Origin of the sequence: Flavobacterium beibuense F44-8 (assembly GCF_000769915.1) — a bacterium.
Taxonomy (GTDB): domain Bacteria; phylum Bacteroidota; class Bacteroidia; order Flavobacteriales; family Flavobacteriaceae; genus Flavobacterium; species Flavobacterium beibuense.
Genome location: NZ_JRLV01000004.1, coordinates 1 through 57,671, shown reverse-complemented (window position 1 = coordinate 57,671; position 57,671 = coordinate 1). Strand labels below are relative to the sequence as shown.

56 protein-coding genes, 2 tRNA genes and 2 pseudogenes (1 of these 60 running past the window's edge) are annotated in these 57,671 nt (G+C 37.9%); 29 read left to right on the top strand and 31 right to left on the bottom strand.

Annotation, left to right across the window (positions count from 1 at the left end):
- Both Q763_RS03860 and Q763_RS03855 read right to left on the bottom strand, forming a co-directional pair.
- Positions 1 to 807 carry the 5' portion of a Gfo/Idh/MocA family oxidoreductase gene (locus Q763_RS03860; protein ID WP_035131414.1) on the bottom strand. 237 nt of this gene lie to the left of the window's left edge, so 807 of the gene's 1,044 nt are visible here — the first part of the coding sequence; its start codon is at positions 805 to 807; its stop codon lies off the left edge, out of view.
- 54 nt (positions 808 to 861) lie between these two features.
- The gene (locus tag Q763_RS03855) at positions 862 to 1,938 is read right to left on the bottom strand and encodes an NADH:flavin oxidoreductase/NADH oxidase (protein ID WP_035131412.1); all 1,077 of its coding nucleotides are present in this window, start codon (positions 1,936 to 1,938) and stop codon (positions 862 to 864) included.
- 220 nt (positions 1,939 to 2,158) lie between these two features.
- On the opposite strand from Q763_RS03855, the gene rseP reads away from it, so the two are divergent.
- The 3 genes from rseP (at position 2,159) to Q763_RS03840 (ending at position 4,370) form a co-directional block, all read left to right on the top strand.
- Positions 2,159 to 3,502 (top strand): RIP metalloprotease RseP, encoded by a 1,344-nt coding sequence (gene rseP / locus Q763_RS03850; protein ID WP_035131410.1) that lies wholly within the window; start codon positions 2,159 to 2,161, stop codon positions 3,500 to 3,502.
- Positions 3,503 to 3,664: 162 nt separating this feature from the next.
- A tRNA-Asn gene (locus tag Q763_RS03845) sits at positions 3,665 to 3,738 on the top strand.
- Positions 3,739 to 3,905: 167 nt separating this feature from the next.
- Positions 3,906 to 4,370 (top strand): hypothetical protein, encoded by a 465-nt coding sequence (locus tag Q763_RS03840; RefSeq protein ID WP_035131408.1) that lies wholly within the window; start codon positions 3,906 to 3,908, stop codon positions 4,368 to 4,370.
- Positions 4,371 to 4,425: 55 nt separating this feature from the next.
- Here Q763_RS03840 and Q763_RS03835 read toward each other — a convergent pair whose 3' ends face one another.
- The gene (locus Q763_RS03835) at positions 4,426 to 5,007 is read right to left on the bottom strand and encodes a uracil-DNA glycosylase family protein (RefSeq protein WP_035131407.1); all 582 of its coding nucleotides are present in this window, start codon (positions 5,005 to 5,007) and stop codon (positions 4,426 to 4,428) included.
- Positions 5,008 to 5,112: 105 nt separating this feature from the next.
- On the opposite strand from Q763_RS03835, the gene Q763_RS03830 reads away from it, so the two are divergent.
- Positions 5,113 to 5,184: transfer RNA gene (locus Q763_RS03830), tRNA-Arg, on the top strand.
- Positions 5,185 to 5,269: 85 nt separating this feature from the next.
- Complete coding sequence (locus Q763_RS03825) at positions 5,270 to 6,307, top strand: hypothetical protein (protein ID WP_035131405.1); 1,038 nt, start codon at positions 5,270 to 5,272, stop codon at positions 6,305 to 6,307.
- A gap of 12 nt (positions 6,308 to 6,319) precedes the next feature.
- Here the strand turns inward: Q763_RS03825 and Q763_RS03820 are convergent, their stop codons facing one another.
- The 3 genes from Q763_RS03820 to Q763_RS03810 all read right to left on the bottom strand — a co-directional run bounded on the left by Q763_RS03820 (position 6,320) and on the right by Q763_RS03810 (position 8,502).
- Positions 6,320 to 6,724 carry a hypothetical protein gene (locus Q763_RS03820; protein WP_035131403.1) on the bottom strand — a complete coding sequence of 135 codons (405 nt, stop codon included), beginning with the start codon at positions 6,722 to 6,724 and terminating at the stop codon, positions 6,320 to 6,322.
- Between the two features lie 5 nt (positions 6,725 to 6,729).
- Complete coding sequence (locus Q763_RS03815; protein WP_232297499.1) at positions 6,730 to 7,818, bottom strand: glycosyltransferase family 9 protein; 1,089 nt, start codon at positions 7,816 to 7,818, stop codon at positions 6,730 to 6,732.
- 192 nt (positions 7,819 to 8,010) lie between these two features.
- On the bottom strand, positions 8,011 to 8,502 hold the full coding sequence (locus Q763_RS03810; RefSeq protein ID WP_035131400.1) for a DinB family protein: 492 nt from the start codon (positions 8,500 to 8,502) through the stop codon (positions 8,011 to 8,013).
- A 96-nt stretch (positions 8,503 to 8,598) separates the two neighbouring features.
- On the opposite strand from Q763_RS03810, the gene Q763_RS03805 reads away from it, so the two are divergent.
- Entirely contained in the window at positions 8,599 to 9,063 is a 465-nt protein-coding gene (locus Q763_RS03805; protein WP_035131398.1) for an OsmC family protein, read from the top strand.
- A 137-nt stretch (positions 9,064 to 9,200) separates the two neighbouring features.
- Here the strand turns inward: Q763_RS03805 and Q763_RS03800 are convergent, their stop codons facing one another.
- From Q763_RS03800 to Q763_RS03785, 4 genes are all read right to left on the bottom strand, one after another.
- Positions 9,201 to 9,488 carry a hypothetical protein gene (locus tag Q763_RS03800; RefSeq protein WP_035131396.1) on the bottom strand — a complete coding sequence of 96 codons (288 nt, stop codon included), beginning with the start codon at positions 9,486 to 9,488 and terminating at the stop codon, positions 9,201 to 9,203.
- Between the two features lie 158 nt (positions 9,489 to 9,646).
- Positions 9,647 to 9,934, bottom strand: a complete 288-nt coding sequence (locus Q763_RS03795; RefSeq protein WP_035131394.1) for a hypothetical protein — start codon at positions 9,932 to 9,934, stop codon at positions 9,647 to 9,649.
- 98 nt (positions 9,935 to 10,032) lie between these two features.
- Entirely contained in the window at positions 10,033 to 10,626 is a 594-nt protein-coding gene (locus Q763_RS03790; RefSeq protein ID WP_035131392.1) for a Crp/Fnr family transcriptional regulator, read from the bottom strand.
- Between the two features lie 61 nt (positions 10,627 to 10,687).
- Positions 10,688 to 12,100: a dicarboxylate/amino acid:cation symporter gene (locus Q763_RS03785; protein WP_035131390.1), complete on the bottom strand. Its 1,413-nt coding sequence runs from the start codon at positions 12,098 to 12,100 to the stop codon at positions 10,688 to 10,690.
- 573 nt (positions 12,101 to 12,673) lie between these two features.
- Here Q763_RS03785 and Q763_RS03780 point away from each other — a divergent pair.
- The gene (locus Q763_RS03780; protein WP_035131389.1) at positions 12,674 to 14,152 is read left to right on the top strand and encodes a tetratricopeptide repeat protein; all 1,479 of its coding nucleotides are present in this window, start codon (positions 12,674 to 12,676) and stop codon (positions 14,150 to 14,152) included.
- Here Q763_RS03780 and Q763_RS03775 read toward each other — a convergent pair.
- On the bottom strand, positions 14,149 to 14,367 hold the full coding sequence (locus Q763_RS03775; RefSeq protein ID WP_035131388.1) for a hypothetical protein: 219 nt from the start codon (positions 14,365 to 14,367) through the stop codon (positions 14,149 to 14,151). The two genes, Q763_RS03780 and Q763_RS03775, sit on opposite strands and share 4 nt — an antisense overlap.
- Before the next feature lie 177 nt (positions 14,368 to 14,544).
- Between Q763_RS03775 and Q763_RS03770 the strand changes: the two genes are divergently transcribed.
- The 8 genes and pseudogenes from Q763_RS03770 to Q763_RS18080 form a co-directional block, all read left to right on the top strand.
- Positions 14,545 to 14,961 carry a hypothetical protein gene (locus Q763_RS03770; RefSeq protein ID WP_157499300.1) on the top strand — a complete coding sequence of 139 codons (417 nt, stop codon included), beginning with the start codon at positions 14,545 to 14,547 and terminating at the stop codon, positions 14,959 to 14,961.
- Positions 14,962 to 15,117: 156 nt separating this feature from the next.
- Entirely contained in the window at positions 15,118 to 15,339 is a 222-nt protein-coding gene (locus tag Q763_RS03765) for a helix-turn-helix domain-containing protein (RefSeq protein WP_035131387.1), read from the top strand.
- Complete coding sequence (dcm, locus tag Q763_RS03760) at positions 15,339 to 16,562, top strand: DNA (cytosine-5-)-methyltransferase (RefSeq protein WP_052123212.1); 1,224 nt, start codon at positions 15,339 to 15,341, stop codon at positions 16,560 to 16,562. The genes Q763_RS03765 and dcm overlap by 1 nt, the downstream gene beginning before the upstream one ends.
- The gene (locus Q763_RS03755; protein ID WP_035131386.1) at positions 16,543 to 17,856 is read left to right on the top strand and encodes an MvaI/BcnI family restriction endonuclease; all 1,314 of its coding nucleotides are present in this window, start codon (positions 16,543 to 16,545) and stop codon (positions 17,854 to 17,856) included. The genes dcm and Q763_RS03755 overlap by 20 nt, the downstream gene beginning before the upstream one ends.
- Positions 17,857 to 17,858: 2 nt before the next feature.
- Positions 17,859 to 18,287 (top strand): very short patch repair endonuclease, encoded by a 429-nt coding sequence (locus Q763_RS03750; protein WP_035131385.1) that lies wholly within the window; start codon positions 17,859 to 17,861, stop codon positions 18,285 to 18,287.
- Positions 18,288 to 18,488: 201 nt separating this feature from the next.
- On the top strand, positions 18,489 to 19,838 hold the full coding sequence (locus tag Q763_RS03745; protein ID WP_035131378.1) for an ammonium transporter: 1,350 nt from the start codon (positions 18,489 to 18,491) through the stop codon (positions 19,836 to 19,838).
- Between the two features lie 45 nt (positions 19,839 to 19,883).
- Positions 19,884 to 20,852, top strand: a pseudogene (locus Q763_RS03740) (2-hydroxyacid dehydrogenase); the annotation flags it as partial.
- A 66-nt stretch (positions 20,853 to 20,918) separates the two neighbouring features.
- Positions 20,919 to 21,248: pseudogene (locus Q763_RS18080) on the top strand (VOC family protein); the annotation flags it as partial.
- A 31-nt stretch (positions 21,249 to 21,279) separates the two neighbouring features.
- On the opposite strand, the gene Q763_RS03735 reads toward Q763_RS18080, so the two are convergent.
- Positions 21,280 to 23,103, bottom strand: coding sequence for a GNAT family N-acyltransferase (locus Q763_RS03735; RefSeq protein ID WP_035131376.1), 1,824 nt, complete (start codon positions 23,101 to 23,103; stop codon positions 21,280 to 21,282).
- A gap of 191 nt (positions 23,104 to 23,294) precedes the next feature.
- Here Q763_RS03735 and Q763_RS03730 point away from each other — a divergent pair, with 191 nt between their 5' ends.
- Both Q763_RS03730 and Q763_RS03725 read left to right on the top strand, forming a co-directional pair.
- Positions 23,295 to 24,056, top strand: coding sequence for an exodeoxyribonuclease III (locus Q763_RS03730; protein WP_035131374.1), 762 nt, complete (start codon positions 23,295 to 23,297; stop codon positions 24,054 to 24,056).
- A 35-nt stretch (positions 24,057 to 24,091) separates the two neighbouring features.
- Positions 24,092 to 25,054, top strand: coding sequence for an OmpA family protein (locus tag Q763_RS03725; protein WP_035131372.1), 963 nt, complete (start codon positions 24,092 to 24,094; stop codon positions 25,052 to 25,054).
- A 76-nt stretch (positions 25,055 to 25,130) separates the two neighbouring features.
- Here the strand turns inward: Q763_RS03725 and Q763_RS03720 are convergent, their stop codons facing one another.
- Positions 25,131 to 26,501, bottom strand: a complete 1,371-nt coding sequence (locus tag Q763_RS03720; RefSeq protein WP_035131370.1) for a PQQ-dependent sugar dehydrogenase — start codon at positions 26,499 to 26,501, stop codon at positions 25,131 to 25,133.
- 71 nt (positions 26,502 to 26,572) lie between these two features.
- A complete protein-coding gene (locus tag Q763_RS03715; protein WP_035131368.1) occupies positions 26,573 to 28,204 on the bottom strand; it encodes a DUF4139 domain-containing protein in 1,632 nt (543 codons plus the stop codon).
- 120 nt (positions 28,205 to 28,324) lie between these two features.
- Here Q763_RS03715 and Q763_RS03710 point away from each other — a divergent pair, with 120 nt between their 5' ends.
- A complete protein-coding gene (locus tag Q763_RS03710) occupies positions 28,325 to 29,053 on the top strand; it encodes a DMP19 family protein (RefSeq protein ID WP_035131366.1) in 729 nt (242 codons plus the stop codon).
- A gap of 27 nt (positions 29,054 to 29,080) precedes the next feature.
- Here Q763_RS03710 and Q763_RS03705 read toward each other — a convergent pair whose 3' ends face one another.
- From Q763_RS03705 to panC, 6 genes are read right to left on the bottom strand one after another with little or no spacing between them, the layout of a single operon-like run.
- Positions 29,081 to 31,072: a transglycosylase domain-containing protein gene (locus Q763_RS03705; RefSeq protein ID WP_052123211.1), complete on the bottom strand. Its 1,992-nt coding sequence runs from the start codon at positions 31,070 to 31,072 to the stop codon at positions 29,081 to 29,083.
- Between the two features lie 11 nt (positions 31,073 to 31,083).
- Positions 31,084 to 32,445 carry a DNA repair protein RadA gene (gene radA, locus Q763_RS03700; RefSeq protein ID WP_035131364.1) on the bottom strand — a complete coding sequence of 454 codons (1,362 nt, stop codon included), beginning with the start codon at positions 32,443 to 32,445 and terminating at the stop codon, positions 31,084 to 31,086.
- A 5-nt stretch (positions 32,446 to 32,450) separates the two neighbouring features.
- Positions 32,451 to 33,587 carry an alpha/beta hydrolase gene (locus Q763_RS03695; RefSeq protein WP_035131362.1) on the bottom strand — a complete coding sequence of 379 codons (1,137 nt, stop codon included), beginning with the start codon at positions 33,585 to 33,587 and terminating at the stop codon, positions 32,451 to 32,453.
- A gap of 41 nt (positions 33,588 to 33,628) precedes the next feature.
- On the bottom strand, positions 33,629 to 34,588 hold the full coding sequence (locus Q763_RS03690) for a lysylphosphatidylglycerol synthase transmembrane domain-containing protein (RefSeq protein ID WP_035131360.1): 960 nt from the start codon (positions 34,586 to 34,588) through the stop codon (positions 33,629 to 33,631).
- Between the two features lies 1 nt (position 34,589).
- Positions 34,590 to 34,940 (bottom strand): aspartate 1-decarboxylase, encoded by a 351-nt coding sequence (gene panD, locus Q763_RS03685; protein WP_035131358.1) that lies wholly within the window; start codon positions 34,938 to 34,940, stop codon positions 34,590 to 34,592.
- Positions 34,941 to 34,953: 13 nt separating this feature from the next.
- Complete coding sequence (panC, locus tag Q763_RS03680) at positions 34,954 to 35,799, bottom strand: pantoate--beta-alanine ligase (protein ID WP_035131356.1); 846 nt, start codon at positions 35,797 to 35,799, stop codon at positions 34,954 to 34,956.
- A gap of 109 nt (positions 35,800 to 35,908) precedes the next feature.
- Here panC and Q763_RS03675 point away from each other — a divergent pair, with 109 nt between their 5' ends.
- The 6 genes from Q763_RS03675 (at position 35,909) to Q763_RS03650 (ending at position 43,065) form a co-directional block, all read left to right on the top strand.
- Positions 35,909 to 36,715 (top strand): glycogen/starch synthase, encoded by an 807-nt coding sequence (locus tag Q763_RS03675; protein WP_035131354.1) that lies wholly within the window; start codon positions 35,909 to 35,911, stop codon positions 36,713 to 36,715.
- A 22-nt stretch (positions 36,716 to 36,737) separates the two neighbouring features.
- The gene (locus tag Q763_RS03670) at positions 36,738 to 38,363 is read left to right on the top strand and encodes a DUF4270 domain-containing protein (RefSeq protein ID WP_052123210.1); all 1,626 of its coding nucleotides are present in this window, start codon (positions 36,738 to 36,740) and stop codon (positions 38,361 to 38,363) included.
- A 17-nt stretch (positions 38,364 to 38,380) separates the two neighbouring features.
- On the top strand, positions 38,381 to 40,228 hold the full coding sequence (gene glmS, locus Q763_RS03665; RefSeq protein ID WP_035131352.1) for a glutamine--fructose-6-phosphate transaminase (isomerizing): 1,848 nt from the start codon (positions 38,381 to 38,383) through the stop codon (positions 40,226 to 40,228).
- 332 nt (positions 40,229 to 40,560) lie between these two features.
- On the top strand, positions 40,561 to 42,072 hold the full coding sequence (gene atpD, locus Q763_RS03660) for a F0F1 ATP synthase subunit beta (protein ID WP_035131350.1): 1,512 nt from the start codon (positions 40,561 to 40,563) through the stop codon (positions 42,070 to 42,072).
- 83 nt (positions 42,073 to 42,155) lie between these two features.
- Positions 42,156 to 42,440 carry a F0F1 ATP synthase subunit epsilon gene (locus tag Q763_RS03655; RefSeq protein ID WP_035131348.1) on the top strand — a complete coding sequence of 95 codons (285 nt, stop codon included), beginning with the start codon at positions 42,156 to 42,158 and terminating at the stop codon, positions 42,438 to 42,440.
- Between the two features lie 70 nt (positions 42,441 to 42,510).
- Positions 42,511 to 43,065, top strand: coding sequence for a hypothetical protein (locus tag Q763_RS03650; RefSeq protein ID WP_035131346.1), 555 nt, complete (start codon positions 42,511 to 42,513; stop codon positions 43,063 to 43,065).
- A gap of 2 nt (positions 43,066 to 43,067) precedes the next feature.
- Here the strand turns inward: Q763_RS03650 and Q763_RS03645 are convergent, their stop codons facing one another.
- The 5 genes from Q763_RS03645 to Q763_RS03625 are packed head-to-tail and all read right to left on the bottom strand — an operon-like array spanning position 43,068 to position 45,178.
- Positions 43,068 to 43,388, bottom strand: a complete 321-nt coding sequence (locus tag Q763_RS03645; RefSeq protein ID WP_035131344.1) for a hypothetical protein — start codon at positions 43,386 to 43,388, stop codon at positions 43,068 to 43,070.
- Positions 43,385 to 43,609 carry a helix-turn-helix domain-containing protein gene (locus tag Q763_RS03640; RefSeq protein ID WP_035131343.1) on the bottom strand — a complete coding sequence of 75 codons (225 nt, stop codon included), beginning with the start codon at positions 43,607 to 43,609 and terminating at the stop codon, positions 43,385 to 43,387. The genes Q763_RS03645 and Q763_RS03640 overlap by 4 nt, the downstream gene beginning before the upstream one ends.
- 4 nt (positions 43,610 to 43,613) lie before the next feature.
- Positions 43,614 to 44,156, bottom strand: coding sequence for a hypothetical protein (locus tag Q763_RS03635; RefSeq protein WP_035131342.1), 543 nt, complete (start codon positions 44,154 to 44,156; stop codon positions 43,614 to 43,616).
- A 9-nt stretch (positions 44,157 to 44,165) separates the two neighbouring features.
- Complete coding sequence (locus Q763_RS03630; RefSeq protein WP_035131341.1) at positions 44,166 to 44,672, bottom strand: DUF2975 domain-containing protein; 507 nt, start codon at positions 44,670 to 44,672, stop codon at positions 44,166 to 44,168.
- 8 nt (positions 44,673 to 44,680) lie between these two features.
- Positions 44,681 to 45,178, bottom strand: coding sequence for a DUF2975 domain-containing protein (locus Q763_RS03625; protein ID WP_035131340.1), 498 nt, complete (start codon positions 45,176 to 45,178; stop codon positions 44,681 to 44,683).
- 125 nt (positions 45,179 to 45,303) lie between these two features.
- Here Q763_RS03625 and Q763_RS03620 point away from each other — a divergent pair, with 125 nt between their 5' ends.
- Positions 45,304 to 46,452, top strand: a complete 1,149-nt coding sequence (locus Q763_RS03620; protein WP_035131339.1) for an aminotransferase class I/II-fold pyridoxal phosphate-dependent enzyme — start codon at positions 45,304 to 45,306, stop codon at positions 46,450 to 46,452.
- On the opposite strand, the gene Q763_RS03615 is transcribed toward Q763_RS03620, so the two are convergent.
- Positions 46,424 to 47,554, bottom strand: a complete 1,131-nt coding sequence (locus Q763_RS03615; RefSeq protein ID WP_035131338.1) for an AI-2E family transporter — start codon at positions 47,552 to 47,554, stop codon at positions 46,424 to 46,426. The two genes, Q763_RS03620 and Q763_RS03615, sit on opposite strands and share 29 nt — an antisense overlap.
- 163 nt (positions 47,555 to 47,717) lie before the next feature.
- Here Q763_RS03615 and Q763_RS03610 point away from each other — a divergent pair, with 163 nt between their 5' ends.
- The 4 genes from Q763_RS03610 (at position 47,718) to Q763_RS03595 (ending at position 51,290) form a co-directional block, all read left to right on the top strand.
- Complete coding sequence (locus tag Q763_RS03610; RefSeq protein ID WP_052123209.1) at positions 47,718 to 48,089, top strand: putative signal transducing protein; 372 nt, start codon at positions 47,718 to 47,720, stop codon at positions 48,087 to 48,089.
- A gap of 38 nt (positions 48,090 to 48,127) precedes the next feature.
- On the top strand, positions 48,128 to 48,745 hold the full coding sequence (bioD, locus tag Q763_RS03605) for a dethiobiotin synthase (RefSeq protein ID WP_035131337.1): 618 nt from the start codon (positions 48,128 to 48,130) through the stop codon (positions 48,743 to 48,745).
- A 1-nt stretch (position 48,746) separates the two neighbouring features.
- Positions 48,747 to 50,039, top strand: coding sequence for an adenosylmethionine--8-amino-7-oxononanoate transaminase (gene bioA, locus Q763_RS03600; RefSeq protein ID WP_035131335.1), 1,293 nt, complete (start codon positions 48,747 to 48,749; stop codon positions 50,037 to 50,039).
- 90 nt (positions 50,040 to 50,129) lie between these two features.
- A complete protein-coding gene (locus Q763_RS03595) occupies positions 50,130 to 51,290 on the top strand; it encodes a beta-ketoacyl synthase N-terminal-like domain-containing protein (protein WP_035131333.1) in 1,161 nt (386 codons plus the stop codon).
- 801 nt (positions 51,291 to 52,091) lie between these two features.
- On the opposite strand, the gene Q763_RS03590 is transcribed toward Q763_RS03595, so the two are convergent.
- The 5 genes from Q763_RS03590 to Q763_RS03570 all read right to left on the bottom strand — a co-directional run.
- Positions 52,092 to 53,933 (bottom strand): tetratricopeptide repeat protein, encoded by a 1,842-nt coding sequence (locus tag Q763_RS03590; RefSeq protein WP_035131331.1) that lies wholly within the window; start codon positions 53,931 to 53,933, stop codon positions 52,092 to 52,094.
- Between the two features lie 88 nt (positions 53,934 to 54,021).
- Complete coding sequence (locus tag Q763_RS03585) at positions 54,022 to 54,495, bottom strand: regulatory protein RecX (protein WP_035131329.1); 474 nt, start codon at positions 54,493 to 54,495, stop codon at positions 54,022 to 54,024.
- A gap of 66 nt (positions 54,496 to 54,561) precedes the next feature.
- Complete coding sequence (locus Q763_RS03580) at positions 54,562 to 55,434, bottom strand: cupin-like domain-containing protein (protein WP_035131327.1); 873 nt, start codon at positions 55,432 to 55,434, stop codon at positions 54,562 to 54,564.
- A 154-nt stretch (positions 55,435 to 55,588) separates the two neighbouring features.
- On the bottom strand, positions 55,589 to 57,451 hold the full coding sequence (locus Q763_RS03575) for an OmpA family protein (protein ID WP_035131325.1): 1,863 nt from the start codon (positions 57,449 to 57,451) through the stop codon (positions 55,589 to 55,591).
- 20 nt (positions 57,452 to 57,471) lie between these two features.
- Positions 57,472 to 57,671, bottom strand: a 200-nt coding sequence (locus Q763_RS03570; RefSeq protein ID WP_035131322.1) for a type IX secretion system membrane protein PorP/SprF, incomplete at its 5' end; no start/stop codon positions are given.

The following is a 57,671-nucleotide window of genomic DNA, read 5'->3' as shown; positions in this document are numbered from 1 at the left end:
CCAGCCTTCCAGTGTTGGTTTTTGTCCTGTTCGTAATACATCTTCCTGTATGTCGCCACGGCTTTTTAAGAAAGAGCCTTTAGTACCGTGAACCGCGTAAGACGGAACGGCTTCCCTGAAAAAGAATCCGGCTCTGATCTTTACCCTTTTATCGGGATAGTACAGTAGGATGTCTATAAGGTCATCTACAAGCGAATTGTTTCGGGTTATTCGTATATCGGCAAAAACCGAATCAGGATAACCGAAAAGATGTACTGCCTGATCTATAATATGAGGACCAAGGTCTTTAAGTACACCGGCACCTGCATTTTGCGTTTCCTTATGGGTTTTAGGGCTAAGGCTAGGATTGTAACGGTCAAAACGGAATTCGGCTTCTACTATATCCCCCAGCAGGTTTTCGTCTACCACTTCCTTTACGGTTTTGAAATCACTGTCCCAGCGACGGTTTTGATATACGCAAAGTTTAAGTCCTTTTGCTTTTGCAAGATCACGAAGTGCTTTAGCTTCGGTAGCGTTTGTGGTAAATGCTTTTTCCACAAGAGCATGTTTACCGGCTTCCAGTACTTTTTTGGCGTACTCATAGTGTGTTTCCACTGGAGTGTTAACCACTACTAAGTCGACATCGTCCTGTAAAAGCTCTTCCAGGGAGGCATAGCTTTTTACGTTAGGGTAGTCCTGTTGTATTAGTTTTTTGCTGCGCTCCCATGATCCGGTGAGTTCAAAACGCGGATGCAGTTCCAAAAAAGGAGCATGGAATACCTTGCCCGACAAACCATAGGAGAGTAGGGCAGCCTTTAATTTTTGCATAATTAATAGATGTTGCGGTTTATGTTGAAAAGCACCTAGCCAGATAAATGCGGGTTAATCTTCCAGTTGTGCCCTTTCATATTGTTTAGGCCATATAATATCGGCCTTCAGTTCATGTGCAAAATTAAGACCTATGTTAGGGTCTCTAAGCGATTCTCTGGCAAAAAACACAAGGTCTGCCTGTTCCTTATACAGTACCTCTTCTGCCTGATGTGCATTGGTAATTAGTCCTACGGCTCCTGTGTGTATACCCGCCTCTTTTTTAATGCGTTCGGCTATCGGAACCTGATATCCCGGTGTCACTGGGATTTTTTGATGATGCACTGCCCCACCTGAAGAACAATCTACAACATCAACGCCTTTTTCCTTTAGTATTTTAGCCAGTTTGACTGATTCGTCTATGTCCCAACCACCCGGAGCCCAGTCGGCACCTGAAATTCTTACAAATAAAGGCAGATCGTTAGGCCATTCGGTTTTAACAGCTTCCAGTATTTCCAATAGCAGGCGTATACGATTTTCAAAGCTTCCTCCATACTCGTCGGTTCTGTTATTGCAAAGTGGCGAAAGGAACTGATGAATGAGGTAACCGTGTGCGGCGTGTATTTCGAGAACTTTATAGCAGGCCTCGTGTGCACGGCGTGTAGCATCCTTAAAATCCTGAATCACCTTTTGAATGTCTTCTCTTGTCATTTCCTTTGGCGGATGCGGATTGTTATCGTAATAAGGGATAGCACTAGGGGCAAGGGTTTGCCATCCGTTTTCGGCTTCGGTAAGCATGCGTCTTTCCTGCCATGGCGGGGAGGTGCTTGCTTTCCTTCCTGCGTGTGCCAGTTGTATTCCCGGTATGGCATTTTCGGTTAGGATGAATGATGTGATTTGTTTTAATTTTTCGATATGTTCGTCACTCCATATGCCTAAATCTTCGGGAGTAATGCGTCCTTCGGGCGAAACGGCTGTGGCTTCCTGTATTATAAGCCCTGCACCACCTATGGCACGGGCACCAAGGTGTACAAGATGCCAGTCGTTTGCAAAACCGTTATGGGCCGAATACTGGCACATGGGCGAAATTACAATTCGGTTTTTTAGTATAATACTTTTTATCTGTAGTAACGAAAACAGTTTTGAGGTCATAGTAATGCGGTTTTAAAATGAACAAAAAATGTGTTTTTTGTATTCATCCGGAGGTGTCGGATTTTATATTATCTGTAAAGTTACCTTACAAAAACCGAAGTTAAAACAGTATTTCGCATTATTAACAAACATTTAAATGGTTTATACAATAAAATTAAATGACGATACTAATCAGAAAACACTATTTTTGTGCGTTAACAGAGTTATCTAAAATAAACAAATGGAAGTAGTAATAAAACTCTCTCAGTTTTTATTGAGTTTATCGTTATTAATTGTATTGCATGAGCTAGGGCATTTTATCCCGGCTAAATTGTTTAAGACAAAAGTTGAAAAGTTCTATCTTTTCTTTGATATAAAATATTCGCTATTCAAAAAGAAAATAGGTGAAACCGTTTATGGTATAGGGTGGCTGCCATTAGGTGGTTATGTTAAAATTGCCGGTATGATAGATGAGAGCATGGACAAAGAGCAGATGGCCGAACCGCCAAAGCCGTGGGAGTTCCGCTCAAAGCCGGCATGGCAACGCCTTATCATTATGCTTGGTGGTGTAACGGTAAACTTTATTCTTGCCATTATTATATATATAGGTATGGCTTATGTGTATGGTGAAACTTATATTGCTAACAGCGAAGTTAAAGACGGTGTTGCTGTTGTAAATCCGGTTGCGGAAGATTTAGGTTTTAAAGACGGAGACAAAATACTTAAACTTGACGGGAAAGAGGTAGAGAAGTTTAATGACGTTGCTTATGACGTGCTTTTTGCCAAAACCGTTACTATTGAGAGAAACGGTACTGTTCAGAATATTAATTTACCGATAGATCTTATTGATAAACTGATGAACGGAGAGAAAGCTCCGTTAGTATCATTAAGGTACCCTTTTGTGGTAGCTAAGCTTGACGATACTTCGGTTAATAAGGATGTTTTAAAGAAAGGAGATGTTATTGTGTCTATTAACGGACAGGAAACAAAATATGCAGATGAGGTAATTGCTATTGCAGAAAATAATAAGGGAAAAACTTTTGATGCAGTTGTTTTTAGGGATGAAAAAGAGATACCTGTAAAAATAGGCTTTAATGATGAAGGTAAGCTTGGGGTTATGAGAAGTTCTTTAAGCCTTAGTAATCTTGAGAAGTTAGGATATTACAAAATAAGCCAGGAAAAGTATGGTTTTTTTGAATCTGTTCCTGCTGGTTTGAAAAGAAGCAAAGATGAGCTTAGTAAATACTTCACCCAGCTTAAGGCTATATTTACGCCAAGCACGGGGGCTTACAAGGGTGTGGGAGGATTTTATGCCATATTTGATATTTTTCCTAATACATGGAGCTGGGAAGCGTTTTGGAATATTACCGCATTGTTGTCAATTATGCTTGGTGTGATGAATTTATTGCCTATTCCGGCACTTGATGGTGGGCATGTAATGTTTTTATTATATGAAATGATTACAGGTCGTAAACCGGGTGATAAATTCATGGAATATGCCCAAATCACTGGATTTGTTATACTTATATCACTTGTTTTACTTGTAAACGGGAACGATATTTTTAAGCTGATAATGGGTAAGTAAAATTTTTCAAATTTTTTTCATGAATTTGTTTGCGAAAATTAAAAATGGTTATATATTTGCACCGCAATAAAGGCAACAATATTAGCAAACACAGGTTCTTAGAAAGATTAAGTAATAGCTGAAGAAATTGAAAATACAGCACTACTTTTAAAATATACAGTTTCCTCCTTAGCTCAGTTGGTTAGAGCATCTGACTGTTAATCAGAGGGTCCTTGGTTCGAGCCCAAGAGGGGGAGCTACAAAAGCCAGTCTTAATGACTGGCTTTTTTGTTTTATAGTGGTTTTGTTAGCTTTTATTAAAAATTATTATGGGTAATCAGAATAATATTAAATTTACTTAGCTAAAACCGCACAGATTTAATTTATCTGGTTTTGGCTAATTAAATAGTAAATTAATACGATTATGAAAAAACTCATTTTAATATTTTTAATTTCATTTAATTGTTTTTCCCAAGGTAGTTGTGTTTGGTTTCCTGCTAAATATGTTGAGGCTTTAAAGTCAGTAAGTGTTGCAGAAGAGGAATATTTAATGCCTATCGAGGCGATTGAGTTTAATAATAACGGTTTATTTATTAATTTTTTCAGAGGGGAAGTGAATCCTGTAACATATGAAAAAATTAAAATAGACGGTGTAACTAAGTTGGAGCTTCCCAATTTAAAAGGACATGTGAACTTAAAATATTATTCGAGTGATTATGCAGTACAAATAGCCAACACTAAGTTCTATATTATTATTGATGATAATGATTTAATTTTAGAAGTTATTTTAAACGGAAATATAGAGAGGATCTATTTTGTTAATCATATTAATGATTATGTTTTCAAAGACATTATTGAATCAAAACAATATTTTAAAAAGATAGAGTAGTTTGTAATAATTTTTGATTCTAAATAATCGGAAATAAATTAAAAAGGGACTTTAGTTAATCTCTACACTGCATAACCTTTCCTGTTATGACCTGTAACTGCGGTACAATTTCCTGTTCAAACCAGGGATTTTTCTTTTGCCATATTTTGTTTCTGGGCGAAGGATGTACCAATGGTAGGTAATGCGGTAAAAACTCGCTGTAAGCCTTTACGGTGTCAGTTAGGGTGGGTTTTAATTTGTTCCCTAAATAATATTTTTGAGCATATTGACCTATTAATAGTATAAGCTGCGGATTTGTTATGGTTTCCAATAGTTTTTGATGCCATAAAGGGGCACATTCGGGCCTTGGGGGTAAATCACCCGATTTTCCCCTGCCGGGATAGCAAAACCCCATAGGAATGAGCGCAAACAGCTCCGGATTGTAAAACTGTTCCTTAGTTACATTGAGCCATCTTCGCAATTCATTTCCGCTTTGATCGTCCCATGGTATGCCCGAGTTTTGAACTTTAAGCCCTGGTGCCTGCCCTATAATAATTATTTTAGAATCAGTATGAGCCTGCACAACCGGTTTTGGTGCAAAAGGCAGCTGTTCTTTACATTGTGTGCATTGTTGTATTTGGGATAAAAGCTCGTTCATTGTTGTTATAATCAGTATAAAGTTAAAAAAATAACTATTAGGGGCGTGGTATGAATTTGTTTGGCTGGCAACTAAAAACTTTCTATTTTTGCACCTCTAATATCAGGCCTCGTAGTTCAACGGATAGAATGGGAGTTTCCTAAACTTTTGATACAGGTTCGATTCCTGTCGAGGCTACAAAACCCGCTTATGTAAATAAGCGGGTTTTTTGTTTATATTGTGAGTAACATTTATATGTTTTTTAACTTAATAATAAACCGCTATGCACAAAACACTGTTATACCTATTCCTGTTTTTTACACTGTTATCCTGTAAGGAGGAAAAAGAGTTATCGTGCAAAGAGGAGAAAGGGTTTACAATAAAAAGTGATACTATTGAACTGAATATAAAAGGGAGATCTATATATCCATTAAAATATAAGGGTATTTATTATTCTACTTTTGTAGAAACTACAGACGAGCCAACACTTACGCCCAAGGGAACCTTTTGTGTTTTTAATAAAAAAGGGAAAATATTTAGTAAGGCTAAGCTCATTGGTTATGACTCATGGGACACCGGAATTTATGTTCAAAACGACAGTATAGTGTTTAAGGAAAACCCACTTATGCCAGATGCTGTTTCATATTATTGGGATAAGGGCGAAGAGGACTGGTTAAAAACCAAAGTTACAGATGACGGTGTTTTTGAGGATGATAACTTCCATGTGTATGCCTTGGATTATGGCGAGTGGGGTGCCGCAACCATATTTAAGGATAAAAAAACCGGAATTGAATACGACGCTAATATATTGCTTCCAAGAGTTTATAAGATTAACGGAGCCTACTATTTGGTGACTTATACACAGGTTGTAAAAGTGATCGACCCCCGTAAATTAAATAAAGTAAAAGAAGATTTTTATTATAACAAAATAAAAAAAGACGGACTTAAGGTATTTGACAATGGTGAGTTGGGAAGGTCATTGCAGGGAGTGGAAACTGTTTATAAATCAGGGGAAGAAGCTTATTATTATCGTGATTTTCCTGAAGAGTATATTGCTCATGCTTTTGTTTACAATGATGAACTTTTCCTGATAATAGTAAAAGGCAATACAATGTATATAGCAAGGATAAGTAATGGTGCTTTAGAAAAGGTTAATGAATTTAGTGAAGGGATTGTTATTGGTCATAATAATCCATACCGAAACGCTTATCTTAATGAAGAGGTAGGTTTTTATTTAAAGGAAGGTGAAAGTTTTAAAACAGGTTTACTGGAGATTAAATGCAATACAATCTATCTTCATTATATAAAAACGAAAGAATAGATATAGCAAATACTACCATTCTCTCCATTCTTCCGTGATGTCTTCATCACGGGTATTATAGCCTTTTAGATGTCCGGCTAAAATAATTATCTCTGCAATTTGTTCCCTCTCTTCGGTTTCAATAAGTTCTTCGCCACAGTTTGTGTTCAGTTCATTGATTTTTAATACAACATCTTTTACAATAGTCATACCTTCATCCTTATTCCCTGATTGTGATAAGTTGTTTAAAAAAGCATTGAGTAATGTAATACACTTATATACATCTTTCTTAGTATAGCCCCCTTCTCCCGATTCAATAAACGCTATCATTCCACTTTTCAGGCTTTCTAATAGCTTTTTGATTTCAGGATCGCTGTTAAGTGTATTGACTGTATTATTTTTATTGCTGCCAAAGCCGAATAGTTTACGTAGAATCATAAAAATTATGCTTTTAAGGCTTTATTTATACTTTCTATCCAGCTATCCATAGTTGTATTGTTAGTATTTATGGATTCGCTGCCTTTATTGTAAGGTCCGTATGTAGCAGGGTTAGTGTAAGAGAATAGTCCTATAGTTGGAACAAGCGAAGCCGCTGCTAGGTGCATCATGCCACTATCGGCACCTATAAATACCTCACAGGCTGCCATTACACCGCCTATTTCCCTTATTTCCTTACTGTAGTAGGTTGGGGCTTTAAAATCAATTTGCGATACATTCTCTACAGGCAGTATCTCAATAATATTGTAATCATTGGCATATTCGGACTGCAGTCTCTCATAAAACGGATTCCACCATTCCGGTTTGTAGCATTTGTCGCCTGTAGCAAAAGTAAATATGGCAATGGTTTTTTTATCGTTCTTTACAATATCTTTCACTATTTGCTTACCCTGTTCAAGCTCCTTGTCACTTAACCTAAGGTTTAGCGGCGGTACAGGCGTGTCGTTTTTCTCATATCCCAATTTGCTTAAAAAGTATCTAAAGTTATAAACCGGATATTTGGCCATATGGTTACTATCGGTATACATTTCCTTTATCTTATCGCTAACATCACCAAAGTGTTTAAACTTAGCGGTAGCAAACTTGGTAGACAGTCTTCCTGATGAAGAGGAGTTAACCACGTTTATAACCATATCATAACGCTTCTTTTTAACCGAAAGCCATGCAAGCGAATATTTAATAAGTTCCTTAAAAGGTTTGCCCGGTAGTTTTATAATACGGTCAACGTTACTGTAATTTTCAAAAAGTATAGGGGCAAGTCCGCCTCTTACAAAAATATCAATCTTACAATCCGGAAAGGCCTCGTTTACTTCCTGTAAAAGCGGAGTGATAAGCAACAGGTTACCCAGCCTTTTGTTTGGACGTATTATCAGTATTCTTTTAATTTCAGGTTTTTCCTTTAGCTTAAAATCCTTCTCCAGATTTGTAACACCAATATTACGCGTAAGGCTACGCATTATATTTCTCCTTACAACATTTACTTTTTTTAGGCCACCCATGGTTATTCTAAGATTATATTCGTTTGGTAAGGGCATAAATAGTTAAAAAAAATGAGAATACGTATACATTTATTTAATATTTATCCATTCTTAAGTATTGGAATATCAAAACACTATTTGATTTCTGTTAAAGGGTCTTAATAACAAGTTGAATTTAAAACAAAAAGGAACACCACATGATGTCCCTTTTTCTTTGTTGATTGATTTGATGATGATTGTACTCCTATATTAAAAACGTTCCCAAAAGAACGGAGGTGTAATGCCTAAGGCTCTTAAATAAACATATCCCTGACCCCTGTGATGTACTTCGTTGTCTATCCAGTACAGCATGGATGAGGCAATGGTGTTTTCGTAAATCTCAAAAGATTTTATGTGCTGTTCAAAATCCAGACTAAGCAATTTTTCCCATTCCTGATCAATGTAGGCTGTGGTTTTGTCCCAAAACTCTAATAACTGCTGTTTGGTAGTTATCGTTTTTTCGGTAGTGTAATAAGGTAGGTTCTCTATGTTTCTCCATGTTCCTGTGGTTACACCTTCCACACCATAATAGGCAATGCTTGCTACTTCAAGCATTATTTCGCCAAAAGTCCTCATGCCCCCTATGCTGTAACTAAAAAGCTCTTTTTCCGGGAAAGCTTCAATAGTTTTTCTGGTAAGGCTGCGGTGTCCTTTCCAGTGATTTAAAAACTGCTCTGCTGTTAGTGCTGATACTGTTGTCATAATTGATGATTTTTTGATTATGAAGCAAAATTATTATGGGGTAGTGACAACCGTATGTCAGTAGTGAATTGAAAATTTAGTTTTAATTTTAGGGGTATGAAAACACATCATTATTCTACGCAACTGCAATGGACGGGCAACAGAGGTTCGGGTACAAAAAGTTACACTAGCTATACCCGTGATTATAATATACAAACAGAGGGAAAACCCTTTGTTTTGGGTTCTTCAGATCCTGCTTTTAGAGGAGACAGTTCCAGGTATAACCCCGAGGAAATGCTTTTGGCTTCGCTTTCATCCTGCCATATGTTATGGTATTTGCATCTGTGTTCGGAAGCCGGAGTCATAGTAACGGCTTATAAGGACAATGCTATTGGGGAAATGGAGGAAACCCCAAACGGATCGGGCAGATTTACAAAGGTTATATTAAGGCCAGTGGTTACTGTGCAGGAAGAAAGTATGATGCATAAGGCAAACGAGTTACATCAAAAAGCCAATGAGATGTGTTTTATTGCCAACTCCTGTAACTTCCCTGTATTGCATGAGCCGGAAAGTAAGATATAAGGAGGGCTGTATAAAAAATGATTGCCTGTTATATCTTGTCATTTTGACGAAAGGAAAAATTTCTGTTAACCCAGTTTGAGATTCTTCATTTCAATGCGTTGCATTCAGAATGACATTTTTGATATAGTCCCAATAATTTAAATAATAAAAAGATTGAGCAGTGCTATAACAGTGCTCACGGTTATGGTAGCAATAAGCATGTTAAATACTACTTTAGGTTTTTGCTGTGCCAGTACGCTGCCGTTAAATCCCATACAGAAAATGGTTATAAAGAATAGTTGTACCATTTGTGCCAAACTGGTGCCATTTTGTAATACCAGCATCGCAGCTGCCGATCCTAAACAGCTTTGAAATAGTATACCAAGAGTATTAAACCCTATAAACCCTCTTTTGTAGTTTTCCAGATATTTTTGATATGTTTTCATGACTAAAACCTTTTAATGCTTGTAATATCAAAGCTACTTTTTGAGTCGCTTTCGGGTTTATGACCTAAATCATAATCAAAAAATAGAGGGCTGCCTTTTTAGGGGCAACCCTCTAACATTAAAACAAACGTTGTGTTAGGTTTTAGTACGGAAATTAATTAGAGTATAAAAACGTTTAGTAAGATGATGGCAAGGTTTAGTATTACAGTAGTGATAAGTAGGTTAAACACTACTTTAGGTTTTTGCTGGGCTAAAACGCTGCCGTTAAAGCCGGAACAGAATATGGTTATAAAAAACAGCTGAATCATTTGTGCCGGTGTATTACCGTTTTGAAGTACAAACATGGCAGCGATACCACCTAGACAGCTTTGGGCTAAAATGGCTAAAGTGTTGAAACCCATAAACCCTTTTGTGTAATTGTCTAAAAATTTATCATAAGTGCTCATACCAGTAATGTTTTAAATTTATAGTACAAATTTAAGGTGCTGATATCCTTTATTTTATGACAAATATCATGTTCGGTAAATTATTATTACCTTATACTTTATCTATATATTTTTCGCTCGTTAATACTTAATTCGCCCTGTTTTTCCAGTGATTTTATGGCTCTTATAACCGTTTCTACCCTTAACCCTGTGAGGTCGGCTATCTGTTGGCGGGTTAGTGTGACTTTATATTGTGCTTCTTCGTTCTCATGAATAACGTTTTTGAAATAGTCGATAAGAGTTATTATGCGGTGTTCTGCATCCTGCGATGATATTTCTGAAGCCATAATGGCCTTATAATACAGCCTTTGTGCAAGGTTAACTGTCATTGCAACATTGGTATTAGGGTGGGAGTGCAGTAGTTTGAGGAAAGTTTCTTTAGGGAGCGCATAAAGGGAAGTGTCGCTTGTGGCTACTGCTCCTGCAGGATAAGGCCTGTCCAGAAAAAGCGGCGGTTCACCAAAACAGTTTCCTGCACTAAACAGTCCCTGTATAAATTCCTTACCTTCCTCATTATAGTTATTCATTTTAATTTCCCCGCTTATAATCTGGTAATAGTATTTAGGGAGGTCCCCCTGACTAAAAACAGGTTCCCCTTTTTTAAAGTGCAGCTTACGGGCACCAAACTCCAGTAGTATATCTTCCTCTATCATAATGGGGTTATAAGTATATAAATGTAATAAATAAAAAGCCGCACATTGTGCGGCTTTTTATTTATTTGTTTTCGTCGTCATGACTCTCGTAAAGTTCGGTTTTAAATACCTCCTGAGCTTCAAGGGTAGGGTCAAACTCGCCTTCCCATTTGGCAATTACTGCCGAAGCCAAACAGTTACCCACTACGTTTATTGATGTACGGGCCATATCCATAAGCTCATCAATACCCAGTATAATGAATATAGGCCATACAGGCAGGTTAAACGATGCTGCCGTACCCATAAGTATTACCAGTGATGCTCTTGGTATACCCGCAACACCTTTACTGGTTACCATAAGAGTAAACACCATAATAAGCTGTTCGCCGATGCTAAGGTCTATACCTGCTGCCTGTGCCACAAATACACTGGCTAACGATAGGTAAAGAGTTGTTCCGTCAAGGTTAAAGCTGTAGCCCATAGGCATTACAAACGAAACAATTTTACGCGGAACCCCTATGCTTTCCATTGCTTCCATTGCACGTGGTAAAGCCGCTTCCGAACTTGTTGTGGCAAATGCGATAGAAACCGGTTCGCCAATAGCTTTAATAAAAGCTCTTAAATCCAGTTTTATAAATAGGGCTATCGGTATAAATACAATTATTACAAATACCAATAGTGCCCCATATAGGGTTAATAACAGTTTTAATAACGGAATAAGTACACTAAGACCCATGTGTCCTACTGTATATGCCATAGCTGCACCCACACCTATAGGAGCAAAGTACATAACTATATTAGTGAATTTAAACATTACTTCACTAAGGCTTTGGGTAAAGTCAACCATTACTTTACGTTTCTTTTCGGGAACCATAATCAGGGCAATACCAAATATCACACTGAATACCACTATTTGCAGTACCTCGCCTTCGGCCATTGATTTGGCTATATTTTCGGGAAAAATATGCAGTATGATCTGCTGCCAGGTTTGAGGTTCGGCAGCCTGTATGGTTTCTTTAATATCGGTTGGCTGAATAATACCTTCACCGGCTTTAGTAATGTTTATCGCAGCTAAACCTATAAACAGGGCTAGTGTTGTAACAATTTCAAAGTACAGGAGTGATTTCCAGCCCATACGGCCTACCTGTTTTATATTACTATGCCCCGCAATACCGTAAACAAGAGTGGCAAAAATAAGCGGACCAACAATGGTTTTGATAAGCTTCAGGAAGATTTTACTTAAAACCTGTAATCCCTGTCCGGCTTCGGGCCATTCATGTCCTATTGCTGCACCTATAACAAGGCATACCAGTATCCAGGTGGTGAGACTACGCTTTTTAATGGCAAAAAGGGTTAGTCCGAAAACCGATGCCCATATAAAGAATTGTGTAACCGCATGTGGTATTGCATCTGTGAAAAAATAGTTCACGGCAAAAACAATAGAGGTTAGCGAAATTATAATAAAGGCAAAATAATTAATGTACTTTGAATTCATATGATGATTTTGTGCTGTAACGTTCTCTTATAGGATAAAAAATTACATAATGATTATTAATGCGCGGTAAAAATAACTGAAAAATAACTTTTTTGCCTAATAAACCTCATTCTTTTCAATAAAAGAAACTACAGGGGCGTTGTCAACACGTATGTCAACATAAATTTTTGTCGCTTATATGGTACTTATTACTACATTTGCATACCTAAAATTGATAACCAATCCATATAGGATTTTGTGCGCTATTTTTTTAAGAATGAACTAGCTAAACTCGCACCTTCATAGTGGTAGTGATTACAGTGCGATGTTTTTTCAGACCTTACGGCTTGCCGTAAGGTTTTTTTGTTTTATACCTTTTCAGGAGAGTTACATTGAATTTATCTGTTTTTATAACCGAAAAAGTGTGACATTTTAGTAAGTTGTTATTTCTAAATAGCCCAAAAACTCCCATTTACAGTTTTATGAGTTTATGGTAATAACGATCAAAATGCTCATTAGCAAATTGTTGACTTTTGATTTGATTAGTCGGTAATAAGATTTACATTTGACCCAAGCTATTAAAGAGACACATTTATGAAAAATTACGTTAGGGGAATACTCCTCCTGATGCTCTTTTTTATTTCATGTAAACCAGACACCGGCAAAACCCCTAATTTACCCGACGAAGTTGTCAGGAAAAGTATATCGTTAACCGATTTGGGCAACGATCACTGGCGCATGGGTAATTATGAAGAAGCCCTTAAGTATTTTACCGAAGCCTATCAGCATGTTAAACAAACCGGCGATGAAGAACATATGGCAAATTTGCTTAATAGTTTAGGTTTAATATACTGGCGCCTTGAAAATAATGAGGCTGCAATGGAGTGTTATAATGAGGCTGCACAACTGGCAGAAAAGCTCAATTTACCCCAACTGCTGGGTTTAACCTATACTAACAGGGCACTTATATTAAAGGAGAAGCGTATTTTTAATGAAGCGTTTGAGTTTAATAATAAGGCGATAGAAATATTCAAGAAGCTTGACGACCATATTGATTTGGCTTTGGCCTATAACAATCAGGGGCAGATATACCGTTACGGAGACCAACTTGATGCTGCCTTAAAATACTATAACATTTCGCTGGAAGAATGCCTTGATAATCATTACACCGAAGGCATGGCTACTGCTTACCAAAACCTTGGGGTAGTATATGCCTTAAAAGGAAATAAGGCAAAAGCATTTGAAAACTCCCGAAAATGCCTCAAGCTTAGTTTGAAGCTTAACAGTAAGGTGCGTATTAGTGAAGCCTATATGGAGCTGTCGCGCAATCACGAACGTTTTAACAGGCCCGATTCGGCATTATATTATTATAAAAAGTATTATGAGGGACAGCATGAAATACTGGAGTCCAATCAAAAGGAGCAACTGTTACGCTATCAGGCCGGGCTGGGGGTTGAGGTAAAAAACCTCAGGATCCAAAATCTGCAAAACGAAAAGAAGATTGCTAAAAACCGACTGTATTTTATAGGGTTTGGTGTATTTATAGCATTGTTGATTATTGCCTTTTTTGTATACAGGTACCTGTCTCAAATTCGATTTAAAAAGAGTCAGTTGGAATTGGATTTGTATAATTCCCAACGCATGATACATGTAAAGGAAAGGGAACTTAAAACCTATATACTGGATCTTTCTAAAAAGAATGCCATAATAAACGAATTGAAGGAGGAGAAGGAAAATGAGATCGTCTCTAACGAAGAGGTGAGCGAGGAGGAAGTAGCCCAACTACTGGAGCAAAAAATACTTACCGATGACGACTGGGAAAAGTTCAGGCTGCGTTTCAATTCCATTTACCCCGATTTCTTTTCAAGGATAAAAGACAGTCGGATAAATCTTACTGAAGCCGAAATACGTATTATGGTATTAATGCGCCTGGAGCTAAACGGAAAAGACATGGCAAGTATACTGGGCATTTCGCCACAAAGTGTGAGGGTGTGCAAAATGCGCCTCAAAAAGAAACTGCTCAGGGAAGATTATAAATCGGTTGAGGACTTCCTGTCGTACCTTATTAATTAACCCTCCAGCTCGGGGTGTTCCATAAGGTAGTCCTGTAACATGGTTTCCAGCGTTTGGTAATATTTGGAAAGGCTGTTAGAGTCTACCTCGGGGTGTTCCAGTGCCGGAAGTGTTTCCTGTACCTCTCCCAAATAGCTTGACAACTGCGGATATTTCTCCTGAATGAGCACCGTTATCTTAAAAATTTTCTCGGTTATTTCTCTTTTTGTTTCCATAAGCGAGGGATTAAACTATAAAATTACTAAAAAATAAAGTCTTGTTTTTCAATGGTTTGTAAAATTTTTTAAATAAAAATTCTATGCATGCCTAGTTTTAGGCATGGTTGTTGGCTATACCGTTACAAAACCGCGCTGTTTTTTACTTTTTGAGAAACAGCCCTAAACTGAATAATTATGAAGACACTTAGAATTTTACTCGTTGGACTATTTTTGATGACAGGAGCACTTGCAAAAGCCCAGGTATCTGTAAGTGTAAACATGAACATTGGTACTCCGGCGCCGGCGCCAGCAGTATGGGTACCGGCTACACATGTGGAGGCAAGATATTATTACATGCCCGAAATTAATGTGTATTACGACATCACCGCAAACAATTATTTATACGTGAGCAACGGAGCATGGGTGCGTACGGCTTATGTACCGGTTGCCTACAGAAATTATGATTTCCACCGTTGCCAGAAAGTGGTGGTAAACAACTACTACGGAAGAACTCCTTACACTTACTATAATAAACCGTATAAAGTTAAAAAGGTTAAACACGGAAACAAACATTACCATAAACAGCCTCGCAGAAGAGTAGCCAGATACTAATACATACACTACATACTTTATTAAAATGAGAACCGGCGTAAGCCGGTTTTTTGTTTTATGAAGTTATTCACAAAACATCCATGTGACTCATAACCCGTTGTATCAAAGTCTACATCCTGATAGTTTTGTTTCTCATAGAGAACAAATTATAACTGCATGGATATCAATCAGAAGATTGGTGAGCGAATCCGCGAACTAAGAAAACAGAAAAACATATCTCAGGAAGCTTTGGCAAATATTGCCGAAGTGGACAGGACATATATGACCGGAGTTGAAACAGGAAAAAGAAATGTTACTGTTAAGGTTCTTGAAAGGATTGTTGAGGCGCTAGAGTTAGATTTTGCTTCTTTTTTTAATGATAAAATTTTTATGAAGTAATGAAAGGGAAGAAGTATAGCATTGTTAAAAGAAAGCTCAATATAGAGGTTGATAAAAAGACAGATAGTGGCTTGGCTAATTTTACTCATTATCTTCAAAATCATACTAATGGAGTTTCTGAATATTTTAAACCTGGGGCTGAAGATTATCTGGCAGATACACATGAAAAATTACAATTAGTTGAGGAGCCAGACTTTCAATATTATTTACCTATAGAATGGGATATACCGTTTCCTCCTCCAAAGAAACCTGAATTTAAGTTTATTGATTTATTTGCAGGAATAGGGGGAATTAGACTTGCTTATCAAAATTTAGGTGGTAAATGTGTTTTTACAAGTGAATGGGATTCTTTTTCAAAAAAAACTTATGAAGCAAATTTTGGTGAAGTCCCATTTGGAGACATTACTAAAATAGATGAAAAAGATATACCTGATCATGATGTTTTATTAGCAGGGTTCCCATGTCAACCCTTTTCTATAGCAGGAGTTTCAAAGAAAAATTCTCTAGGTAGAAAACATGGTTTTCTTGATGAAACACAAGGAACTTTATTTTTTGATATAGCAAGAATCTTAAAGCATAAAAGACCTAAAACATTTATGCTTGAAAATGTAAAAAACCTGGTTTCACATGATAAGGGGAATACTTTTAAAGTAATTCAAAATACCTTAAAGGAATTAAACTATTCTATTTATTATAAAGTGCTTGATGGTAAGTATTATGTTCCACAGCATAGAGAAAGGATAATAATTGTTGGTTTTGATAATGAATATTTTAAAGGTGAAGAAAATTTTGAATTTCCTGAGTTGAAAGAAGTCAAACATTCTGTAAAAGAGATACTGCTGCCTAAAGTTGAAGATAAATATACATTGTCAGATAAATTATGGAGTTATCTGCAAGAGTATGCCAGAAAACACAGAGCAAAAGGTAATGGTTTTGGTTTTGGTTTAACTGATTTGAACGGAATATCCAGAACAATGAGCGCAAGATATTATAAAGATGGTGCAGAAATTTTAATCCCTCAAAAAGGTAAGAACCCAAGGAGATTAGTTCCTAGAGAATGTGCGAGGTTACAGGGTTTTCCAGATAATTTTGTTATACCTGTTTCAGATAATCAGGCGTATAAGCAGTTTGGAAATTCAGTAGTTTCTCCGCTCATGCAGGCCGTTGGAGAAAAAGTAGTTGAACAATTAAAACAGTTTTCAAATGGATTTGATAAACCTTAAAGCAATTTTTTCTTCATATGGGTGTAAAAAAGTTTATGTAAAAAAACTAGCACCTAATGATAACTCTAAAAATCAGGTTTATCTGGCGGGTAGTTTCGATATTCTGAATATTTTCCCGATAAAAGAAATTCTTAATGAGCCAGCAGGTGATTGGAAGAAAGAGCGTTTTAAAGCTAAAATTGATTTTTCTTGGGTTGTTGAAGATGGTACATTAAGTGATGCTCCTTACTCACAATTAATTCTTTATCCTAAATATCCCGAAGTTAGGTTTTCTGGATTTTTATTACGATCAAAAAAAGCGCCTTCAAAATTAATGGCAACCAGATTGGCTGATAGATTGTTATTTTTAGGGGTTACAGATAAAGGTAAAATTTTAGGCTATGTAGCTTCACCTGATTCTCCATTAGCTAAAGAGGTTAATAACAATTCTTTTGATAATTATGGAGTTTTTAGGGTAATAGAACTATCTCTTTTTGAAGATAATAGAGTTAAGCTCATATCTGAATTATTCCGTATTTATAATATGGGGTGGATAAAATCTAAAAGATTAGATAGTGTCGGGAATGTTATGGTCTGTGAATCTTCAAATTGTGGAGGATATACTTTAGAAGCAGAATTAGGGATTACTCCAAATGGATTTTCAGAGCCAGATTTTTTAGGGTGGGAAGTGAAACAGTTTGGGGTTGATAATTTTGAAAAAATTAATTCAAAAGTAATCACACTCATGACTCCTGAACCTACACATGGTTATTATAAAACTGATGGAGCTGAGGCTTTTATAAGAAAGTATGGGTATAATGATTTAAATGGAGTGCCTGATAGGATGAATTTTGGAGGTATTCATAGAGCAGGAGAATTGCATCACAGAACAAACCTAAGGATGGAAGTAATGGGGTTCGATAATGAAACTGGCAAAATTCGAAATACTGATGGAGCTATTGTTTTAGTTGATGATAAAGGTAGAGAAGCTGCATCATGGAGTTTTTCGTCAATGCTATTACATTGGAATAGAAAACATAATCAAGCTTGTTTTGTCCCGTCTATGTCGGAAAATAATGGAGGACGTAGTTATAAATATGGAAATAAAGTTATTATTGGAGTAGGTACAGATTTTCAATTGTTTTTAGAGCAAATGGTTAAAGGTAACGTATATTACGATCCAGGTATTAAGCTTGAAAATATATCAACAAAACCAAAAGTTAAGAAAAGAAGCCAGTTTAGGGTTAAATCGGGAGATTTACAAAGCTTATATAAGACTAGTGAAATTTTAGATCTTACACAAAATAACTCTTAATCATGGACCGTCACACTCCCGAACAGCGCTCCCGTAATATGGCTGCTATAAAAAGTAAAGCCACAAAAGATGAAGTGTTGTTAGGTAAAGCGATGTGGTATGCAGGATTACGATATAGGAAAAACACAAAAACTGTTTTCGGGAAACCCGACTTCACGTTTAAAAAATACAAACTCGCTGTCTTTGTTGATAGCGAGTTTTTTCATGGTAAAAACTGGGAAACCGAGAAGTACCGTATAAAAACCAATCAGGAATTCTGGCATAAAAAAATTGAAAAGAATATAGAGCGTGATAAGGAGGTTAACGAATATCTCATATCACAGGGATGGACAGTACTCCGTTTCTGGAGTAAGGAAATCAGGAAAAATCTTGATGAGGTTGTAAATAAAATTCAGGCAGAAATTATCCAAAAGTCAAATATCCAACAATGACGAAAAACTAATTTCCGGTTGGGATATTAAAAAAGCACTGACTAATTTAGAAGAAGAAATCTTTTTGAAAGCATTAATTAGTAAATCAAAAAAATAAAGGGCAAAAGTAGGGGTGTTTTTATAATACCCTCAAAAATTTAAGCTTCAATAATTAAAAAACTATATTTTTATATCTTTGACCCTGTAATTTTAAGGGGTGTTATGGAAAAGAAATTAGAAAAACGCTGGATTGTTGCTTTTTTTATTACTGCTGCGGTTGCTATAACCGGATTATTTTGGGAGCATGCCTCCCCTACCAAAACAACTTCACAATTTAACAGTACTGATACCATAGTACCTGCCGATGTGGCCTGGTTGCTTACGGCTTCGTGTCTGGTATTGTTAATGACACCGGGGTTAGCCTTCTTTTACGGAGGGATGGTTGGGAAAAAGAACGTGATCTCTACCATGCTTAAAAGCTTTATCTGTCTGGGGGTAATAAGTCTGTTATGGGTAGCGGTAGGTTTTAGCCTTTCTTTTGGTGAATCGATAGGTATAACTATCGACGGAGTGAAATATGGTATTGTAGGCAACCCAACCGATTTTGCTTTTTTCGATTTTGTAGACGAACACCCGCATGCGCAAATGGCATCAACAATTCCGTTTATCCTGTTTGCCCTTTTTCAAATGAAATTTGCCGTTATCACTCCGGCTATCATTACGGGGTCGCTGGCAGAACGTATCCGTTTTATATCATTTCTTTTATTTATATGTCTTTTCTGTCTGTTTATCTATACACCGTTGTGCCACATGGTTTGGCATCCTAACGGACTCCTTGGTGCTTACTTTGGCGTGAAAGATTTTGCCGGAGGTACCGTGGTACACATGAGTGCCGGTTTTGCCGCCATAGCAGGGGTACTGGTATTGGGTAAACGTAAAAATGTAGAACACATACCTACTAATATACCTTTTGTACTTCTTGGTACAGGGATGCTTTGGTTTGGCTGGTTCGGTTTTAATGCCGGGTCGGCATTGGCAGCAAATCATACTGCGGCCATGGCATTTGCTACTACAACCATTGCTTCGGCTTCGGCTATGCTTACCTGGGCCTTTTTCGACAGGCTTAACGGAAGGAAGGTTTCGGCACTGGGCTGTTGTATAGGTGCCGTTGTGGGACTTGTAGCTATTACACCTGCTGCCGGGTTTGTATCTATCCCTAAAAGTATATTCTTCGGGTTTGCGGCTGCTATAGTGTCTAATGTAATGGTACACTGGAAACAGCTTAAAAAAATAGACGATACCCTTGATGTTTTTGCCTGCCACGGTGTGGGTGGTATTATGGGGATGATACTTACGGCTATTTTTGCCGAGGGGGAAAACGCAAGCTTACTGCATGGCGGATGGGGTGTTTTTACACATCACATGATTGCCTTAGTGCTTGTGGCGTTTTTCTCTTTCTTTGGAGCCTTGGTGCTGTACAAATTCACTAATCTGTTTATTCCCCTTCGTGTTTCGGAAGAATCAGAACAATTGGGTCTGGATCTTTCGCAGCATAACGAAACGCTTTCGTAAATATGTAATAAACTTTGGTAACTTTGTGTCACAAATACAAGTGACATGACTTTAAATGCCAAAAACATAAAAGTTTTACATATAGACAGCAACAATCCTGTTTTATGGGATCAGTTGGAACAGGCCGGATTTGAAAATCACGCCGACTACAAATCGACCAAAGAGGAAATTGAAGCTAAAATCCACGAATATAACGGTGTTGTTATCCGCAGCCGTTTTGATATCGACAGGGCTTTTCTTGATAAGGCAACAAACCTTCAGTTCATAGCCCGTGTGGGTGCAGGACTGGAGAGTATTGATTGTGATTATGCCGAAGCCAAAGGCGTAAACCTTATTGCTGCTCCCGAAGGGAATCGTAATGCGGTAGGAGAACAGGCTCTGGGTATGCTGCTGTCATTATTCAACAATCTTAACCGTGCCGATAGGGAAATACGTTCGGGTAAATGGATTAGGGAAGGTAATCGCGGGCATGAGCTTGACGGAAAAACGGTTGGTATTATCGGTTATGGTAATATGGGTAAATCGTTTGCCAAAAAACTACGTGGTTTTGAAGTTGAGGTATTATGCTATGATATAAAACCGATGGTAGGCGATGCCAATGCCAAACAGGTTTCGCTTGAAGAATTACAGCAGAAAGCAGATGTACTTAGCCTGCACACGCCCTGGACTCCCGAAACTAATAAAATGGTAAATGCCGATTTTATCAATGCTTTTGCCAAACCGTTTTGGTTAATAAACACCGCACGTGGAAAAAGTGTTGTGACTAATGATTTAGCCGATGCTATAGAGAGCGGTAAAGTTTTAGGCGCTGCATTGGATGTACTGGAATACGAGAAATCTTCATTTGAGTATTTATTTACAGATAGTAATATACCGGAAGCTTTTCAATACCTGTTGAATTCTGACAGGGTGTTATTGTCTCCGCATATTGCCGGATGGACTTTTGAAAGCCACGAACGACTGGCGCAGGTAATTGTAGATAAGATTAAGGCTTTATACTTCGGAGAACCGGAAACCAATGAGCCACAGAAAAGAGTTACTGGAGTAGGAGGGTTTTTCTTTAAGAGTGAAGATCCGTCTAAACTTAAAGACTGGTATAAAAAACATTTAGGACTCAATACCGATGATTATGGCTGTACTTTTTGGTGGATAGATGACAAAGGAAATAAAGCATCTACACAATGGTCGCCTTTTGGAGCCGATACGAAATACTTTGAGCCTTCACAAAAGCAGTTTATGCAAAACTTTAGGGTGCATAATCTGGATGGTTTATTAGTTAAACTAAAAGAGGAAGGTGTAACCCTTGTTGGAGAACCCGAAGCTTATGATTATGGTAAATTTGCCTGGATAGTAGACCCCGAAGGGAATAAAATTGAGTTGTGGGAGCCCGTAGATAAGGCATTCCTGTAATAAAAAAAGCCTTCCAAACGGAAGGCTTTTTTTATTGTTCTTCTTTTTCGGAAAGCTTACGTTCCAGTTCGGCCTGAAACTCTTCCATTACCGGTTTTACGGTACTTTCCGGCAAATCGGCTATCCTTATGTACATTAGTCCGTCAATAGCGTTGTTAAACAGCGGATCTACGTTAAAGGCAATAACTTTGGCGTTTTGCTTAATGTATTTTTTAATAAGAACTGGTAGTCTAAGGTTGTTAGGCTCCACTTCTTCTATAATCTTATCAAACTTATTAAGGTCTGATTCGGTTTCGTTGAAAACAAAATCTTTATCGGCGTCCTTAAGTTTTACCTTGTATTCTTTTTTCGGGTGGATGTATTGGGCAATGTATGGGTCGTAATAATGCGACTTCATAAACTCAATCATCAATGATTTTGAGAACTCAGAGAACTGGTTACTAATACTTACCCCACCTATAAGGTACTTGTGTTCAGGGTATCTTAATGTGGTGTGAACAATACCTTTCCATAGCAGGAATAACGGCATTGGCTTTTGCTGGTATTCTTTAATGATGAATGCCCTACCCATTTCAATGGATTTTGACATCATATCATACAGTTCCGGTTCAAAACGGAAGAGGTCGTGCAGGTAAAACCCGTCTATACCGTATTTGGTATAAATCTCGGTACCAAGTCCCATACGGTAAGCCCCTGCAATACACTTGGCATCCTCGTCCCAAAGGAACATGTGGTGGTAGTACTTATCGTATTTGTCAAGATCAAGCGACTCATTAGTGCCTTCGCCTACTTCCCTAAATGTAATTTCCCTAAGTCGGCCTATTTCATGCAGTATGTTCGGAATTTTATCTGCCGAAACAAAAAACACTTCATAGTTCTTACTTTGTAAAAGGCGATAATCCCCTTTTCTTAAAAGCTTTATTTCCGAAAGCATCTGGGCGTGGTTAGCCGGGCCTGCGATTTCTTTAGGGCTTCTTGGTATTTTAATATTAAGGCTTGAGGTAAGGTTAGAAGCATCTATAAGCTTAGTGCCTTTTTCAAATGGGTTTGCAAGCATATAGGTTTTTCGTCTTAAAAATTCTGAGTAAGCCTCAACAGTTTCATATTCGTTTTGTTCGGCAACCGAAATAGGTTTGCCTATCCTCACTTTTATAACCCTGTCTTTTTGTGTAAGCAGTTCGCTAGGCAGTTTTGCCGTGCGCATGGTATCGCTTATTTTAGACAGCCAGTAAAACAGTCTGCTGTTTTTAGCGTGGAAGTATATAGGTATAACCGGTACCTGTGCTTTTTTAATAAGCTTAATGGCTCCTTCTTCCCAAGGCTTGTCTACAAGCAGTCTTCCGTCTTTGTAGGTAGAAACCTCACCGGCAGGGAAAATTCCCAACGGCATATCATCACTCAAATGTCTTAAAGCATCTTTAATCCCTGCAACGCTTGATTTTGCATCTTTGTGATTTTCAAAAGGATTAACCGGCATCACAAACGGTTTTAGCGGCTCAATGCGGTGAAGTAAAAAGTTGGCAATAATTTTAAAATTCGGATCTTTTTCAACCATTAATTTTAAAAGTAGTATGCCGTCTATGCCTCCAAGCGGATGGTTTGATATGGTTATGTAAGGTCCCTGTTTAGGGATACGTTTTAAATCTTCTTCAGGAATTTCAAACTTAATCTGAAATTCGTTCAATATAGAGTTAAGGAACTCAACACCCTCAAGATGTTTGTTCCTGTCGTATATTTTGTTTAGGGTTGATATCTTTAGAACTTTCATTAGCAACCAGCCCGAAAAGGTTCCCAAAACCCCATATTTATCGGCTTTAATTGCTTTTGCAACTTCTTTAGAGGTAACTAAGCTCATTTACATTAGTGTTACTGCAAGAAACAAAGATAACAATTCTGAACAAACGGTGGGGGCGATTATTGTTTTTAAGGTAGTAAAAGGTCAGTTTTTTTGTAGTTTTCTGAAAACAAGTCGGTTATAATGTATTGTTGCACAAATTGTTATATTCATCCTTTTTTGGTTATTTTTGAACCAAATAAAAAGGGAAAATGAGGATTATTTCATACAACGTAAATGGTATAAGGGCAGCATTTACAAAAGGGTTTATGGAGTGGTTAACACAGGCTAACCCCGACATTATTTGCCTGCAGGAAACAAAAGCAACTCACGATCAGGTAGACGTACAGCAAATTGAGGCTGCCGGGTATCCATATCACTATTGGTTTTCGGCTCAGAAAAAAGGATATAGCGGTGTAGCAATATTCTCCAAGCATAAGCCAAACAATGTGGTTTATGGTACAGGAATTGATTATATGGACTTTGAAGGGCGTAATATAAGGCTTGACTTTGATACGTTTTCGGTAATGAGTCTTTACCTGCCATCAGGTACTAATATCGACAGACTGGAGCATAAGTTTCAGTACATGAGGGATTTTCACGACTACGTGGATAACCTGAAAAAAGAAATCCCTAACCTTATTATATGTGGTGATTATAATATTTGTCACGAAGCGATAGATATTCACGACCCGGTGCGAAACGCAAAGGTATCCGGTTTCCTTCCGGAAGAAAGAGCATGGTTGGATGCCTTTATCAAAAACGGTTTTATAGATACGTTCCGTCATTTTAATAAGGAACCGCATAATTACAGCTGGTGGAGCTATAGGGCTAATGCCCGTAACAATAACAAAGGGTGGCGTATAGATTATGCCATGGCTACCGAACCAATGCGCGAAAGGCTAACAAGGGCTGTTATTTTACCCGAAGCCAAACACAGTGACCACTGCCCTATAGTAGTGGAGTTTGAATAAGAACCTAATTAATTACTAAATACACGAATACACAAATGGTAAAGCAAATTACTGCAGGTATACTTTTAATGGCACTTACTACATCGTGTGTGTCATCAAAGGTTTATAAGGATCTGGAAAATAAATATGCCGATCTTAAGAAAGAAAACCGTGCCCTGGCCGATGAGAACTCAACACTGGCTCAGGAGAAAAACAGTCTGGACCTTCAGTCGAAAGATTTACAGTCGCAACTGGATAAAGCTAAAGAGGAAAGAGATAAACTTGCAGCTGATTATGCTGCCACAAAAAACAGTCTTGATAACCTTAAGGCATCATACAGTGCATTAGAGAAAAACAGTAGTGCTGCGCTTGACAGTAATATGAAAAAGAACAGGGAGCTTTTAGCCGAACTTGAAGCTAAAGAAAAAGCCCTGGCTGCCGAGCAGGAAAGACTAAACAAACTGAAAAGCGACCTACAGGAGCGTTCACAACGTGTAGATGAGCTTGAAGGTATGATAGCTGCTCAGGAAGAAGGTTTGAGAGCACTTAAAGAAACCCTTTCAAGAGCCCTTAACGGTTTTGAAGGTAAGGGGCTTACTGTAGAGCATAAAAACGGGAAGGTGTATGTATCTATGGAGAATAAGCTGCTATTCAATTCCGGTAGTTGGACAGTAGGTACTGAAGGAAAAAGGGCAGTAACCGAAGTAGCTAAAGTACTTGCTGCTAATCCTGATATTACCGTGCTTATTGAAGGGCATACTGATAATGTACCTTACAACGGATCAGGCCAGATTGCCGATAACTGGGATCTTTCTACAAAACGTGCTACGGCTATTGTAAACATTATTCGTGATAATAAAGGTGTTGACCCTAAAAACTTAACTGCAGCCGGTAGGGGAGAATTTGCTCCTGTAGCTGATAACGATTCTGCAGAGGGAAGATCTAAAAACAGAAGGATAGAAATTATCCTTACACCGAAACTGGATGAGATATCAAAAATGCTTAACGATATAGAGTAAGCCGTTTTTTATACAGAAATAAAAAGCCCGGAAGTTAATACCTCCGGGCTTTTTTTATCAAGGGTAGTAATGTACTTTATTTTACAGCGAGTTTATAATTATATTTCGAACCATTTGCATCGGTAAGGGCTAAAATGTATAAGCCGTTTGAAAGTCCTGAAATATCAAGACTATTCAGTTCAATGTTTTCCAGCGGTTTGTTTAGAAGCACTTTTCCGCTTGTATCATATATGTGAGCCCTCTCTAAAGGAGTATTCACAGTATTGTTTTTTATAAACAGGTTTTGTGATGCCGGATTAGGATAAACAGCAAACTGATTGCTGTTAACATCTTCCAGTCCTAAGTTGTTATCTTTTATATGGTATATAATGCCGCTCATTCCTGTAATGTATAGCTCTCCGTTAACATCTTCGCCAAATGTAGTAAAGTTGCTTCCGCCTATGGTTTGAACATCTTCGATGTTTCCTTCGGTATCTATAGAGCTTACTACATTAGAGCAGTAATCGGCATAGAAATACATACCCTGCATATCCGGATACATAGTTCCTCTGTAAACATATCCTCCTGTAATGGAGCAGCCTCCTGTTTCATTATGCGTGTATTGGGCATAAGGCATTACGGTTCCTGTAACTCCGGCACATTGGCTCATGTCATATTCGTCATTGCCTTCGTAACAGCGCCATCCGTAATTAAGTCCTGCCGAAGTACCGTCAACCTTATTTATTTCTTCTATAGCATTTTGACCCACATCGGCAATCCAAAGTTCACCCGTAGCAGAGTCAAACGAAAACTTCCACGGATTGCGTAATCCGTAGGCCCAAATCTCCTCTACATTACTTGTCCCTGCAAAAGGGTTATCTCCCGGTATATCGTACGAACCATCATCCTGAACATCAATACGAAGCAGTTTTCCTAAATAGCTTTCAAGATTTTGTGCATAATTGTTAGGGTCACCGCCGCTACCACCATCGCCCATGGCAATGTACAGGTAACCGTCAGGCCCAAACTGAAGGCAGCCTCCATTGTGGTTGCTAAACGGTTGTGGTACAGTCATCATTATAGCCTCACTATCAGGGTTGGCAGCATCTCCGTCGGTATCGCTTACTGTAAAACGTGAAATAACCGTTGTACCTTCGCTATTGGTATAGTTAACATAAAAATACCCGTTAGTGGCATAATCGGGATGAAAAGCCAGCCCTAACAGTCCGCGTTCGCCTCCGGTAGAGATAAGATCACTTATATCCAGAAAGGTAGTTGCATCAGGATTTGTTTCATTAAAGAAACGGATAAGCCCACCCTGTTCGGCTATAAATATGCGGTCATCTCCGGCATTGGTTATTACCACTGGTGAATTAAACCCTATAGCATACATTTCCAGTTCGGGTTGCGCCTGTGAAAAAGCAGCTCCTGTAAAGAGGCAAATAACAAAAGTAAATAGTGTTCTCATAGCTAAATTGTATTGGTTGTTTTCTAAAAGTAATAATAAATTAACAATACAACAAGCTGGTTAACAAAAACTTATAGGTTGTAAACGGGTTTGTCTTTCGGGTAGCGTACTTTATAGCTAATACGAAGTTTCTTACTCTCACCCAGTTTTAGTTTCAGTTCCCAGGTTAGAACTCCGGTTTCTTTGTTTATTTTGGCACCGTCGCTTTCCAGTAATTCTACCTGAATATCCTTATCGGTACTAATAGGATATTGGTCCTTTAGCATAAGCGATACGGTTTCCTTTTTGTTGTTTTTTACAGTCAGGTCGTAGGTAAAAGTTTGCTCTTTGTAAGATGAAAGGAATTTAGATCCCGACTTATCGGCCACTTTTTCCCTTTTAACCGACACCTTCTTGTCACGCCCCATGCTTAACCTTAGCGTGTCACTGGTGCTGTTTGGATCTATGTAGGTTTTTCCGGCATACATACCTTCAAAAATAATATTGGCTTCACCGCTTAATAGGTTGTATTTGGAATAGTCTTCTATTTCAGCAAGAAGGAAAGTTTCTTTTTCCAGTTTAGGTACAGCGTAATGCCTGTATGAGGCAGGTAGTTTTATTTCCTTAAGAGTTACACTGTGCTTTTTACCGTTGCTTAAAATATCATAAGGTACATCGATATCAAACGAAACCGTAAGCTGGTTTTCTGTTATGGCTACATATTTATCAATGGAAGATTTTTCTTTGTATACAATATCTCCTGTTGGAGCTCCTCTACCCGATGAAATTTGTAACTCCTCTACCTGTCCCTGTAAGCTATTCATTACAGAAACATCCCCGCTACGGTAATTACGAAAATCATTAAATCTCAAAAACCATGCGCTTAGTATAGGGGCCTCATTGTTTTGATTAGGTTGTCCGCTTGAAAGTGTTAGTTTTATTTTTTTCCAGTCAATTCCGGTGTTTTGTGTTACCTGTGCCTTATACATCATGTTAATAGGTTCAGATATGCTTTCGGCTCTAAGGTCATAAAAAGGAGACCATGTGGCACTTGGTGTAAGGTAACTTATGGAAAGCGGAATATTACCTGCCGTTTCGTTCATTACCTGTAGTACCAGTTTACCCTGTGAATCTTTTTCTGTTTTACTGGTGTTTACCTCCAGTTTTCGGTTAAGGCGGGTAATGTTTTCAGTGATTTTTCTCTCCTGTCCCATTAAGGTATTTATGGTATTGGCAGTTTCGGTTCTTTTGGCTTTGTAATAGTCTACCATTTTCATAAGCTCGGCTACACTTAGTCCCGAATCCTGTCCGTACACCTGATTGTTCTTGTCCAGTAATTCCAGTATCTTTTCTTCAGATGTTTTGGCATTTTTAACTCTGTTCAGTTCCTTGGTTAAAAGGGTAATACTATCACGCACCTGTTTTACCTGCGGAGAGGTTTCATCTGGGGTATATTCTGAAATATAATTTCGGGTAAACTGTACCGAAAGTACCGTAAGGGTAGAAGGTGCGCCAATTTGCACTGTACTCTCATTAAGGTAATCGGCTACGTTTTTAATTACTATCTCACTCGTGCCTGCCGGTAGTTTTACATTTGCAGTATGGGTAAGTTCGGCGCCGTTAAAATATACGGTGGCCGATTTTGCTTCGGCATTTGTAAACACGGGTTTTTGTGCCAGCATTACATTGCCTGCTAATAATAGAATAATCAGAAGTGCTCTCATAACAATTTAATTTATTGTTATAGAGCATAAAAATGGGCTTAAGGTTGGGAGAGGGGATTAATTTTTGTAGAAAAGGATGATTGTTTTAATTATATTTGACTTATTAACAACAGAACCAATATGACCACATTTAGAGTTGTAAAAATTAGCTTTGCTTTCATTGTATTTTGTGTTTTTGCATATAATCGTATTAAAAAAGAAAAACAAAAACGACTTGAAGAAAAGTTTAAGAGAGAATTTGATTTTTATAGTATTTATGATGGTAATCAAACAGAATTAATTTACGCTCCTCAATACGATAGTGAATGGTTAGAGGCTCTTGATAAGAAATATTCCTGGGAAAATTTTGATAGCTATGATAACAGGTTTTGGGAATATATGTATCGTCTTTTTGATACCTTGACCGAAATGTCTGGAAAAGATGAGTCTGAAGAAGAGTTTTTTAATAAATTGAATAAGCCCCAAAAAGTATTTCATAGTTTACTTGCTTTTACAGGAGATGTGGATAACGGAGGTGTTAATCAGTTCTTTTTTAACAAGCCTGAATTTGCCTTTTCTGTATTAGAGGCATTTGATGAGCTTAAACTTAATAAGCTTAAAAATGATTATGAGAAGTGCTTAAATGAATTTATTGGTGCATCTGATAGCTATTTAAAACGGAAAGAAGTTTTTAATGATATTAGTATAAACTGGGATCAAAGATGGGATGCTTTTAAATCAGGTGAGAATGAAATTAAATCTGCTGATATTTTAGAAGATTATTTTTATACTGATGAGTTTAAAAAAGAGCTATACAAGACATTTGTAGATTATGCAGATAAAAATATAAGCCTTTTTATGTGGAAATAAAACAACTGTTTAAAGGTTTTAGATGGTTTATTTAAAACCTTTAAACAGTTTATTTAAAAAGCCTCCAGTCTCGGTAGTGTCAATTTCCGGTACGGCTTCCTCTCTAATTTTAAGCCATTCCCTTGCAGGTCCGGTAACATTAATCTGTCCGGTTTGACCAGTCGTGTCATTCGCCTGAATCACCCCACGGTTTACCATTAGCTTCTTGATATAGTTATCGTGTGTTACGGCAAAACCTCTTAGCTCGCCCCTATCGTTAAAACGCCACATGAACTTTTTAGGCCTCGGAATAATACTTGCCAGATAAACCGACTCGTCAAGCGACAATGCCAGTGGTGGTTTTTGGAAATAGTATTGAGCTGCTTCGCCCACGCCATATACATTAGGCCCCCATTCAATAATGTTGAGGTATACTTCAAACATTCTTTCCTTACTGGCAATACGGTTGTTTTCCAGTATGTAAACCAACAGGATTTCTTCCAGTTTTCGTGAAAGGGTCTTCTCTCGGGTCAGGAAAACATTTTTAACCAGCTGCATGCTTATGGTACTGGCACCCCGCGCAAATTTTTTGGTTTGTATATTCTTTACTATACTTTGTTTAAATGCTTCGTTAATAAAGCCCCTGTGATGGAAAAACGAAGGATCTTCGCTTGTTAATACAGCATTTTTAAGGAAATCGGGGATATGGTCATATGGTGTGTAGTTAGGGTTATCCGGACCCACAACTATAGGACGCTGTTTAACGCCGTTATCAATAGCTCTGTATACAAACGAGGTGTTGAGTTTACCCAAATCAGCCTCGCCGTATTTTTTGATTTTAAAGCCTTCTTTTTTCAGGCTACTGTCAAAAACAATATCGTCTGGCTTGTTCTTGTTATACATAAAGTCGAGCTGATAACTAAAATTACCATCGGCTTCCATACCTTCGAAATGGGTAAACAGTCCGTTAGGCAGGGAGTTGATAAATTCCTGTGCTTTCATATCAGGAATTGTTGCTTTTAACTGGTAAATGGTATCTTTCTCTATACTGTAACGAACAAAAGGCTGTATTTTTATTTTGTTGAGTTGCATGGCTGAGGTACTGTCCAGTTCTATAAAATCAGGACCGAAAAGGAAATGATAATCAAAACGGGAACTGTTTATCACCACATCTTTTTTAGCGATTTTGGGATGATTTACCATAAAGTTTTCTATAGAAGCAAAACCGTCTACCCTAAACTCGTCTCCGCTCAGGTCTATATTCTCCACATTTACCCTAATGGAATCAAAACCGGATTTAAGTCCGAAACGCTCGTCAAGATATGGTACTATAATCCTGCCTTTGCCTGAGTTATAGAATTTCAGGTCGGCCTGCCTGTTTCTTGGGTCGGCAAAACCTTTTACTTCCCAGTTTTGCGAAAGGCTGTCGGTCTCTACCGCCATAAACGATTCCAGTTGCTCGTTAACCAGTCTTAGCTGTTTAAGGTTGAGGTTTACCCTGCGCCCATTATCGTTAACGGTAAGTGCCAGGTTTTCCAACTGCATATCGGTAGGGATAAGGTTAAGTAGCTTATGTAGCAGTTTATAAGTTTTACGGGCATAATCAGGACCTTCGCTTTTGGTTTTTGATACCGTTCCCTTTTTGCGATGCAGAAACGATTCAAAATTTTTCCCTTTTTCGTTTTGGATTAGCTGAATATATCCATTCTTCATTTCAAGCGTGCCCAGTTGTATCTCGCCTGCTAAAAGACGGGACAGGTTAATGCTTGTTTTTACAGTTTCTATTTTTAAGAGTGTATCGCCCTGTTTCGGTGTTAATGATACATTACTAACCTCAATGCCCGATAGTCCCTTAAAGGAAGCATTGCCAACAGTAAACATACTGTTGTATTCGGTATCCATTTTGGCTATGGTTTTATCAATAGCCTTATTTAAAAATGTATTGCGAAAGGCAAAAAAACCTATAATTAAAAGTGCCAGAAGTGCGGCAACTATTTTAAGGGTAATTACAGCTGCTTTTTTTGGATTGATTTTTCGCATAATGTATCCTGTTACCCGAATAAATGACCTGCTACATCTTCTATTTTAGAGACCAGCTTTATTTCTATCAGGGTGTTTTTAAGTGAAATCTTGTTGTACTTAGATACAAAAATAGTGGAAAAACCTAATTTTTCGGCTTCTAAAATACGCTGTTCCACACGGTTAACGGGGCGTATTTCTCCCGAAAGCCCTATTTCTCCCGCAAAACAAAAGTCTTTTCCTACGGGTATGTCTTCGTTAGAAGATAATATGGCTGCCACTACGGCTAGGTCAATAGCAGGGTCGTCTACATTGATACCACCGGTAATGTTAAGAAAAACATCTTTTGCTGCCAGCCTGAATCCGGCTCTTTTTTCCAGTACGGCGAGTACCATGTTGAGCCTTTTGGCATTGTAGCCTGTTGTGCTTCGCTGCGGAGTACCATATACAGCAGAACTCACCAGCGCCTGTATCTCTACCATAAGCGGGCGCATGCCTTCCATGGTGGTGGCTATTGCTGTACCGCTAAGTTCTTCTTCCTTGTGGGATATTAATATTTCCGAAGGGTTTGCCACCTCTCTAAGTCCTGTTCCCAGCATTTCGTAAATACCCAGTTCGGCTGTAGAACCAAATCGGTTTTTAAGAGAGCGCAGTATACGATATACATGGTTGCGGTCGCCTTCAAACTGTAGTACAGTGTCCACCATGTGCTCCAGTATTTTTGGCCCGGCAATACTACCGTCTTTGGTAATGTGGCCAATAAGGATAACCGGCACATTGGTCTCTTTGGCAAACTTAATAAGCTCGGCAGTAGTTTCCCTTATCTGTGAGATACTTCCGGCCGACGATTCTATAAAATCAGTATGCAGTGTTTGGATAGAGTCGATTATAACCACTTCGGGTTCAATCGCAGCTATTTGCTTAAAAATATTCTGCGTTTTGGTTTCGGTAAGTATAAAGCAGTTGTCTGCCGATGGGGTAATCCTTTCGGCGCGCATTTTTATCTGTTTCTGGCTTTCCTCCCCCGATACGTAAAGTGTTTTGTAAGGAAGGCGAAGCGATATTTGTAACAGTAGAGTACTCTTACCTATACCGGGTTCACCACCCAAAAGAGTAAGGGAGCCGGGTACCAGGCCACCGCCCAGTACTCGGTTTAATTCTCCGTCGCCCGTATTAAGGCGAATTTCCTGAGAAGAGTCTATTTCATTAATGCGTAATGGCTTTGCAGCTCTTTTAACTTCGGGAGACGATGGTTTCCATGCCTGTTTTTCCTCCTTCTGGATTACTTCTTCAACAATAGTATTCCATTCCCTGCACGAATTGCACTGCCCCTGCCATTTGGAATACTGGGTGCCGCAATTCTGACAAAAAAAAGCTGTTTTTAACTTAGCCATAAATATTACATCTCACTTTTTAAACTCTCTGCTTTTTCAAGCATATAATCTTTTGTTATTCCGCCTATTTCCTCAAAGTTAAAACTGTTATTGTATACTTTGATGGCTTTTTTTATGTTGCCTGTATGTTCGTAAAACAGGGCCTCATAGTATTCGCCTATTATGGTTTTAGGATAGTTTTTTCTTGCTACGCTTGCCAGGTCTTTAAATTCTCCAAAAGCGCCATTTTTCATAATAGCCGCTTCAATGGCTTTAAAGTCGTTAAGGCGCACGGTCATTTTTACACCAAGATCCCTTTCAATCATATCATACTTGTCTTCAAGATATTGCACGTAACCCGAAGTTTGTGCTGCCAGTTTTTGAAACTCATCTGAGGTGATAGGCTGGTAAGAAGAGAAAATATGATACAATGCGCTTGGAATGGCATTTGGTACTAATGAATAGTGGGATTCTCCAATGAACTCGTCAAAAAGGTAACGGAACTTGGTTTCGGTCACAGCCTTAATGTTCTCGTCCATTACTTTTATTTTGTTTTTAAGTCGGCCTACATCGCCATCGGCAGTAGCCAGATAATAAAAAATAGGTTTGTCTATCGCTTTGAACCTGGCAGGAACACGGGTTTCCATTTCTGCCGGCAGTACCGGGCTCATCATGATATAAGCATTAAAAAGCGGATCGTCTTTATACAGAAAGAAGTTAGCAAATCCGGCAGTTACATCATGCCCGGCTATAATTTTAAACGGAGATACCCTGTATTTTTTTTCCATCATGGGTACAACTTCACGTCCTATAAAATCAAAGAATTTTTCTCCTTTTTCCTGCGGTAGTCCGCTTTCGCTTTCCCATTCGCAGTCCATATCCCTGTCGGGCTGGCTAATTGCTACTATTATAACTTCCGGAAGGTCGTCCCAGTAAGAAGTGTACGATAGTACCCCGGCAAAAGGGTCTAGCAGGTAATCGCCGTCAAGTAATACAAGTAATGGGTATTTTTTGTCTTTGCTGCGTTCGTAAGAGCTGGGTAATTTTATAGTTACCAGTCTGTTTTCGTTTAACGCTTCAGATGCAATTTCTTCAGTGGTAAGCTGCTGGGCGTAGGTATTGCAAAAAGCAAAAATCAGCAACAGTAAGGTAATTTTTTTCATTGCTTTTGGTCGGTTTTTAGTTGAAAGCGGAAAGATAGCGATTATTTGCTTTTTTGAAGTAAAGGCAATAATAAAAATGACAGGCCGGCAAGTAAAAAAATAAGACCTGTTTGCGATCCCCAAACAATGCAACCGAAGGCAGTTCCGGCAGTAAAAGGTATGCCGTAAATGGTAAGTGTTTTACCTATAATCACAGGAAACCAGCCTGTTCCGCCGTTAGTGAAAGTGATAACAAGGCTGCCTACCACAAAGGCGGTTGCTACCGACCCGAAAGAAAGACTGGCGGTTTCCGGTAAGGCATAAATGGTTATGTAAAACATGAGTACATAAGAGAACCATATGTAAACCGAAAGCAATAGGAAAGGCCATTTGTTAGGCATTTTAAAAACGCTTAGTGCACCTTCAATAAGCCCTGATACTTTTGCTTTGAGTTTTAGTACCCAGCTTAGTTTTGAGTATATAAAAAACAGGATGGAGCCTAAAAACAAAATTCCGGCTATAATCCCGTAAATAAGTAGTTTTTTAAAAGGTACATCGGCAAGGTGTTCTTTTACAACATCAAACTGTAAAATAGCAGTGGCGCCCAGTACAATGATAAGTAGGAAAAGGTCTATTATTCTTTCGGAGATTATGGTTCCCAGTCCTTTATCAAAAGGTACATCGGCATATCGTTTTAAAACGATGGCACGACTTACTTCCCCGCTTCGCGGAACAAGCATGTTCATAAGGTACGTAATACTAACAGCACCAAATTTTACATGAAAAGGCGCGGTATAGCCTATATGTGCTAGAGTATATTTCCAGCGGTAGGCGCGTGCCCAAAATCCGGTTATGCCTACTAAAAGCGAAATACCTACATACAGGTAATTGGCTGTTTTAAAACTGTTTTTAACAGCTAATGATTCCTCTGGGGTAAACTGCCTGAATATGTATATAATTAAAAAAACTCCCAACGAAAGTGGGAGTAGTATACTTAATATTCTGCTTAACTTTTTTTTCAAATTATGTTAGCGAGTTGTCTGTCTCATTTGGGAAAACAATAGAAGGCTTAAATGTTTTAGCCTCTTCGAATTCAAAGATACCATAAGAGATGATGATAATAATATCTCCCTTTTGTACTTTTCTGGCAGCCGGACCGTTAAGTGTTATTTCTCCGCTGTTCCTGTTTCCTTTTATCACATAAGTTTCCAGCCTTTCACCATTGTTAATGTTAACTATGGAAACTTTTTCACCTTCAATAATGTTTGCAGCTTCCATTAACGCTTCGTCAATAGTTATACTGCCTATGTAATTTAAATCGGCTCCAGTCACCGTAACGCGGTGAATCTTGGACTTTACAACTTGAATTTGCATGGCGCAAAGGTAATCAATTTAATGAAATATTGTCTATTAGGCGAATATTACTTAAAAAAACAGCAATAAAAGCACGGTATTTTTTATTTTCCTTAATACTGGCAGGCAAAAGCGTGTCTTCTTCGGCTACTTCAAAGTATTCCATTTCAAACTCCGGATGTGCCTTGAAAATGTTATTTACATATTCGGTTATATATTCAACGGAATGACTGTCAAATAATTGCCTAGCCTCGGTTAAGGTTTTGTAAATTAATGCTGCCTTGGTTTTATCTTCCTCGCTAAGTCGCTGGTTACGGGAGCTCATTGCTAGTCCGTTTTCCTCTCTAAGAATAGGGCACCCTACTACGTTTACCGGCATATTGTTTTTTTCTACCATCTTCTTAACGATTTGAAGCTGCTGGAAATCCTTTTCGCCAAAGTAGGCATTATCCGGTTCCACTATCTCAAACAGTTTTTTTACTATGGTGCCCACGCCGTCAAAATGACCTGGCCTGAAACGTCCTTCCATTTGGTTTTCCAGTCCGTCAAAAGAAAAGTTTGCCGATGTAATGTTGTCATCATACATTTCTTTAACGCTTGGTGCAAAAACAATAATATCCTCACTTACCGTTTTAATCTTATCGACATCTGTTTCCAGTGTACGCGGATATTTTTCCAGATCTTCGGGATTATTAAACTGGGTTGGGTTAACAAAAATACTGATAACAGTATGGCTGTTGTGCTTTACAGACTCCTTTAAAAGAGAGAGGTGACCGTTGTGCAGGGCTCCCATGGTAGGTACAAAACCAACGCCCGAGTTAGTTTCCCTAAGCTTGGCTAACTGTGCTTTTAAATCGGTTTTGTTGTTGAAAATGAGCATTAATTTGTAATTAAAATTGGAGGCAAAATTAATATTTTAGTGATAAAATGCATAAAATTGTTTAATTTTGCGTGTTTTTTATACCCAATTCTAAAATCTAATATTTACAATGGAGGATAAGAGGATATTATATGTATCATCTGAAGTAGTACCTTATTTGGCTGAAAATGAAGTGTCTTTGATGTCGTATGACGTGCCAAAAATGATAAACGACCAAGGCGGGCAAATCAGAATTTTTATGCCTCGCTACGGTAATATTAATGAAAGAAGGCATCAGTTACATGAGGTTATTCGTCTGTCAGGTATGAATCTGGTGGTGAATGATATGGATATGCCACTTATCATTAAGGTGGCTTCTATACCAAAAGAGAGGATTCAGGTTTATTTTATTGATAACGACGAGTACTTTAAAAGAAAAGCGACTTTTGCTGATGAAGACGGAACACTTTACCCGGATAACGACGAAAGATCAATTTTCTTTGCAAAAGGAGTAGTGGAAACCGTTAAGAAATTAAACTGGGTTCCCGATATTATTCATGTTCATGGCTGGATGGCTGCTATGTTGCCTATCTATATGAAGCATTTTTATAAAGATGAAGCACTTTTTGCTGATACAAAAATCGTTACTTCGGTATACGGTCAGTCTTTTGACGGTACACTGGATAATGAAATGATCAAAAAAGTTGCCTTTGATGATGTTCCTGAAAGTGACATAAAGCATCTTGCCGAACCAAATTATGAAAATATACTTAAAGCATCCATAGCGCATTCTGACGCAGTTATTATAGCTTCAGAAAATGTTTCTGATGATATGGTTAAGTTTGTTGAGGCTTCAGGAAAACCATTCCTGCCGTATGTTCCTAAAGATAAATTTGCAGAGGAGTATACTAATTTCTATAAAAATCAGGTTTTATAGAAAAACATTTTAAAAAAATTCTATGAAAAGCCGAATACTAAATAAACTTGCTGTCGCTTTGGGTACTGTTGCTCTTGTTAGCGTAATAGCTTGTGATTATGACTATAACGAGGTGGGTTCTGATATAATTCAGGATGATGTACACCACAACGGTATTGAAAAGTATGTTGCTAATGCTGTAGCTTTTGATAAGTCAACAGGATCGGTGCAAACTAATAACATGCCTATAAATTCACTGGGGGTATATGATAACCCTGTGTTTGGGAAAACCATTTCCCGTTTTGTGACTCAGGTTGCACTTGCCAGTGAAAACCCAACACTAACCAATCCGGTGATAGATACAGTGTATTTGTATGTGCCTTATTTCAGTAATCTTGAAAGTACAGATACTGACGGCGAAAGTACCTATACTCTTGATTCTATTTTTGGTGGAGAGAATGGCAAGATAAAACTGAATATTTTTGAAAACGGATATTACCTTAGAAGTACTGATCCGGGATCTGAAGATGGGGTTCAGAAATATTACTCAGATGACCGCTCGCTTATCGATACTTATAAAGGCTCTGTTTTGTTAAACAATAGTGCTAATCCGGATGAGAACAATGAATTCTCTTTCAGTGAAGCAGAAATAGACAGAAGGGTTACACTTGAAGACGGAAGTGAGAAACTTGTTGAGCGATTTGCTCCGGGTATGTATCTTCAGCTTAATAAGGATTTCTTTACTGAGAAGATGTTTAACGCTCCTGAAGGAAGCCTAGTTAATAACAATGTTTTTAAGGATTACTTTAGAGGTTTGTATTTTGATGTAGAGCAGGTAGGTAGTGACAGTGCAATGGGTATGATGGATTTTACAGATGGTAAAATCGTTATACTTTACACGGATACAAAACTGGGTACTGACGGAGAGCCTGTGCTTGATGAGGAAGGTAATGTGGAGACAATCAGTAAAACCATTACTCTTAACTTAACCGGTAATACTGTAAATCTATTTGATAATACTTATAATGATACGTTTACTTCGGCTATAAGTTCTTCTGACGAAGTTGAAGGCGATGAGCGTTTGTATGTTAAAGGCGGTGAAGGTTCGTTAGCATTTATCAATATACTGGATCAGGTAGATCTTGATTTTCTTAAGCCGGATCCTGTGACTGGAGAAAGAGTGCTTATAAACGAAGCTAATCTTACTTTTTACATAGATAAGGCGGCTATGGCTAATGCAATTGAGCCAAACAGATTGTATCTTTATGATGTGAAAAACAAAAGACCTTTGTATGATTATTATGTAGATCAAACCACAAATTCATCTAACTCTAAATACAGCCGTTATATTTATGGCGGGATTCTTGAGTATGATGATGATGGTGAAGGGCTGCGTTATAAAGTTCGTATTACAGACCACGTAAATAATATAGTTAACAAAGATTCTACAAACGTAGTTATTGGGCTTGCAGTAACTGAGTCTATCAGTCAGATTTCAAATGCGGCTTTAAGAACTCCGTTTACAACAGGAACGACTGAAGTTAAGTCGGCTCCCGTATCATCGGTAATCAGCCCGATGGGGACAGTGCTTTACGGAAGTAAATCCGGGGCTAATGTTCCGGAGGATAAAAGGCTTAAGCTAGAAATTTATTATACCAAACCAAATTAACCAAATTATTAAAAATTATGTGTGGAATTGTTGGTTATATAGGACACAAAGAAGCATATCCAATTATTATTAAAGGTCTTAAAAGACTTGAGTATAGAGGGTATGACAGTGCCGGGGTTGTTCTTTACGACGGGAACGACCTTAAACTTTCCAAAACAAAAGGTAAAGTTTCAGATTTAGAAGAGAGAGCGAAACAAGAGGGAACATCTGCCGGTACTATTGGTATGGGGCATACAAGGTGGGCTACTCACGGTGTGCCAAACGATGTGAACTCACATCCGCACTTTTCTAACTCGGGAGAGCTTGTAATAATACATAATGGTATTATTGAGAACTACGAGCCTTTAAAAAAAGAACTTATTAAAAGAGGGTATACTTTTAAATCAGACACTGATACCGAGGTATTGGTTAACCTGATTGAAGATGTGCAAAAGAAAGATAACCTTAAACTGGGTAAAGCTGTTCAGGTAGCTTTAAACCAGGTGGTAGGTGCTTATGCTATTGTGGTTTTTGATAAAAAGAAACCAAATGAGCTTGTAGCTGCCCGTTTAGGTAGTCCGTTGGCAATTGGTGTTGGTGAAGATGAGTTCTTTATCGCATCAGATGCTTCTCCTTTTATCGAATATACTTCAAATGCCATATATCTTGAAGATGAGGAAATGGCGGTGATAAGGCTTGGAAAAGAGCTTAAAATTAGAAAAATTAAAGATGACTCTTTAGTAGATCCTTATATTCAGGAACTGCAAATGAACCTTGAGCAGATAGAGAAAAACGGTTACGACCACTTTATGCTTAAAGAGATTTATGAGCAGCCTAATGTAATTAAAGATACTTACAGAGGTAGGCTTCATGCAGATACCGGTATTATTAAAATGGCGGGTGTTGAAGATAACCTTCAAAAATTCCTTAATGCAAACAGGATACTTATTGTTGCCTGTGGTACCTCATGGCACGCAGGTTTAGTAGCCGAATATATTTTTGAGGAGTTTGCACGTATCCCTGTAGAAGTAGAATATGCTTCTGAGTTTAGGTACAGAAACCCGATTATAAACAAAGATGATGTTGTTATTGCAATATCTCAGTCGGGTGAAACTGCCGATACGCTTGCGGCTATCAAAATGGCAAAAGAGAACGGAGCATTTGTATTTGGAGTTTGTAATGTGGTAGGTTCTTCTATTTCGAGAGAGACGCATGCAGGGGCTTATACTCACGCAGGTCCTGAGATTGGTGTAGCATCTACAAAAGCATTTACAACACAAATTACGGTGTTAACACTAATTGCTTTACGTTTGGCGAATGCTAAAGGTACGCTCACAAAATCAGACTACTTTAGATACCTTCAGGAAATGGAGCTAATTCCGCAAAAAGTGGAAGAGGCACTTCAAACTAATGATGTTGCTCAAAAAGTGGCAGCTGCCTATAAAGATGCTTCAAACTGCCTTTACTTAGGTAGAGGGTATAACTTCCCTGTGGCGCTTGAAGGAGCTTTAAAGCTTAAAGAGATATCGTATATCCATGCAGAAGGTTATCCTGCGGCAGAAATGAAGCACGGGCCTATTGCTCTTATTGATGAGCAAATGCCTGTTGTTGTTGTGGCGCCAAAGCAGGAACACTATGATAAGATTGTAAGTAATATACAGGAAATTAAATCGCGTAGCGGAAAAATTATCGCTGTAGTTACAAAAGGAGATACTCAGGTGAAGGATTTAGCAGATCATGTTATTGAGATCCCGGAAGTTTCAGATGCGCTTTCGCCACTGGTAACTACAATACCGTTACAGTTGCTTTCTTACCACATTGCGGTAATGAGAGGCTGTAATGTGGATCAGCCAAGAAACCTGGCAAAATCGGTTACGGTAGAGTAATCTTTAAATAAAAGTATTGAAAAGCCGCTAAGATTTTCTTAGCGGCTTTTTAGTAAATATATTCATTTGTTTTAGGGAAGACTGTAAAATCAGTTAACGCAGATTTATTGATGGTTTTGGAAATGTATACAGATAATATTTTTCTTTTTGAAATTCATAAATGAAACCTTGTATAAAGGGATAAATACAGTGTATTTTTAATAATCAGGCTTTTTGTTGCAAAAAATGCAAAAAATAAATTGGATATTTTGTTTGGAAAAAACTATCTTTGCGCTCGAAAAAAAGAGGTTTTTTCAGGAAACGTAAATAGCTGTTAAATAAATATATAAGCAATGTCTAAAGGAATAGGAAAAGTTGCACAGATTATCGGGCCGGTTGTAGATGTGGTGTTTAACACCCAAAACGCTGAGCTTCCAAAAATTTATGATTCATTAGAAATCACTAAAAAAGATGGTTCAAAACTGGTACTGGAGGTACAGTCTCACGTAGGTGAGAATACTGTTCGTACTATTTCCATGGACTCTACTGACGGATTAAGCAGAGGGCAGGAAGTTGTTGCAACAGGTAATCCTATCCAGATGCCTATTGGCGGAGACGTTTACGGACGTTTATTTAATGTTGTTGGAGATGCTATCGATGGTCTTGGTGATTTGCCTAAAGAGGGTGAGAATGGTTTACCTATTCACCGTCAGGCACCTAAATTTGAGGATCTGTCAACTTCATCAGAAGTTTTATTTACCGGTATTAAAGTAATTGACCTTATTGAGCCTTATGCAAAAGGTGGTAAAATTGGTCTTTTCGGTGGTGCTGGAGTAGGTAAAACGGTACTTATTCAGGAGTTGATTAACAATATTGCAAAAGGTCACGGTGGTCTTTCTGTATTCGCAGGAGTAGGTGAAAGAACACGTGAAGGTAATGACCTTCTTCGTGAGATGCTTGAGTCTGGTATTATCAAATACGGTGACGATTTCATGCACTCAATGGAGAATGGTGGTTGGGACCTTTCTAAAGTAGATAAAGCAGGTATGAGGCAGTCTAAGGCTACATTCGTATTTGGACAGATGAATGAGCCACCTGGAGCACGTGCACGTGTTGCGCTTTCAGGTCTTACAATTGCTGAGTATTTCCGTGATGGAGCAGGTGACGGACAGGGGAAAGACGTACTTTTCTTCGTAGATAACATCTTCCGTTTTACTCAGGCTGGTTCTGAGGTATCTGCACTTCTTGGTCGTATGCCATCTGCGGTAGGTTATCAGCCAACTCTTGCTACAGAGATGGGTGCTATGCAGGAGCGTATTACTTCGACTAAAAAAGGATCTATTACTTCAGTACAGGCGGTATATGTACCTGCGGATGACTTAACTGACCCGGCGCCGGCTACAACTTTCGCCCACCTTGATGCTACAACAGTACTTTCACGTAAAATTGCTGAGCTTGGTATCTATCCGGCGGTAGACCCTCTTGATTCTACTTCAAGAATCCTTACTCCGCAAATCTTAGGTGATGAGCACTACAACTGTGCACAAAGAGTAAAAGAGATACTTCAGAAATATAAAGAACTTCAGGATATTATTGCTATCCTTGGTATGGAAGAGCTTAGTGAGGATGATAAACTTTCAGTATCACGCGCTCGTCGTGTTCAGCGTTTCCTTTCTCAGCCATTCCACGTAGCAGAGCAGTTTACAGGTATCCCTGGGGTATTAGTAAGTATTAAAGATACAATCAAAGGATTTAACATGATTATGGATGGTGAACTGGATCACCTACCGGAAGCTGCCTTCAACCTTAAAGGTACCATCGAAGATGTAATCGAGGCAGGTCAGAAAATGTTAAGCGAGGCATAATAAAAGTTCGGGGTTTCGGGTTTGCAGTTCATGGTTTATCCGTTAACGCTAAGCACGTAACCCTAAACTCAAAACTTTAAACTATGTTATTAGAAATAGTATCACCGGAAGGCCATTTATTTAAAGGAGAAGTTACATCAGTAACTGTACCGGGAGTAAATGGTGAATTCCAGATGTTAAACCACCACGCTAATATCGTATCGATACTTGCAGCTGGTGACATAAAAGTCGAAGTTTCTGATTTTAAGAGTAACAACTCTTTTGGCGGAAAGTTTGTGAAGTCAGACAAAGACCAGAAATTCCTTCTGTCTGTAAATTCCGGTACGCTGGAAATGAAAGATAACAAGGTGATTATCTTAGTTGACTAAATCTTAATTATTTTTAGATATAAATTGAAAGCCCTGTAGTACTACAGGGCTTTTTTATTATACTTGTTTTATGGAGAAAACTTTAGATAATGTTATTATAAGTGAGGGTAGACGTCCGTTTTGGCAAACCATAATTGCAGCCCTTTTTTATACAGCAACCGTTGGGTTATTTCTTATTGCAGTTATTAGCCTGCTTTTAGACTTTAGTATGGAATCTTTTAAAGGTATTATTGCTATTATTTCGCTTTCTATAATTACGTTTGGGTATGCTCTTAAGTTCTCTACTATAAACAACGTTTATTTTGATCTTGAAAACAGGAAGTATAAAAAAGAGATTGTTGTAGGTCCTTTTAAAACCGGTAAATGGATTGAATTACCTGAAATTGACTATATATCGGTATTCAGGCAGGCATGGTCTAAAGATAGTGATGGAGACGGACGTACCGATAGCAGTGGCTATGTTTATGATGTAAATGTATGGCACAATGCCTCAAAACACTTTACGATATATACAAACGGTTATCCTGAAGCTTCTTTAGAAATGGGGCGTCAGTTAGCGGTAAAACTCAATACTGATTTGCTGGATGCTACAGATCCGCAAAATAAGGAATGGGTTGATTTATAGCTTTAAGAAAACATCGCTATAATATGAATAGCAAATAGTATAAGTCCTACTATATGTGTCCACATCATTTTTTTATTTTCCTTAAGCCATCCAAAAAATATAAACAGGGTGTGTATTGCAAAATAAAATAGTCCAGTTGACATGGTCCACATAAATATGCCAAAACCTCTCCATCCGGCTTTTCCGGTATAGTGAAAGTGGTCATCAATCCACAGATATCCATAAAACGCATACATGCTAATAAACACTGTAGCGTATAAGGGAAACCGTTTTGGCGATATCACAGTAGCTAATATTGGTATAAGAAATAGCAAATATATCATTGATTACTGTCGTTTTCTTCGTCTATAAACTCCATAATATCTCCGGGCTGGCAATCCAGTTCCTTACAGATAGCCTCCAGTGTACTAAAACGAATCGCCTTAGCCTTTCCTGTTTTAAGTATGGAAAGGTTAGCTGTTGTTATACCTATTTTGTCGGCGAGCTCATTAGAGCGCATTTTTCGCTTTGCCAGCATAACGTCTAAATTGATGATAATAGGCATAGGCTTATATTGTTAGTTCGTTTTCTTCCTGTATAAATTCTCCTTTTTCTGCCATATAGGCCATAATGTAAAGGAGTTTTCCTGTAAGGTATAATCCTAAAAACGGTAAAATTTGTTTGAATAAAAACGGTATATCAAAGTGTAATACAAGTGCGGTACAACTGTATAGTACAAATTTTGCTTTGGCGAAAGTGATTACCGCAGCACCTGCTTTCTTAAAGTCTTCCCCTTGGTCGTTATAAAACATTTTACCGCTTTTTATCTTAATTATACACTTGTAAAAACGTTTAATGCCGTATATAAGGTAAGCTAAAAAACTACCGTACAGAATTGCAAAAATACCTGCCAGCTGTGTTTCTTCGCTTATGGTGTACTCAGGTAGATTAAAGGTTTGATTTAAAAAGTCATGAGATAATTCGCGGTTGTTTTTTATAATCATAAATATTCCAACGCCAATGTTATATATAGCCATTATTGCTGCTACGGCCAGTAGTATTCTTAATGCGATAATAATAACATTTATATGTTTCATTATGTAGTTTTTCATAGTAATTGTTTAAACGGTTAAGTCGTTTTCTTCTTTTTGTTGTTTTGCCATAAGGAAAATATCGCTAAGCACGATAAAAAAGAAACCAAGGCCCAGTGTGAATAATGAGGTGTTAAAGCCCAGGCTTACGCTTGCTTTGCCCTGCAAAAGGGAAAAATATACTGTAGGTAATGTGCCTATAATCCAGCTTAGTATTATGGCTTTTCCCATTTGATTAAAGGAAACAATTACCGCCTCGTCAAAAAAGCGTTTCTTTTTAAAACTTTCCAGTACCTTTTTAAACAGGTATACTGCGTAAACCAATAATACATAAGATATGTATACGGCAAGCAGTGCTATTATCAGTTCTGCACCGTGTATGTTGGCAAACTTATCTCCGTCACCGTTAAGGGAAAACGGAATCCTGTCGGGCATTATAGCTGTCATTAAAATAAAAGGAAGGCCAAATATTGCCGGTATTACTGCAAGGGCAAATAATATATTAATAATTGTTTTCAGTACTGAAAGTCGTTTCATGGTATTTATTATATCGTTAATTCGTTTTCCTGTTTAATAGTAACCCCTGATTTAACTATGTCGGCTACTATAAAGATCCCGATGGCTATAATCAGTGTAGCGATATGACTATTACTTTTAAAAAGGTATGCCATGCTATCCATATCCGGGAACCCGTCTTTTAAAGAGTTATTGGCAAGGACAAAAATTATGGTGAAAGCTATTCCTGCAAGGCTGTATACTAATAGTAAAACTCCGCTATACTTCAGGTATTTTACACTTTTGGGATTAAAGAAATTGTGTTTGATAAAAGAACTTACTGATCCCTGTAGGTATATCATAGAAGAAAGGAACAGTATTCCTTTTACCACTACTATGTAGCGGTAGTAAACAGGGATTAGTTTTGAGTAATCTGCTGAGTGACTATGTTGTATTGCAGAATATAAATACAGTGTAAATGCTATTCCTAGCGTGGTTATGAGAATAAGACCTTTAAGTATCCAGTTTAATATTTTTATTTTGCTCATTGTAGGTAAAGTTGATTGGTTTGTTTATGCAAATATATATAAATTATTGAAAAACAATAATTAATTTTCAAAAAACAATATTTTTTTGAAGCATAGTGCTGCATAATCTTCCGTATTTTTGAGATATGGAAAAACTACCAAAATCCTTACAACTCAAGCTACAGCAACGAAAAGAGGCTAATGCTTTACGTACTTTAACTGAAGCTCATGGATTGGTAGATTTTTCTTCAAACGATTATCTGGGTTTCTCACAATCTGATGAAATTTTCCAACAATCACACCAATATCTTCTTTCTGCTAATATGGTTAGCAACGGTGCTACTGGTTCAAGGCTAATAAGCGGTAACCATGCACTTTATAAAGATACCGAGGCTTTTATAGCCAAATTTCATAGCAGTCCTTCAGCATTGGTATTCAATTCGGGTTATGATGCTAATGTGGGGTTCTTTTCTTCCGTTCCGCAAAAGGATGACGTGGTGTTGTATGACGAATACATCCATGCTTCCATAAGAGATGGGCTAAGGCTTAGTAATGCCAAATCATTTAAGTTTCGTCATAACGATCCCTGTCATATAGAAAACCTTATAGGCAGGCACAAACGTGGAGAGGCCGAGGTGTATATAGTAACCGAATCGGTTTTCTCAATGGATGGTGACAGTCCTGATTTTGAAAAGTTTTTGGCTGTTGCCGAAAAGTACAACTGCAGGCTGGTAATTGATGAGGCTCATGCGCTGGGTGTTTTTGGTAATAAGGGCGAAGGTCTTATACAGCAAATGAGGTATGAAGACAGGGTTTTTGCCCGTATCATGACCTTTGGTAAAGGGCTTGGCTGTCATGGTGCAGCAGTTTTGGGGCCAAATGGTTTAAGGGAGTATCTTTTAAACTTTGCGCGTAGTTTTATTTACACTACAGCTTTACCGCCACATTCGCTTGCCGTGATTTATACAGCTTACCAGTATCTTGAAAAAAACAGGAAAGCTCAAAACCAGTTGAAACAAAATATCGCTTTTTTTGCTAAGGAAATAAACAGACTTGATTTAGCTAAACTCTTTATACCAAGTGATTCGGCTATACATTGTGCTATAGTTTCGGGTAACGATAAAGTTAAAAATATAGCACAGTCACTACAGCAGGCAGGGTATAATGTAAAACCTATATTATCACCAACTATACCACAGGGACAGGAACGATTAAGGTTCTGCCTGCATAGTTATACAAAGCATCAGGAAATAACGCAGGTACTTACTAAGCTCCGGGAGCTTCTTCATCTGTAACGGTTTCCTGCTTTTTACGTTTTTTTCTCGTTCGCTTTTTGAACCAATTATTGTCTTCCTCGCCAAACAGGTAGGCATAAGGCATGGTGTCTTCGTGCATCTCAAAAAGCTTTTTTAGTATGGCAATACTCGGTATTATTATAATCATTCCCACAACGCCCCAAATCGCTCCGCCAATAAGCAGTCCCAAAAAGGTAATAAGGGCATTAAGATTAACATTACTTCCGGTGATTTTTGGTGTAAGGAAAGCGCCTTCAAGCATTTGGATGAATGTGAACGATACCAATATGGCGGCAGGGTAAAAAAAGCTGTCTTTGGTTATTAAAGAGAACAACAAAGGCAGTGTTACCCCTATCCACGGACCCAAATAAGGGATGATGTTAAGTATCCCTGCCAGCACCCCAAAAAAGATAGCGTGTTCAATACCCAGGGCAAATAATACAGCGGTATTAGCAATGGCGAGTATTACCATTACTTTACCTGCTCCCGACATATAAGCATATACAATTTTTCTTATTGATGTGAGTTTTTCCAGTAGTTCGTCACTGTCTGATTTCCTGAAAACCTTAGCCACAAAAACAGCAAGGTGATCCCTGTATATCAGCAGGAAGAAAACGTAAACAGGTAGTAATATTATATCGCCCAGCATGCTAATGGTAGACCATAGTATTTGGGTAGGCGGAGCTTCATCTGTCTGTACCATTTCAACAGCCTTTTTAATCTCAAAACCGTTTCTCATACCCAAATCGACTCCTATATGTTTATCAAACCAGGCATTGGCTTCTATCACAAAAGCATTTACCTTGTTGTAAAGATCTCCTCCTAAATCGTTAACAAAGCCCTTAACCTGAGTGTAAATAAATAATAACAGCCCCGATATTACAAAAACGAATATCAGTAGGCATATTGCGGCACTTACAGATCGTGGCACTTTTCTGCGTTCCAGCCAGTTGCAGGAGGAAGTAAGTAACATGGCAATATAGCCCGATATAACTAGCGGAACCAATATAGGCTTGGCCATTACCATAAAGAATATGATAATTATAATAAGCAGCGATATGTAAACAGACTTTATGTAAGCCGGTACCTTAGCAGTGTTCATATAAGTAAAAACGTGTTAAATTAGCTGGGAGATTGTCAAAATTAACTAATATAATAGCGCTGTATTGGTAATGTTTTATTAAAATTACTGTTGTATTTTAGTTAAAACCCTTAAAAAATCGAGCTGCCTCGGTGGTGGAAAGCTTATTTAATAAATTTGTGATATGGAAAACACCTTTGTAAAAGTAGCATCGTTTCAGTATTCATCTGAAGCGATTATTATTAAAGGGAGGCTGGAAGCCGAAGGTATTGAGGTTTTCATGAAAGACAATAATACGATTGATACCGATCCGTTGGTGAGTAACGCTATAGGCGGGGTAAAGCTGTTAGTACGTCTTAAGGATAAAGAAAGGGCAACAGAAGTTTTACAGGATGTTAGCCGCTATTCGCTTGATGACCAGGGCAAGCCTTTAACCTGCCCCAAGTGTAGCAGTCATGAAATTGAACTGGGTACTACCATTAAGGATATAAAATCGCTTTTTGCATTCCTTTTTACTTTTATAGCGGTGGCACTTCCGTTTTACACGAAATACTAATACCGCTGTAATAACTGCGGAAATGAATTTAATATAGAATGAAACTATTTGTAACCGGTATTGGTACCGATGTAGGTAAAACCATAGCATCGTCCATAATAACCGAATCCCTTGAAGCCGACTACTGGAAGCCTGTACAGGCCGGCGATTTAGATAATTCAGACAGTCATAAAATTGAACGCTATTTAACCAACAATAAAACGGTTATCCACCCTAATAGCTATACACTTAATACACCTGCGAGTCCGCACCTTGCAGCTCAGATAGACGGTATTACCATCGATTTGAAAAAGGTTAAAGAGCCTGCTACCAAAAACCATTTGGTTATTGAAGGTGCCGGAGGATTACTAGTTCCTTTAAATGATACCGATTCTATAGTCGATTTGATTCAGCCTGATTATAAGGTAATCATAGTATCACGTCATTATCTGGGGAGTATTAATCATACCCTGTTAACCCTTGAGGTATTAAAAAACAGGGGGATAGAGGTAGCCGGAATTATTTTTAACGGAACTGAAGTTCCTTCAACCGAAGAAGTGGTGTTAAAGCGTACCAGTATAAAAATGATAGGGCGTATAGAGGAAGAACCTTACTTTGATAAAAACGTTGTGTTGCAATATGCCGACGATTTTAGGGAAAACCTAAAAAACTTATAACATGAGCATTAAAAATACAAAGGGGCTTACAGAGCGCGACAGTAAACACCTGTGGCACCCTTATACACAACATAAAACTGCTGCAAAACCTATAGGGATTGTAAAAGGTGAAGGAGCCCTTTTATGGGACGAGAACGGAAAAGAATATATAGATGCCATTGCTTCGTGGTGGGTTAACCCTTACGGGCATAGCAATAAGCATGTGGCTGATGCTATATATAAACAGCTAACATCATTAGAGCATGTGCTGTTTGGTGGGTTTACACATGAGCCAGCGGTTGTGCTTTCGGAAAAACTGGTGGAGATACTGCCAAGTAGCCAGAAGAAGATGTTCTTTTCAGATAACGGATCGACAGCTGTAGAAGTGGCCATTAAAGTGGCGCTTCAGTATTATTTTAATAAAGGTGAGAAACGTACCAAGATACTGGCTTTTGAAGAGGCTTTTCACGGTGATACCTTTGCAGCTATGGCAGCAAGTGGTATTTCCTTTTTTACCGAAGCTTTTAAAGGATCGCTTGTAGAGGTGGTTCGTGTTCCTGTACCTGTCAAGGGAGAAGAGGAAAAGAGTTTGGCTACCATAAAGAAACTGGCAGCTACCGGAGAATATGCGGCATTTATATTTGAACCTTTGGTTCAGGGAGCAGCGGGTATGGTGATGTATGAACCACAAGCTCTTGATAACCTGATTAAAGTGTGTAAAGAGTATGGGGTATTCACCATTGCCGATGAAGTGATGACAGGCTTTGGTAAGACAGGGAAAATATTTGCCTGTGATTATCTTACCGTTGAGCCCGATATGATGTGTCTTTCCAAAGCACTTACAGCCGGGACCATACCTATGGCAATAACCACTTTTACCGAAGAGCTTTTTGAAGGTTTTTATGATGATGATATAAACAAAGCCTTATTTCACGGACATACTTTTACTGCTAACCCAACCGGATGTGCGGCAGCACTAGCCGGACTGGAACTGTTGCTTACAGATGAGATGAAAGCCAATCTTACGCGTATTAATGCGAGTCATCTTGATTTTATAGCCGAGATTGAAAAACATCCAAGGGTTATCAATGCCCGTGTACTGGGTGTTATAATGGCTTTTGAGATTGAGCGTGACGGTAATGAGAGTTACTATGGTGATTTTAGGAATAAACTCTATAATTTCTTTATTGAAAACGGAGTGATACTAAGGCCTGTAGGAAATATCATCTATATACTTCCGCCATATATTATAAGCAATGAACTACTGACTAAGGTTTATGATGTTGTGAAACAGGCAATAGACGAAATAGTTTAAAAACTAAAGCAGAGCTAAAACATATAAACCGGGGTTAATCCTCGGTTTTTTTTATTGTTTGCCTTACTTTTGCAGGCAAATTCTATTATTTTGGCAACACCTGTTTCCATAACTTCCATAGCTTCCCTTTCACCGTTAGGCGATACTGCCCAACAGGTATGGGAAAATTATCTGCAAACAAGCACAAAAATCCAATATACAGAAATAGGCGGAAAGCGTGTTCCGGCAGCAAAACTTACCGATGAACTTACTGAAAAGATAGTGCAACTGACAGAGTCAGATCTTAAATACAGGAATCTGGACAAGTCGGTACTGTTTGCTATACTGGCATCGAGAGTTGCTGCAAAAGAGGCAGGATGGAAGGAAGGAGACGTTTTCGGGATTAACATTGGTTCTTCCAGAGGTGCAACCGAATTATTTGAGAATCACTACAGGGAATTTCTTGAAACCGGTAAAGCGGGAGTTCAGGCTTCGCCGTCTACCACTCTAGGGAATATCTCATCGTGGGTAGCACATGACCTTAAAAGTACCGGACCCGATATTTCGCATTCCATAACCTGTTCTACAGCTTTGCATGCGCTTCTTAATGGCGTGGCATGGATAAGAGGAGGTATGTCTGATAAGTTTATGGTAGGAGGGAGTGAAGCGCCGCTTACGCCTTTTACTATTGCTCAAATGCGGGCTATGAAAATATATTCTACCCAAAAAGAAGAATATCCCTGCCACGCGCTTGACATGGAAAAAGAGATGAATACCATGGTGCTTGGTGAAGGTGCAGCAATTGCATGCCTGGAAGCAGGTAAAAAAGAAAATGCTCTTGCTTATGTTGAGGGTATAGGCTATTCTACAGAGATTTTAAAACACAGTGTTTCCATATCTACTGATGCCGACTGTTTGCAAAAGTCTATGCTTATGGCTATGGAAGGTATTGATAAAAGTGAGATTGATGCTGTTGTAATGCATGCGCCGGGAACTATAAAGGGTGATCTTTCTGAGCTTAATGCCATAAAAAAACTCTTTGACGATAAGTTACCGTTAATTACTACTAATAAATGGAAAATAGGGCATACGTTTGGTGCTTCGGGGTTATTAAGCCTTGAGCTTGCCGTAATGATGCTTAACAAACAACAGTTTATAAATGTTCCGTTTGCTAAAGATGTTCCTTTTATTCAGGATAAAAAACTTAAAAAGATACTGGTGAATGCTGTAGGCTTTGGCGGTAATGCAGTTAGTATACTGGTCTCTAAATAAAAAAAGAAACCCCTTACTGAGTAGGGGGTTCCTTGCATCCAACTAAAAAATTACTAAACATTACGGGACTAAGAACCCATAATATGCTTTAAAAACTAACCATTTACTTTTTAGTTAGTGGTAGTTGTTTTATATAACCTCTTGTAATTAAAATTCAATTCGTTAAGCGCAAATAATAAATAATTATTTAGCTTTTAAATCGGGGCAAATATACTGATATATAATTATTTATGGTTGTAGGGGTGAATTTTTGTTTATATTTTAATTAACAAGTATTTTATTTATAATCTAAATACTAATATGCGCGAAACATTGTATAATAATCAGAAAATAGCGTAAAATATAATATAAATAATAGCTTGTTATTTTAAATTTTTGAGAAGTTTTCTTTATTTTTTGTCATAATTTATAGTGAGTTAGGGGATTACTTGTATTAGAGGTAGTGTCTTACAAAAAAACACCAATGATTACAGGGGCGTTGCAATCACCGGTGTTGGGTTTTTTAACATAAAATACGGGGCGTGTATTTCATATCATGGGTCAAAATAGCACCAGTTATTTAGTAATATAAAGCAGGAAATTTTCAAGAACTATTATTTTACTAAACTACCACTCGTCGGATTTATGAATCACTTTGTCGAGTTGTATACTACAAATGTAAGGCATAGACCCTTGTTTTTAACAAAATTTTAATAGACAAACTATAGACAGGATTGTTTTTTTTAAGTGTTAGGTTGTTGTTTTTCAGTATTTTATTCTTGTCTATATTTTGGATAGTGATGAGTGTAAGAAAAAAGACGTCTAAATTTCCATAATCACCTTTTCAAAGTCTATATCTTCCTGAATATTCATCTTTTTCTTAATTCTGTATTTTTTAGTAATTACGCTTTCATGCGAAATTTGTAACAGGGATGCGATTTCCTTGTTGGTTAAATTCAGTTTTAAAAGCGAGCAGAACTCTAAATCATTTTTCGTAAGGTTGTCAAACTTCTCTGCCAGCGAATGATTAAAGTTAGGGTGTACTTTATTGAAACGTGTTTCAAACTGTTTCCAGTAGTCTTTTTGTTTGGTTAGCAGCTGGAGTTCCTTTCTTACATCATTAATATTTATAATCTCCTTGCGAAGGCATTTGTTTATAATGTCGTTTATGCTATCCTGCAGGTTTGCCATCCTAAGCGCACTTGATGTAAGCTCTCTTTGCTTTTCTGTAATGCGTTCTTTTTGGGCTTCATAAATTTCCTTGTCATACTGGCTCTGCTGTTCCAGTAAGTTCTTTTCGGCTGCAATAGTCCTTAGGGCTTCTTTTTGCAGTCGGTTTTTAAGTTTGGCTGATCTTAATATGGTAAGTATTAATATGATGATTATAAGGCTCCCTATAATACTAAGCCAGATTATAATTTTGTTTTTGGTTATTTTTTCTTCAAGCGCTTTGTTGCTGTTGGCAAGGGCTATATTTTTTTCGCGCTGTATTTCGTTTTGGAGCTTGCCCTGTATTTCGTTAAGGGCATTTTCCTTATCCATTGTAGCGATAGAGTCCTTCAGTATAATAGTTTCGGTATAATTGTCGGTTGCTTTTTTATAACTACCTGTAAATTTATAAGTGTCTGCCATTGCCTGTAAGAAATACATTTTGTCTTCAAGGTTAATGCTCTTGTAGGCTTCACTTTCTTTAACCTGATCAATAACTACCAGTGATTTTTTATACTTTTTATTTCGGTTAAGATGGTTAATATATTCAATACCTACCCTTATAATATATGGCGAATTTGAAGCGCTAAGGTTTTCCATAGCATATTCGTATGAGGCAAGAGCTTCGGCTTCATTTCCTTCACGAGCTTCTATATGCCCTATTTTAGAATAGGCTACACCAAGCACCGATATGTCCTGATATTCTTTTAGCCATTTAATACTTAAATTCAGGTTCTCTTTAGCTTCATTCAGTTTGTTAAGTTGTATAAGGCTCTCTGCTTTATTTAGGTAAGTGTATGATAGGTTTTTATTATCACCTCTTTTTTTAAATCCGGCAATACAATCGTCGTACAGGTCGATAGCAAATTCATAATTTCCCTGTAACATATAAATGTTAGCCAGCTTTTGCTTTATAGGGTATACTTCAGAATCGTCTTTCATCTCCTTTAAAACATCTATCGCTTTAAGAAGACTGTTAATGGCTTTTTGGTTTTCAAACTTTTGCATATAGTTTGAGGCTAGTTCGCCATATACTATAGCAAGTGTTTTTTCAGTTTGTTTACCTGACTTGAGTATTTCATTTAATTGTTTTATTGATTTGTCAAGTTGGCCTAAGTTTCTGTAACATATAGCAATATTACAAAATGACCTTACCTGTTTGTCAGGATAGTTTTTGTTGTATTCTGCAGCTTTTTTAAAATAGATTATACCCGAATCAAATTTATTTAGCATAAGGTCGCGTATACCATGCAAATGGTATAAATCACCAAAAATGGTATCATGGGCTTTAATCCTTTCGGCTTCCTGCATACCTTTTTTAAGATATACGATAGCACTGTCAGGTTTGGTAAACATGAGTTGTTTACCCTTGGTATTCAGTTCTTTGAAGTTAAACTCTTGTCCGTAACAAAAGGCCGCAACAAGCAGAGTGGCCAAAAGAATTCTTGTTCTCATAGCACTAGGGGATTTTTACGTTAACATATATTTGTGGGGACTGCTAAGGTAATAAATTTTATTTAACATTTTGTTAAGACAATTTAAATTATGATTGAGCAGCTAACTCACTGAGTTTATCATAAATTAAATTACTCTCAAAACCCTTACGTATAAGGAAGTCAAAAAGTTTCTTTTTTTTCTTTTGGATGTTAGTTTCCCTAATATTGTCCCATTGTTTTTCGGCAAGGGAATGAAAAGCTTCAATATATTCTCCGTCAGGTATTTCCTTTAGGGCTGCTTCAAGGTTGAAGCGTGTAATATCTCTGACTTTAAGCTCATTCTTTATACGGATACGCCCCCAGTTTTTAATTCTGAATTTACCTCGGGCAAAGCTTTTGGCAAAACGTTCCTCATTAAGGAAATTATGTTCTATAAGATGGGTAATAATAACATCACATGCCTGCGAAATCATATTCATGCTTTTTAGTTTTTGTAAAACCTCTGCATGGCAACGATCCTGGTAGGCGCAGTATTGCTCCAGTTTTCGTTTGGCTTCTTCAACAGTATAGGTTTTGTGCATAAATAGTGAGGCTAGTGCTTAAAGGTAAAAAAATAATCCCATTCTTGCCGAACGGGATTACTGTTTTTATATCGGTATATTAAGCTTTTTATGTGTTCGTTTAACAGCTTCTTCGTTTTTGTAATCAATCCACGCCTGTCCTTTATATCGTCGCATAAAGTTGTCATAATGCCTCATTACGAATATGTTGTAAACCGCTTTAGACAGGTTACTTATTTTTCTTGGCAGTGCCCTTAGGCTCATAGAAAATCCCGGAGTTACATATTTCATGTAATGCCAGTAACCTTCGGGCATATATAGCATTTCCCCGTGTTCAAGATTTGCTACCAGTCCTTCGGCATGTTGTAGTGCCGGCCATTTCTCAAGATCCGGATTATCAAAATCAATATCTTCTCTTGAGATCAATGAATGTGGTACTTTGTACAGATAAGGAGTTTGGTTTGGGGCAAAAAGAATACACCTTTTTTTACCATGAAAGTGGAAATGCAGTATGTTAGAGTAATCAATATCGTAATGGATAAACACTTTTGAGTTTTCTCCGCCAAAAAACAGCATTGGTAACTGCTTTATAAGTCTTAAGCCTAAGTCAGGCCATTTAAAGTCTTTTTGAAGCGAAGGGACTTCCTTCATCAGGTTATATAGAAATATTCGATAGTTTGTTGGCTTTGACTGAAGAAGATCGATGTATTCAGACATTTTCATTTCGGCATGTGCTTCATTAAATCCGTCTTTATGAGAAACCGGACGGTCGTCATACAGAGGTACAGTCTTGTCTGCGGCTAAATCCTTAATATAATTCAGTTTCCATTTTTCGTAAGCAGGCCAATCCTGAGTTAATTGTTCAATTACTACAGGTTTTTGCTTTTTCACGTAGTTATTGTAAAAATCTTCTTTTGAGATGGTTTTTACACGTTCTATTTCAGTTAGGTGTAAAGGCATAAATAATGCTGAAGTTAAATGCATGGCAAAATTACTAAAGCGTTACCAAAATGTAAAGTATACCTGTGCAAATAATTTATAAAAAAAAGGTTAAATATTAAAAAAGCAGCCACTTGGGGCTGCTTTTTTTAACCATCTGTTAAATTAGAACGGCTTATCTTTTTATTATAACAAACTCATTGCGTCTGTTCTTAGCATGCTCTTCTTCGGTACAATTGTCGCCACAATTTACTTTAGGCATGGTTTCTCCATAACCTTTTCCGGTTATCCTTTCTCTGGATATACCCTGTGATACAACATACTGCATTACAGATTTTGCTCTTTGTTCAGATAACTTCATATTGTACTCATCACTACCTCTGCTATCGGTGTGTGCCTGTGCCTCTATAACCATTTCAGGGTATGACTTCATTACATCCACCAGTTTATTTAGCTCAAAGGCTGCCTGAGGAGTAATGTTGCTTTTATCGTATTCAAAATAGATACTGTTTAGTACTACCCTGTCGCCTACTATAAGATCGTCTAGCGGTTCAAGATCGGCCATTACGACAACTTCACCACCATGTTTCTTCTCTGCCGGGAAGTTATCGGTTTTGTAGCCTTCTATTGATGCCTGTACTGTGTAATCAGTATCGCAGTCTACACTGTAGGTAACTTTACCGTTTGCATCGGCTGTTCTGGTTTCAATTACGTTATTTCTGTCGTCAAGTATAGCTACTTTTCCTGCCGGAATAATTTTTCCGGTTTTTTTGTCCCTTACTGTTACAATAACCTCTACACCACAAATAGGAGTAGCCATATACAGGTTATCTGTCCCTAAACGATTACTGGCAAAGAAACCAACGTTTTGTGAAGCGTTAAAGGTGAATGAGAAGTCGTCTTTAGGAGTATTGATAGGGTCTCCCAGATTAATAGCTTCGCCGTCACTGTTTAAGTCTATCATATACACGTCATAACCACCAAAGCCTTTTCGCCCTTCTGAAGAGAAGAAAAGTTTATTGTCTGATGTTATGTAAGGGAAGCTTTCCCTACCTTCTGTATTTACTTTAGGCCCCAGGTTTTCCGGTTTTCCGTATGAGTTAGGCCCTTTAATGTCTACTTTCCAAATGTCAGTTTCACCCATAGAACCTGTTCTGTTTGAAGAGAAATAAAGGGTTTTACCATCGGCACTAACTGATGGGTTAGCAGATGACCAACGCTTGTCGTTAAGCGGTAAAGCCTCTACATTACCCCATTTTCCGTTTACTTTGGTCGCCTTAAAGATGTAAAGTAGTCCGGTTTGCTGACCGTTGTCTTTCTCAAACTTCCCTTCTTTAAAACTCTCACTGGCAAAGTACATGGTATTGCCGTCGGCTGTAATAGTTGCAGGACCGTCGTGCCATTTACTGTTTATCTCAGTAACCGGTTCAGGGCTGCTAAATTTACCGTCTCCCTGATAAGTAGCTACATATAAATCAAGATATGGTTCTTCGTTACGGCCATATTTTCTGCGAACGGTGTTACGTGTACTGGTAAAGTAAAAAGATTTGTCGTCGTTTAATACAGCGCCAAAATCGGTATATTTTTTATCACTAATGTCTAAGTACTGCTCGTCAAAAAGCTTAGTTTGACTTTTTAGTTTAGGCAAATAATCAGGATCTTTCATAAATATGATTGCTCTTTGATCCTTAGGAGCCATTTTGGCAAAAGTGAGCATTTGTGCATTAGCTTCCTCATACCTGCCTTCGGCTTTCAGCATCTGGGCATAGTGGTAATAAATCTCAGAGTCCTGCTTAGATTTAACAGCTTTTTCATACCACTTAATGGCCTCTTTACTGTTAAACATGTTGTAGTAACTCTCAGCAAGTTGCCTGTAAACATAAGGGTCTTTTTTGTTGGTAAGCTTCATGTATTCGTCGGCAGCATCAATGTATTCAAAACGGCTGAATAGTTTATCTGCTTTTTCCGTGTCTTTATTTTGTGCCATGGCAAACTGCGCTGCCAGCATAAAACTTAAACTGATATATAGGTTCTTCATCTTTCTTGATCGCTTTTAGGTTAGAAATAACGTGGTGAACGGGATACTTTCTTCGGGAAGTTCAAATCAAACAAAAGCATGATCTCATGCGAAGAAGGGGTGGTTACATTAAGGTCGGATACGATATGATCGTAAGCATAACCTAATCTAAGGTTGGGTGTAATCCTGTAGTTTACCATACCGCCAAATGAGTCATCTATCCTGTAGGTAGCTCCTATCT

Coding starts and splice junctions, on each gene's coding strand:
- Q763_RS03855 (WP_035131412.1), bottom strand. CDS start 1,938: ATGACCTCAAAACTGTTTTCGTTACTACAGATAAAAAGTATTATACTA.
- rseP (WP_035131410.1), top strand. CDS start 2,159: ATGGAAGTAGTAATAAAACTCTCTCAGTTTTTATTGAGTTTATCGTTA.
- Q763_RS03840 (WP_035131408.1), top strand. CDS start 3,906: ATGAAAAAACTCATTTTAATATTTTTAATTTCATTTAATTGTTTTTCC.
- Q763_RS03835 (WP_035131407.1), bottom strand. CDS start 5,007: ATGAACGAGCTTTTATCCCAAATACAACAATGCACACAATGTAAAGAA.
- Q763_RS03825 (WP_035131405.1), top strand. CDS start 5,270: ATGCACAAAACACTGTTATACCTATTCCTGTTTTTTACACTGTTATCC.
- Q763_RS03820 (WP_035131403.1), bottom strand. CDS start 6,724: ATGATTCTACGTAAACTATTCGGCTTTGGCAGCAATAAAAATAATACA.
- Q763_RS03815 (WP_232297499.1), bottom strand. CDS start 7,818: ATGCCCTTACCAAACGAATATAATCTTAGAATAACCATGGGTGGCCTA.
- Q763_RS03810 (WP_035131400.1), bottom strand. CDS start 8,502: ATGACAACAGTATCAGCACTAACAGCAGAGCAGTTTTTAAATCACTGG.
- Q763_RS03805 (WP_035131398.1), top strand. CDS start 8,599: ATGAAAACACATCATTATTCTACGCAACTGCAATGGACGGGCAACAGA.
- Q763_RS03800 (WP_035131396.1), bottom strand. CDS start 9,488: ATGAAAACATATCAAAAATATCTGGAAAACTACAAAAGAGGGTTTATA.
- Q763_RS03795 (WP_035131394.1), bottom strand. CDS start 9,934: ATGAGCACTTATGATAAATTTTTAGACAATTACACAAAAGGGTTTATG.
- Q763_RS03790 (WP_035131392.1), bottom strand. CDS start 10,626: ATGATAGAGGAAGATATACTACTGGAGTTTGGTGCCCGTAAGCTGCAC.
- Q763_RS03785 (WP_035131390.1), bottom strand. CDS start 12,100: ATGAATTCAAAGTACATTAATTATTTTGCCTTTATTATAATTTCGCTA.
- Q763_RS03780 (WP_035131389.1), top strand. CDS start 12,674: ATGAAAAATTACGTTAGGGGAATACTCCTCCTGATGCTCTTTTTTATT.
- Q763_RS03775 (WP_035131388.1), bottom strand. CDS start 14,367: ATGGAAACAAAAAGAGAAATAACCGAGAAAATTTTTAAGATAACGGTG.
- Q763_RS03770 (WP_157499300.1), top strand. CDS start 14,545: ATGAAGACACTTAGAATTTTACTCGTTGGACTATTTTTGATGACAGGA.
- Q763_RS03765 (WP_035131387.1), top strand. CDS start 15,118: ATGGATATCAATCAGAAGATTGGTGAGCGAATCCGCGAACTAAGAAAA.
- dcm (WP_052123212.1), top strand. CDS start 15,339: ATGAAAGGGAAGAAGTATAGCATTGTTAAAAGAAAGCTCAATATAGAG.
- Q763_RS03755 (WP_035131386.1), top strand. CDS start 16,543: ATGGATTTGATAAACCTTAAAGCAATTTTTTCTTCATATGGGTGTAAA.
- Q763_RS03750 (WP_035131385.1), top strand. CDS start 17,859: ATGGACCGTCACACTCCCGAACAGCGCTCCCGTAATATGGCTGCTATA.
- Q763_RS03745 (WP_035131378.1), top strand. CDS start 18,489: ATGGAAAAGAAATTAGAAAAACGCTGGATTGTTGCTTTTTTTATTACT.
- Q763_RS03735 (WP_035131376.1), bottom strand. CDS start 23,103: ATGAGCTTAGTTACCTCTAAAGAAGTTGCAAAAGCAATTAAAGCCGAT.
- Q763_RS03730 (WP_035131374.1), top strand. CDS start 23,295: ATGAGGATTATTTCATACAACGTAAATGGTATAAGGGCAGCATTTACA.
- Q763_RS03725 (WP_035131372.1), top strand. CDS start 24,092: ATGGTAAAGCAAATTACTGCAGGTATACTTTTAATGGCACTTACTACA.
- Q763_RS03720 (WP_035131370.1), bottom strand. CDS start 26,501: ATGAGAACACTATTTACTTTTGTTATTTGCCTCTTTACAGGAGCTGCT.
- Q763_RS03715 (WP_035131368.1), bottom strand. CDS start 28,204: ATGAGAGCACTTCTGATTATTCTATTATTAGCAGGCAATGTAATGCTG.
- Q763_RS03710 (WP_035131366.1), top strand. CDS start 28,325: ATGACCACATTTAGAGTTGTAAAAATTAGCTTTGCTTTCATTGTATTT.
- Q763_RS03705 (WP_052123211.1), bottom strand. CDS start 31,072: ATGCGAAAAATCAATCCAAAAAAAGCAGCTGTAATTACCCTTAAAATA.
- radA (WP_035131364.1), bottom strand. CDS start 32,445: ATGGCTAAGTTAAAAACAGCTTTTTTTTGTCAGAATTGCGGCACCCAG.
- Q763_RS03695 (WP_035131362.1), bottom strand. CDS start 33,587: ATGAAAAAAATTACCTTACTGTTGCTGATTTTTGCTTTTTGCAATACC.
- panD (WP_035131358.1), bottom strand. CDS start 34,940: ATGCAAATTCAAGTTGTAAAGTCCAAGATTCACCGCGTTACGGTGACT.
- panC (WP_035131356.1), bottom strand. CDS start 35,799: ATGCTCATTTTCAACAACAAAACCGATTTAAAAGCACAGTTAGCCAAG.
- Q763_RS03675 (WP_035131354.1), top strand. CDS start 35,909: ATGGAGGATAAGAGGATATTATATGTATCATCTGAAGTAGTACCTTAT.
- Q763_RS03670 (WP_052123210.1), top strand. CDS start 36,738: ATGAAAAGCCGAATACTAAATAAACTTGCTGTCGCTTTGGGTACTGTT.
- glmS (WP_035131352.1), top strand. CDS start 38,381: ATGTGTGGAATTGTTGGTTATATAGGACACAAAGAAGCATATCCAATT.
- atpD (WP_035131350.1), top strand. CDS start 40,561: ATGTCTAAAGGAATAGGAAAAGTTGCACAGATTATCGGGCCGGTTGTA.
- Q763_RS03655 (WP_035131348.1), top strand. CDS start 42,156: ATGTTATTAGAAATAGTATCACCGGAAGGCCATTTATTTAAAGGAGAA.
- Q763_RS03650 (WP_035131346.1), top strand. CDS start 42,511: ATGGAGAAAACTTTAGATAATGTTATTATAAGTGAGGGTAGACGTCCG.
- Q763_RS03645 (WP_035131344.1), bottom strand. CDS start 43,388: ATGATATATTTGCTATTTCTTATACCAATATTAGCTACTGTGATATCG.
- Q763_RS03640 (WP_035131343.1), bottom strand. CDS start 43,609: ATGCCTATTATCATCAATTTAGACGTTATGCTGGCAAAGCGAAAAATG.
- Q763_RS03635 (WP_035131342.1), bottom strand. CDS start 44,156: ATGAAAAACTACATAATGAAACATATAAATGTTATTATTATCGCATTA.
- Q763_RS03630 (WP_035131341.1), bottom strand. CDS start 44,672: ATGAAACGACTTTCAGTACTGAAAACAATTATTAATATATTATTTGCC.
- Q763_RS03625 (WP_035131340.1), bottom strand. CDS start 45,178: ATGAGCAAAATAAAAATATTAAACTGGATACTTAAAGGTCTTATTCTC.
- Q763_RS03620 (WP_035131339.1), top strand. CDS start 45,304: ATGGAAAAACTACCAAAATCCTTACAACTCAAGCTACAGCAACGAAAA.
- Q763_RS03615 (WP_035131338.1), bottom strand. CDS start 47,554: ATGAACACTGCTAAGGTACCGGCTTACATAAAGTCTGTTTACATATCG.
- Q763_RS03610 (WP_052123209.1), top strand. CDS start 47,718: ATGGAAAACACCTTTGTAAAAGTAGCATCGTTTCAGTATTCATCTGAA.
- bioD (WP_035131337.1), top strand. CDS start 48,128: ATGAAACTATTTGTAACCGGTATTGGTACCGATGTAGGTAAAACCATA.
- bioA (WP_035131335.1), top strand. CDS start 48,747: ATGAGCATTAAAAATACAAAGGGGCTTACAGAGCGCGACAGTAAACAC.
- Q763_RS03590 (WP_035131331.1), bottom strand. CDS start 53,933: ATGAGAACAAGAATTCTTTTGGCCACTCTGCTTGTTGCGGCCTTTTGT.
- Q763_RS03585 (WP_035131329.1), bottom strand. CDS start 54,495: ATGCACAAAACCTATACTGTTGAAGAAGCCAAACGAAAACTGGAGCAA.
- Q763_RS03580 (WP_035131327.1), bottom strand. CDS start 55,434: ATGCCTTTACACCTAACTGAAATAGAACGTGTAAAAACCATCTCAAAA.
- Q763_RS03575 (WP_035131325.1), bottom strand. CDS start 57,451: ATGAAGAACCTATATATCAGTTTAAGTTTTATGCTGGCAGCGCAGTTT.